This window comes from Nocardioides luteus, from assembly GCF_000960475.2.
Taxonomy (GTDB): domain Bacteria; phylum Actinomycetota; class Actinomycetes; order Propionibacteriales; family Nocardioidaceae; genus Nocardioides; species Nocardioides luteus_A.
Genome location: NZ_JZDQ02000047.1, coordinates 1 through 46669 on the forward strand (window position 1 = coordinate 1; position 46669 = coordinate 46669).

47 protein-coding genes are annotated in these 46669 nt (G+C 69.2%); 27 read left to right on the forward strand and 20 right to left on the reverse strand.

Annotated elements, in window-relative coordinates; translation table 11 throughout:
• Positions 1-58 precede the first annotated feature (58 nt).
• Complete coding sequence (locus tag UG56_RS24635; protein ID WP_045547074.1) at positions 59-589, reverse strand: flavin reductase family protein; 531 nt, start codon at positions 587-589, stop codon at positions 59-61.
• Positions 590-839: 250 nt separating this feature from the next.
• Between UG56_RS24635 and UG56_RS24640 the strand changes: the two genes are divergently transcribed.
• The 7 genes from UG56_RS24640 to UG56_RS24670 all read left to right on the forward strand — a co-directional run bounded on the left by UG56_RS24640 (position 840) and on the right by UG56_RS24670 (position 9422).
• Positions 840-1850 (forward strand): TerC/Alx family metal homeostasis membrane protein, encoded by a 1011-nt coding sequence (locus UG56_RS24640; protein WP_045547075.1) that lies wholly within the window; start codon positions 840-842, stop codon positions 1848-1850.
• Positions 1851-1945: 95 nt separating this feature from the next.
• Positions 1946-3136: a sensor histidine kinase gene (locus tag UG56_RS24645; protein ID WP_045547076.1), complete on the forward strand. Its 1191-nt coding sequence runs from the start codon at positions 1946-1948 to the stop codon at positions 3134-3136.
• Positions 3133-3810: a response regulator gene (locus tag UG56_RS24650; protein ID WP_084101565.1), complete on the forward strand. Its 678-nt coding sequence runs from the start codon at positions 3133-3135 to the stop codon at positions 3808-3810. The genes UG56_RS24645 and UG56_RS24650 overlap by 4 nt, the downstream gene beginning before the upstream one ends.
• A 75-nt stretch (positions 3811-3885) precedes the next feature.
• A complete protein-coding gene (locus UG56_RS24655; protein ID WP_084101567.1) occupies positions 3886-4548 on the forward strand; it encodes a DUF2867 domain-containing protein in 663 nt (220 codons plus the stop codon).
• A complete protein-coding gene (locus UG56_RS24660; RefSeq protein WP_045547077.1) occupies positions 4545-5558 on the forward strand; it encodes a hypothetical protein in 1014 nt (337 codons plus the stop codon). Before UG56_RS24655 ends, UG56_RS24660 begins: the two co-directional genes overlap by 4 nt.
• A 113-nt stretch (positions 5559-5671) precedes the next feature.
• On the forward strand, positions 5672-7279 hold the full coding sequence (locus tag UG56_RS24665) for a serine/threonine protein kinase (protein WP_143055188.1): 1608 nt from the start codon (positions 5672-5674) through the stop codon (positions 7277-7279).
• 82 nt (positions 7280-7361) lie between these two features.
• Positions 7362-9422 carry a protein kinase domain-containing protein gene (locus UG56_RS24670; protein WP_177191549.1) on the forward strand — a complete coding sequence of 687 codons (2061 nt, stop codon included), beginning with the start codon at positions 7362-7364 and terminating at the stop codon, positions 9420-9422.
• On the opposite strand, the gene UG56_RS24675 is transcribed toward UG56_RS24670, so the two are convergent.
• Positions 9406-10230, reverse strand: a complete 825-nt coding sequence (locus tag UG56_RS24675; protein WP_045546715.1) for a metal-dependent hydrolase — start codon at positions 10228-10230, stop codon at positions 9406-9408. The genes UG56_RS24670 and UG56_RS24675 overlap by 17 nt on opposite strands.
• A gap of 187 nt (positions 10231-10417) precedes the next feature.
• Between UG56_RS24675 and UG56_RS24680 the strand changes: the two genes are divergently transcribed.
• From UG56_RS24680 to UG56_RS24695, 4 genes are all read left to right on the forward strand, one after another.
• A complete protein-coding gene (locus UG56_RS24680; protein ID WP_045546716.1) occupies positions 10418-10720 on the forward strand; it encodes a hypothetical protein in 303 nt (100 codons plus the stop codon).
• 55 nt (positions 10721-10775) lie between these two features.
• Complete coding sequence (locus UG56_RS24685; RefSeq protein ID WP_045546717.1) at positions 10776-11240, forward strand: glutathione peroxidase; 465 nt, start codon at positions 10776-10778, stop codon at positions 11238-11240.
• A 112-nt stretch (positions 11241-11352) separates the two neighbouring features.
• Complete coding sequence (locus UG56_RS24690; protein ID WP_045546718.1) at positions 11353-11826, forward strand: MarR family winged helix-turn-helix transcriptional regulator; 474 nt, start codon at positions 11353-11355, stop codon at positions 11824-11826.
• Positions 11827-11896: 70 nt separating this feature from the next.
• The gene (locus UG56_RS24695) at positions 11897-13114 is read left to right on the forward strand and encodes an MFS transporter (RefSeq protein WP_052693053.1); all 1218 of its coding nucleotides are present in this window, start codon (positions 11897-11899) and stop codon (positions 13112-13114) included.
• Between the two features lie 31 nt (positions 13115-13145).
• Here UG56_RS24695 and UG56_RS24700 read toward each other — a convergent pair whose 3' ends face one another.
• The 6 genes from UG56_RS24700 to UG56_RS24725 form a co-directional block, all read right to left on the reverse strand.
• Positions 13146-15014 (reverse strand): CocE/NonD family hydrolase, encoded by a 1869-nt coding sequence (locus UG56_RS24700; RefSeq protein WP_084101571.1) that lies wholly within the window; start codon positions 15012-15014, stop codon positions 13146-13148.
• A gap of 97 nt (positions 15015-15111) precedes the next feature.
• The gene (locus UG56_RS24705) at positions 15112-15822 is read right to left on the reverse strand and encodes a helix-turn-helix transcriptional regulator (RefSeq protein WP_045546719.1); all 711 of its coding nucleotides are present in this window, start codon (positions 15820-15822) and stop codon (positions 15112-15114) included.
• 41 nt (positions 15823-15863) lie between these two features.
• A complete protein-coding gene (locus tag UG56_RS24710) occupies positions 15864-16262 on the reverse strand; it encodes a nuclear transport factor 2 family protein (RefSeq protein ID WP_045546720.1) in 399 nt (132 codons plus the stop codon).
• A gap of 55 nt (positions 16263-16317) precedes the next feature.
• Positions 16318-16974 (reverse strand): CoA transferase subunit B, encoded by a 657-nt coding sequence (locus tag UG56_RS24715; RefSeq protein ID WP_045546721.1) that lies wholly within the window; start codon positions 16972-16974, stop codon positions 16318-16320.
• A 3-nt stretch (positions 16975-16977) separates the two neighbouring features.
• Entirely contained in the window at positions 16978-17775 is a 798-nt protein-coding gene (locus tag UG56_RS24720; protein ID WP_045546722.1) for a CoA transferase subunit A, read from the reverse strand.
• 47 nt (positions 17776-17822) lie between these two features.
• Positions 17823-19046, reverse strand: a complete 1224-nt coding sequence (locus UG56_RS24725) for an acetyl-CoA C-acetyltransferase (RefSeq protein WP_045546723.1) — start codon at positions 19044-19046, stop codon at positions 17823-17825.
• Between the two features lie 160 nt (positions 19047-19206).
• Between UG56_RS24725 and UG56_RS24730 the strand changes: the two genes are divergently transcribed.
• Genes UG56_RS24730 through UG56_RS24745 form a run of 4 tightly spaced genes read left to right on the forward strand, consistent with a single transcriptional unit; the run spans position 19207 to position 21596 of the window.
• Positions 19207-19899 carry an energy-coupling factor ABC transporter permease gene (locus UG56_RS24730; protein ID WP_045546724.1) on the forward strand — a complete coding sequence of 231 codons (693 nt, stop codon included), beginning with the start codon at positions 19207-19209 and terminating at the stop codon, positions 19897-19899.
• Positions 19896-20231, forward strand: coding sequence for a PDGLE domain-containing protein (locus UG56_RS24735; protein WP_045546725.1), 336 nt, complete (start codon positions 19896-19898; stop codon positions 20229-20231). Before UG56_RS24730 ends, UG56_RS24735 begins: the two co-directional genes overlap by 4 nt.
• Before the next feature lie 4 nt (positions 20232-20235).
• A complete protein-coding gene (cbiQ, locus tag UG56_RS24740; RefSeq protein ID WP_045546726.1) occupies positions 20236-20847 on the forward strand; it encodes a cobalt ECF transporter T component CbiQ in 612 nt (203 codons plus the stop codon).
• Positions 20844-21596, forward strand: coding sequence for an energy-coupling factor ABC transporter ATP-binding protein (locus UG56_RS24745; RefSeq protein ID WP_084101573.1), 753 nt, complete (start codon positions 20844-20846; stop codon positions 21594-21596). Before cbiQ ends, UG56_RS24745 begins: the two co-directional genes overlap by 4 nt.
• A 73-nt stretch (positions 21597-21669) precedes the next feature.
• Here UG56_RS24745 and UG56_RS24750 read toward each other — a convergent pair whose 3' ends face one another.
• The 3 genes from UG56_RS24750 to UG56_RS24760 are packed head-to-tail and all read right to left on the reverse strand — an operon-like array spanning position 21670 to position 25021.
• Positions 21670-22095, reverse strand: coding sequence for a DUF3054 domain-containing protein (locus UG56_RS24750; protein WP_084101576.1), 426 nt, complete (start codon positions 22093-22095; stop codon positions 21670-21672).
• Positions 22096-22118: 23 nt separating this feature from the next.
• Complete coding sequence (locus tag UG56_RS24755; protein WP_045546727.1) at positions 22119-23249, reverse strand: N-acetylglucosamine-6-phosphate deacetylase; 1131 nt, start codon at positions 23247-23249, stop codon at positions 22119-22121.
• Positions 23240-25021, reverse strand: coding sequence for a dolichyl-phosphate-mannose--protein mannosyltransferase (locus tag UG56_RS24760; protein ID WP_052693058.1), 1782 nt, complete (start codon positions 25019-25021; stop codon positions 23240-23242). The genes UG56_RS24755 and UG56_RS24760 overlap by 10 nt, the downstream gene beginning before the upstream one ends.
• A gap of 33 nt (positions 25022-25054) precedes the next feature.
• On the opposite strand from UG56_RS24760, the gene rsmI reads away from it, so the two are divergent.
• Both rsmI and UG56_RS24770 read left to right on the forward strand, forming a co-directional pair.
• Entirely contained in the window at positions 25055-25903 is an 849-nt protein-coding gene (gene rsmI / locus UG56_RS24765; RefSeq protein ID WP_084101578.1) for a 16S rRNA (cytidine(1402)-2'-O)-methyltransferase, read from the forward strand.
• A 13-nt stretch (positions 25904-25916) separates the two neighbouring features.
• A complete protein-coding gene (locus UG56_RS24770) occupies positions 25917-26738 on the forward strand; it encodes a TatD family hydrolase (RefSeq protein WP_045546728.1) in 822 nt (273 codons plus the stop codon).
• Positions 26739-26820: 82 nt separating this feature from the next.
• On the opposite strand, the gene UG56_RS24775 is transcribed toward UG56_RS24770, so the two are convergent.
• Complete coding sequence (locus UG56_RS24775) at positions 26821-29157, reverse strand: immune inhibitor A domain-containing protein (protein WP_045546729.1); 2337 nt, start codon at positions 29155-29157, stop codon at positions 26821-26823.
• Positions 29158-29727: 570 nt separating this feature from the next.
• Here UG56_RS24775 and UG56_RS24780 point away from each other — a divergent pair.
• From UG56_RS24780 to UG56_RS24790, 3 genes are read left to right on the forward strand one after another with little or no spacing between them, the layout of a single operon-like run.
• On the forward strand, positions 29728-30795 hold the full coding sequence (locus UG56_RS24780; protein ID WP_305728743.1) for a resuscitation-promoting factor: 1068 nt from the start codon (positions 29728-29730) through the stop codon (positions 30793-30795).
• Between the two features lie 34 nt (positions 30796-30829).
• Entirely contained in the window at positions 30830-31699 is an 870-nt protein-coding gene (gene rsmA, locus UG56_RS24785; protein ID WP_045546731.1) for a 16S rRNA (adenine(1518)-N(6)/adenine(1519)-N(6))-dimethyltransferase RsmA, read from the forward strand.
• On the forward strand, positions 31696-32598 hold the full coding sequence (locus tag UG56_RS24790; protein ID WP_045546732.1) for a 4-(cytidine 5'-diphospho)-2-C-methyl-D-erythritol kinase: 903 nt from the start codon (positions 31696-31698) through the stop codon (positions 32596-32598). The genes rsmA and UG56_RS24790 overlap by 4 nt, the downstream gene beginning before the upstream one ends.
• Before the next feature lie 109 nt (positions 32599-32707).
• Here UG56_RS24790 and UG56_RS24795 read toward each other — a convergent pair whose 3' ends face one another.
• Both UG56_RS24795 and UG56_RS24800 read right to left on the reverse strand, forming a co-directional pair.
• Complete coding sequence (locus UG56_RS24795; protein ID WP_045546733.1) at positions 32708-33520, reverse strand: IclR family transcriptional regulator; 813 nt, start codon at positions 33518-33520, stop codon at positions 32708-32710.
• A gap of 220 nt (positions 33521-33740) precedes the next feature.
• Positions 33741-35003, reverse strand: coding sequence for a TetR/AcrR family transcriptional regulator (locus UG56_RS24800; RefSeq protein WP_052693060.1), 1263 nt, complete (start codon positions 35001-35003; stop codon positions 33741-33743).
• A gap of 107 nt (positions 35004-35110) precedes the next feature.
• Here UG56_RS24800 and UG56_RS24805 point away from each other — a divergent pair, with 107 nt between their 5' ends.
• On the forward strand, positions 35111-36904 hold the full coding sequence (locus UG56_RS24805) for an ABC-F family ATP-binding cassette domain-containing protein (protein WP_045546734.1): 1794 nt from the start codon (positions 35111-35113) through the stop codon (positions 36902-36904).
• Between the two features lie 37 nt (positions 36905-36941).
• Here UG56_RS24805 and UG56_RS24810 read toward each other — a convergent pair whose 3' ends face one another.
• Complete coding sequence (locus tag UG56_RS24810) at positions 36942-37430, reverse strand: MarR family winged helix-turn-helix transcriptional regulator (RefSeq protein ID WP_045546820.1); 489 nt, start codon at positions 37428-37430, stop codon at positions 36942-36944.
• A 108-nt stretch (positions 37431-37538) separates the two neighbouring features.
• Between UG56_RS24810 and UG56_RS24815 the strand changes: the two genes are divergently transcribed.
• From UG56_RS24815 to UG56_RS24830, 4 genes are all read left to right on the forward strand, one after another.
• The gene (locus UG56_RS24815; RefSeq protein WP_045546735.1) at positions 37539-38336 is read left to right on the forward strand and encodes a methyltransferase domain-containing protein; all 798 of its coding nucleotides are present in this window, start codon (positions 37539-37541) and stop codon (positions 38334-38336) included.
• Complete coding sequence (locus tag UG56_RS24820; RefSeq protein WP_045546736.1) at positions 38336-38713, forward strand: VOC family protein; 378 nt, start codon at positions 38336-38338, stop codon at positions 38711-38713. Before UG56_RS24815 ends, UG56_RS24820 begins: the two co-directional genes overlap by 1 nt.
• Before the next feature lie 151 nt (positions 38714-38864).
• Positions 38865-39131 (forward strand): metal-sensitive transcriptional regulator, encoded by a 267-nt coding sequence (locus UG56_RS24825; protein ID WP_045546737.1) that lies wholly within the window; start codon positions 38865-38867, stop codon positions 39129-39131.
• Between the two features lie 49 nt (positions 39132-39180).
• Positions 39181-39648 (forward strand): hotdog fold domain-containing protein, encoded by a 468-nt coding sequence (locus UG56_RS24830; RefSeq protein ID WP_045546738.1) that lies wholly within the window; start codon positions 39181-39183, stop codon positions 39646-39648.
• A 65-nt stretch (positions 39649-39713) separates the two neighbouring features.
• On the opposite strand, the gene UG56_RS24835 is transcribed toward UG56_RS24830, so the two are convergent.
• The 4 genes from UG56_RS24835 to UG56_RS24850 form a co-directional block, all read right to left on the reverse strand.
• Positions 39714-40625: an amino acid ABC transporter permease gene (locus UG56_RS24835; RefSeq protein WP_045546739.1), complete on the reverse strand. Its 912-nt coding sequence runs from the start codon at positions 40623-40625 to the stop codon at positions 39714-39716.
• Between the two features lie 79 nt (positions 40626-40704).
• On the reverse strand, positions 40705-41394 hold the full coding sequence (locus tag UG56_RS24840) for an amino acid ABC transporter permease (protein WP_045546740.1): 690 nt from the start codon (positions 41392-41394) through the stop codon (positions 40705-40707).
• A 73-nt stretch (positions 41395-41467) separates the two neighbouring features.
• Positions 41468-42283, reverse strand: coding sequence for a glutamate ABC transporter substrate-binding protein (locus UG56_RS24845; RefSeq protein ID WP_045546741.1), 816 nt, complete (start codon positions 42281-42283; stop codon positions 41468-41470).
• A 75-nt stretch (positions 42284-42358) separates the two neighbouring features.
• The gene (locus tag UG56_RS24850) at positions 42359-43135 is read right to left on the reverse strand and encodes an amino acid ABC transporter ATP-binding protein (RefSeq protein WP_071327313.1); all 777 of its coding nucleotides are present in this window, start codon (positions 43133-43135) and stop codon (positions 42359-42361) included.
• A gap of 123 nt (positions 43136-43258) precedes the next feature.
• Between UG56_RS24850 and miaB the strand changes: the two genes are divergently transcribed.
• Positions 43259-44761: a tRNA (N6-isopentenyl adenosine(37)-C2)-methylthiotransferase MiaB gene (gene miaB / locus UG56_RS24855; RefSeq protein WP_045546742.1), complete on the forward strand. Its 1503-nt coding sequence runs from the start codon at positions 43259-43261 to the stop codon at positions 44759-44761.
• A gap of 105 nt (positions 44762-44866) precedes the next feature.
• Positions 44867-45799: a zinc metalloprotease gene (locus UG56_RS24860; protein ID WP_045546743.1), complete on the forward strand. Its 933-nt coding sequence runs from the start codon at positions 44867-44869 to the stop codon at positions 45797-45799.
• An 87-nt stretch (positions 45800-45886) separates the two neighbouring features.
• Here UG56_RS24860 and UG56_RS24865 read toward each other — a convergent pair whose 3' ends face one another.
• The gene (locus UG56_RS24865) at positions 45887-46429 is read right to left on the reverse strand and encodes a hypothetical protein (protein WP_071327314.1); all 543 of its coding nucleotides are present in this window, start codon (positions 46427-46429) and stop codon (positions 45887-45889) included.
• Positions 46430-46669 lie beyond the last annotated feature (240 nt).

The following is a 46669-nucleotide window of genomic DNA, read 5'->3' on the forward strand; positions in this document are numbered from 1 at the left end:
AACAGACGCATGGTGGATCCTCTCGATGATGTTGTGAAGAGACCGTCGAGCTCGACGGTCAGGAAGCCTTCTCGGGCAGGATGCGGTCGAGGGGGACGGTGCTGGCCGACGGGCCGAGCGACCAGTAGTGCCGGTCGTGGTGGAGGAGCGGTTCGGCGGTCTCGTCGAGGTCGACCGCGTCGATCTCGAGCAGCACCAGCCAGGCCTCGCCGGCGGGGATGACGCGGACCACGTGTCCGTAGAAGCTCGCGGCGGCGTCGTCCAGGATCGGCGGCTCTCCCTGTGGGAGCGTCCAGCCCTGTGCCACGGTGAACCGTGGCGCCGTGCGGTCGGCGAAGGCAGCCGCCACGTCGGCCTGGGACTCGGTCAGCACGTGCACGGCGAGACGGTCGCTCCCCGTGAGCGCCGGGCCGGACCGGCCGGACCGAGACACCGAGAACGACAGCATCGGCGGGTTCGCGCTGACCGAGGCTACGCTCGAGACCGTCGCTCCGACGGGTCCCGTCTCGGTCGAGGCGGCGACGATGGCCACGCCCGTGGGATATCGACGGAAGCCGGCCTTGAACTGGTCGGTGAGTGTGTCGCTCACACCCCCTCCTCTCTCTTCGGCAGTGACGCTAAAACATCAAGTCCGGTTGAGGTCCAGTCATCCAGCGTGTGATCGCCGACTCATCCGGTTGTCCGCACCTGAGATCATGTGGGCGCCTGAAGTGCTACTTGTTAGTCTAGCTAAGCACTTGTTATACAACTGGGTCGTCCGCTGCGACTTCGAAGCTTCGACCTCGGTCGCCTAACCTTCCCAGAGAACCGCTCTGCCTCACGATCTAAGGAGTCCCTTCGTGGACGTCTCCCCGCTCATCTGGTGGTTGACCATCGGCATCGCCAGCGCCGTGCTGCTCGTCGACGTACTCGTCATCGGCCGACGTCCGCACGAGCCCTCGCGTCGAGAGCTGATCGTCGCGCTGGGCCTCTACATCGGCCTGGCCGTGATCTTCGGCATCGGGGTCTACGTCTTCTCGGGCCCGAAGTACGGCACCGAGTTCTTCGCCGGCTGGCTGACCGAATACTCGCTCTCGGTCGACAACCTGTTCATCTTCATCATCATCATGTCGAAGTTCGCGGTGCCGAGGCAGTTCCAGCAGAAGGCGCTGCTGATCGGCATCATCCTGGCGCTGGTCTTCCGCGGCATCTTCATCGGCGTGGGCGCGGCCGCGATCGAGAACTTCAGCTGGGTCTTCTACCTCTTCGGCGCGTTCCTGATCTACACCGCGGTCAAGCTGGCCCTGGAGGGCGGCGAGGACGAGGACGAGTACGAGGAGCCCACCGTGGTGAAGTTCCTCGAGCGCCACATCCCGCTGACCTCGCAGTGGGGCAGCGCCAAGATGTTCGTGCGGGAGAACGGCAAGCGGCTCGCGACCCCGATGTTCGTCGTCATCTGCGCCCTGGGCACCACCGACCTGCTGTTCGCGCTCGACTCGATCCCGGCGATCTACGGTCTGACCAACGAGGCCTACCTGGTGATGACCGCCAACATCTTCGCGCTGATGGGTCTGCGTCAGCTCTACTTCCTCATCGGTGGCCTGCTGGAGCGGCTGGTCTACCTCTCCTACGGTCTGGCGATCCTGCTCGGCTTCATCGGCCTCAAGCTGATCTTCCACGCGCTCCACGAGAACGAGCTGCCCTTCATCAACGGTGGCCACCACGTCGGATGGGCCCCGGAGGTCTCCATCGAGGTCTCCCTCAGCGTCATCATCGGCATCCTGGCGATCACCACCGTGCTCAGCCTGCTGAAGTCGCGCAGCATGACCGAGGCCGAGCGCGACGAGGCCACCGGCCCGCGCAGCATGTGACCCTTCGTGAACAGCCCGGCTGAGCCGGGACCACCCGCAGGCCCGCTCCGATCGGAGCGGGCCTGCGGCCGTTCTCGGCCCACTAGGGTGAGCGCATGACCGTGGCAGCAGCTCCCGGACCTCGCTGGCTCGGGGATGTCGGACAGGTGGCGTTGGCCGGGGCGCTCGCGCTGGTGCTGCTGCCGGTCGGCTGGACCTCGGTCGTCGAGGGTGAGGTCGCCGAGGCGTGGCAGATCGCGCTGGTGGCCGCGCTGGTGGTGCTGCACGGGGTCGTGGCGACCGCCCGGCGCTTCCCGCTGACGTCGTACGCCGCCGGGGCCCTGGCCGAGCTGGTGCTGGTCGCCGCCCCGGACCTGGGCGGGCCGACGGCGGAGGCGGCGGGGAGCGAGTACGGGCCGGTGCTGCTGCCGAGCAGCCTGTGCTTCTTCGTGCTGCTCTACGCGGTGAGCGCGCGGGACCGGAGGCCGTGGCCAGGGGTCGCGCTCGGCATCGGGCTGGTGGGATGTCTGGTCACCGTCGTACGGCTGTCGGGGTTCGAGGGCACCGGTCTGGAGGGGTGGACCTGGTGGCTGATGGTGTCCACCGCGACGCTCGCGGCCACGGTCGCGGCCTGGGCGCTCGGCCGGTTCCGGGCCACCCGGGCCGCCTGGATCGACCAGCTCGCCGACCGGGCGGCCGCCGAGGAGCGCCAGCGCATCGCGCGCGAGATGCACGACGTCGTGGCGCACTCGCTCGCGGTCGTCGTCAGCCATGCCGAGGCCGGCCGGATGGTCGTCGGGCAGCAGCCGGAGCGGGCCTCGGGGATCCTCGACACCATCGCGACCACGGGTCGGGAGGCGCTCGTGGAGATGCGCGGGCTGCTCGGCGTGCTCGGCGGGGAGTCATCTCGACAAGCTCGATACATCGCCTCGACCGAGCCGCAACCCGGGCTGGCCGATGTGCCCGACCTCGTCGAGAGGATGCGCGAGGCCGGGCTGACCGTCCGCCTCGAGATGGACGAGCCGGGTCAGGTCGCTCCCGCCGTCGGCCTCACCGCCTACCGCGTCGTGCAGGAGGCGCTCACCAACGTCTCCCGCCATGCGGGCCCGGGAGCCGTCGCGACCGTGTCGGTGACCCGCGCCGGGCGCCAGCTCCGGGTCGAGGTCAGTGACGACGGCGTCGGGATCCAGCGCCCGCCCGGCCGCGGGCTGCGTGGGATGCGGGAACGGGTGACGGCGGTCGGCGGGACGCTCGAGGCCGGGCCGAACGGCGAAGGGTGGCGTGTCCGCGCCATGATGCCGCTGTGACCGAGCCAGAGACCCCGATCCGTGTCGCGATCGTCGACGACCAGGAGCTGATGCGCTCCGCGCTCCGGATGATGGTCGAGAGCCAGCCGGACCTCGAGCTCGCCGGCGAGGCGGCCGACGGCCACGAGGCGCTCGCCCTGGTGCGTTTGATGCGGGTCGACGTCGTCCTCATGGACCTGCGCATGCCCCGCCTCGACGGGATCCAGGCGACGGCCGCGATCACCGCCGAGCAGCCGGCGACGCGGGTGATCGCGCTGACCACCTTCGACCTCGACGACTACGCCTTCCCGGCGATCCGGGCCGGCGCCAGCGGCTTCCTCCTCAAGGACGCCCGGGCCGAGGAGATCGTCGAGGCGATCCGCACCGTTCATGCAGGTCACGCGGTGGTTGCGCCGTCGACGACGCGTCGGCTGCTGGAACACGTGGCGACTGCGCCGGCACCGGACAACGGGCGGGCCGCCGACATCCGGGCGACGCTCACGCCCCGCGAGCTCGACATGCTCCTCGAGCTCGCCACCGGCGACAGCAACGCCGAGATCGCCCGCCGCGTCCACCTCTCCGAGGCGACGGTGAAGACGCATGTCGGCCATGTGCTCGCCAAGCTCGGCCTGCGCGACCGGGTGCAGGCGGTCGTCCTGGCGTACGAGACCGGGTTGGTCGGACCCCGGAGCTGAGCCTCATCCTGCAGGATGAGGGGCCCGCGACCTGAGGGCGACGAACCGCGGCCGGGCGCGGACGAGTGTGGAGACATGACCACACACGCACCCGTCGGGCCCGCCCCGATCAGAACTAGACCGATCAGAACCAGACCGATCAGAACCAGACCGCTTCCGTCCGGCGCCTACTCCGGGCAGTCCTGGCGGATCCACCGGATCACCGAGGACTTCGAGCTCGAGGACGTCTGGGCACTGCCCGTCCAGGGTGGCGCCGACGACTTCCCCCGCTTCGTCGAGGCCATGATGAGCGGCGAGGAGCGCGACTTCCCGGCGGCGTACCGCTTCCTCTTCGCCGTCCGCTGGGCGCTCGGCCGGATGCTCGGCACCGAGCAGGACGAGCACGGCCTGGGGCGGCGCGTCGCCTCGCTCGGGGAGCGGCTCCCGGACGATCTCCGGGATCACTCCGGACCCGTGCGCGACGAGAGCCCGTTCCACCCGCTCTATCTGACCGATCGGGAGTACGCCGCCGAGATCGCCAACCGCACGATGCACGGTGTCCTGCACCTCGGCTGGGTCGAGGACGAGAGCGTGCCCGACGGCTACAGCGCGCACCTGAGCGTGCTGGTGCGGCCGAACGGGCTGCTCGGGGAGGCCTACATGGCCTTCATCAAGCCGTTCCGCTACCTCGTCGTCTACCCGGCGCTGCTGCGCACGGTCGGCCGCCGCTGGGAGACCGCACAGGGGGTGGCCCGGTGACCACCACGATCGAACGTACGCAGCCCCGATCGTCCGTCCGGCGCGCAGCGCCCTGGGTGGCCGGTGCCTGGGCGCTGGCCTTCGGTGCCCTGTCCGCGCTCGCGCTCCTGGACCGGATACCCGACCCGTGGGCGCCCGAGCCGGCCTCGCCGCTCGGCGGTCTCAGCGGCACACAGATGTCCTGGGTGGTCACCGTCGCCGCGCTCCTGGTGCTGGGTGCGGGCGGGTGGGGAGCCGGCAGCCAGGAGCGTCCCGCTCAGCGCCGTGCGGGCCGCCTGCTGGTGGCGGTCGGGCTCGTGGTCGCGCTGGTGGTCTCCGACGTACGCGCGCTGTCGTTCCTCGGCTATCTGCCGCAGACGCTGCTCGCGCTGGTCGGTATCGGTCCGGTCGCGGGACATCTGAACTGGGGCATCCTCATCGACTCGGGCACGGCGCTCGCGCACGCGGTCGGTGGTCTGGCGACCGTCGTCGCCGGTGTCGGCCTGCTCGAGCGGGCCGAGCCGGGCGGCCGGATCGACTGGGGCCGCTGGACGCGCTGGGGGCGCCCCGCGGTGACGGTCGCGGTCGTCGTACCTCTTCTCTACGCCGTCACCCGGATCGCGTGGGCGATGGGTGTGCCGCTCGGCATCAGGCCGGAGATGCTCGACGAGCTCGGATCGGGGAGGTGGGCCGGCTTCGGGCTGGCGCTCTTCGCGGTGGTCGGGGCCCTGCTGACCTGGGGTCTGCTGGCTCGCTGGGGCGAGGTCTTCTGGTCCTGGATGCCGCGGCTCGGCGGCCGCCCGGTCCCGGTGGCGATGGCCCTGGTGCCCGGCATCCTGGTCGCCGGCGCCGTCACCTCCGCCGGACTCTCCTTCTGGCGGATGGTGGTCACCGGTGACCTGTGGATGGTGCCCGGAGCCACCTCGGACTGGGCGGCCTGGGCCCCCGAGATGCTGTGGCCGGTGTGGGGAGCGGCGCTCGCCGTCGCCTGCCTCGCCTACCTGGGACGACGCACCGGGCCACGTGGATGACGGGTCCGACTCCTCCGTGGCCGGCCCGCGGAGGAGTCGAACTCTTGGCCAAGTCCAGGAAAACTCTCTGCTCATCCCGGGCCGAAAGGGCGCTCAACAGGGACCATGTACCCATGCGTATCCGTCCCCCACGCGCCGGTCGCCAGCATTTGAACCATCTGACCGGACAGGGCGGACTCGCTCTGAGCGGTCGGAATCTCGCTGACCGGCTTGCCCACGAGAATCGGCTCTCCTCCGACGAGGCCGCCGACATCGTCGCCCAGATCGCACGCATCCTCGCCCCGGGACATGCCGCGGGACAGGTCCACGGGGACATCCGGCCGGCCACCATCGGGTACGCCCCCGACGGCCGGATCGCTCTCGTCGGTGCGCCCGCGCCGCGCGGCGGTGAGGCGCTTCCCTACATGTCTCCCGAGCAGATCGACCGCCGGCGGATCGGTCAGGCGAGCGACATCTACTCGCTCGGCGCCGTGTTCTTCGAGTTGCTCGTCGGGCGCCCGCCGTACGCCGGGCTCGAGCCCGAACGCGTCGGGAACCTGGTGACAGTGCCCGGTCACCTCGACGGCATCACCACGGCGATGCTCGCCGACGACCCGGCCAAGCGTCCGCGGGCCGACGAGGTGGCGACCGTGCTCGAGAGCGGGGTCGCGCCACCGCCGAAGCGGATCGTACGTCCCACCGGCCGGACCGGTCCGCGGCTGTCGCCCACCGTGCTGGGTGTGCTGATGATCCTGGTCGTACCGGGGTTGATCTTCGGCGGCTGGGGCACGCTCCGGGCCGGCGACCGGACCTCGACCATCGGGAGCGCCGGGCCGCTGGCCGACATCTTGCCGAGCAGCTTCCAGCTTGCCTTCGACCTCTCGATCGAGCGCGACGCGCTGCGGACCGATGCGGCCCTGACCGAGGACTTCCTCCAGATCACCGACAGGTCCATCGAGGCATGGACGGCCGAGGTCGAGGACCTGGAGTTCGGCGACGACCAGGGGCTGAGGCGGCGTACGGAGAGGTCGGCGGCCGCCCTCGAGCGGCTCTCGGACATCCGCGCGGCCGCCCGGGCGGGTGACCGGACCGGCAAGATGGCGGCGGTCGAGCTCTACACGAACGCGGTCAACGGACTCTTCGACCTCGCCGCCGAGCTGCCCTCGTTCCAGGACGACGCGCTGGCCAGGCAGGCGCGGAACCTGGAGCTGATCGGGTCCGTCTCGGAGGTGCTCGGGCTCGAGCGCAGGGTCATGGCGAACGCGCTGCGCAACGAGCGGATCAGCGACCACGGCATCGCCGATCTCAGCGCGGCGCAGGACTCCTGGGCGACCCATTCGGAGTCGATCTACGCCCGTGCCGACCCGGCGACGCGGCAGAAGCTCGACAAGATCTCGGGCCGGTCGTTCGAGTTCGGGTCCTACGCGGTCTCGTCCCAGCGCGCCGTCATCCGGGTGCTCAACGCTCGTGACGTCGAGGACGTGGTCAGGCAGCTGGAGGACGGCGCCGACGGGAGGGCCGTGGACCAGATCTGGATGGCCGATGCGGCCAGCTACGTCCAGGACCTGAAGGACGTGGTCGTCGACGCGGCTCGCCAGCTCGCCAGCGATGTCGACCGTGAGCACCGCGACGCGAAGGACCAGACGATCGGCTGGGGGATCTCCACCGGCGTGATGCTGGCGTTGCTCGCCGTGCTCGGGCTCGCGCTGATCCGTTCGCGAGGGCGTTCGGTTGATGCGTAAACCGGCGATATCGGCGAAGATCGGCCGATTTCCTCGGTGCGTACACGAGACGCACGGGGCGTGAGTCCGACAACATATGCGCATGCGAACGCGCCCCCCGATCGCAGGCCGGTACCGCCTGCACCGCCTGCTCGGCCGCGGCGGGATGGGCGAGGTTTGGCAGGCAGCCGACATCAGGCTCGAACGCTGGGTGGCCGTGAAGATCGTGGAGATCTCCGCCGACCCCAAGGTGACCGAACGCTTCCGCCGGGAGGCGCTCTCGACGACGGCGGCCAGCCACCCGGGCACGGTGCAGGTCCACGACGTCGGGGTCGAGCAGACCGAGTACGGCAGCATCGTCTACCTGGTCATGGAGCTGCTTCCCGGCCCGACGCTGGCCGACCGCCTCGAGAAGCAGGGCCGGTTCACGGTCGAGGAGGCCGGCGAGGTGCTGGTCCAGGTCGCCCGTACGCTTACCGCGGTCCACACCTCGGGGATCATCCACCGCGACATCAAGCCGTCCAACCTGGTCTACGACGGTGACGGCCGGATCCGGGTGCTCGACTTCGGCATCGCTCAGCTGGCCAACCATCAGGCCGAGCGGCTCACCTCGACCCGTCATGTGATGGGAAGCCTGCCCTACATCTCGCCCGAGCAGGCCGCCGACACCGTGGTCGGCCCGGCGAGCGACATCTACGCGCTCGGCTGCGTCGCGTTCGAGCTGCTCACCGGGCGTGCTCCGTACGCAGGCTCCGAGCCGGTCTCGATGATCTACCAGCACGTGACCGCACCGGTCCCGCACGTCAACGACGTGGTCACCGTGCCGTCCCATGTCGACGAGTTCGTGGCCCTGATGATGGACAAGGACCCCTCCCGGCGGCCCAGCGCGGGCGAGGTCGTCGCCTTCGCGCGCCGGCCCGGGGTCGCGCCCGCGAACGCGGTCGGCAGCCGGGAGCTGTCCGCCGCCCCTCGGCCCGCCGCGCTCATGGCTTCCAAGATCTCGGCGTCCCCGTCGGTGTCGTCCTCCCCGTCGCCGCTGACCACGATCGCCGGGGCGGTCGAGTCGGCGCAGCGTACGCCTCGGTCGCATGCGGCCGCGAAGCCGAGGTTCCTCCGCACGCCGGTGCTGGGCGCGCTGCTGGTGCCGGTGGTGATCGCCCTGGTCCTGAGCGGGCTGAGCTTCGCCGACGCGTTCCAGGAGCGCGCCGTGTCCAACCGTGCGATGACGATCGCGGGTGCGCTCCCGGAGAGCTACGAGCTCGGGATGGATCTCATCTTCGAGCGCGACGCGCTGAGCTCCGACCAGGTCCCGGACGCGGTCCGGCAGGCCTATCGGCAGGTGACCGACGACTCGATCGAGGCGTGGCACGCCGACATCACCAAGGTCGACCTCGCCGACACCCCGAGCCTGCGGGAGCGGGTCGAGCGCACCTACACCGTGCTCAAGGGCATCGACGCCTACCGCGACGACCTCGAGGACGGCGACAAGGCGAGCACCGAGGCCGCGGCCGCCGCCTACACCGACACCGCCTACGAGCTGCTCGACTTCGCGACCGAGATGCCCAACATCCGCAACGAGAAGATCTACAAGCAGGTCACCAACCTCAAGTACGTCAGGTCGGCGGCCGAATCGCTCGGCGTCGAGCGCGCGATCATGGTGCCGGCGCTGATGACCGGGCGGATCGACGAGGAGTCGATGGAGGCGATGAGCGAGGCGCGTACGTCCTGGCAGCTCACCTCGCGCTCCTTCTACGCCGACGCCCCGCAGGCGACCCAGAAGGCGCTGGACAAGATCTCGGACGACACCTTCGCGGACGGATCGCGTGGCGTGGTGTCGCAGAACGCGGTCGTCCAGGTCATCAACGACGGCTCGCTCGACGAGGCCGTCCCGGATCTCGAGGCCCACAGTATGGGGAGGCCGGCCGCGCAGGTCTGGGCCGAGGACATGACCCGCTTCATCCAGCTGCTGAAGGACACCATCGTGGCGATGACGCTGATCGTCTCCGACGATGTCGGCGAGGAGCACCGGGGCATCCAGACGAAGGTCTTCCTGAGCGGGGCGCTCGCCGTCTCCGCGCTCGTCGCCGGACTCGCGCTACTGGCGGGGATCTTCCTCGTGCGCCCGCTCCGCGGGCGCCGGCGATCCGTCAGAGCAGACCAGTGAGGCTCGAGACCAGCGCCTCCCAGCGGCTCTCGACGTCGAAGCCCATCTGGCTCATCAGCGCCCAGCCGAAGCCGACGATCGCGTAGAGGCTGATCGGGGTCATCACGACCCACTCCCGGATGGAACCGGCATCGCCGAGGATCGGGAGGGCGAAGTTGCCGCCCCGGGTCCACATGTTGTCGAAGGGGAGCCACTTGTTGCGGCGGACCCACCTGGGCGGCTTCGGCGCGATCGGCCAGAACAACGGGATCCCCATCGTGGTCACGAAGTCGCCGAGCAGATGGACGACGCAGCCCAGGCCGACCGAGAACGGCATCCACCACCACTCCTCGGGCGCGAAGACGGCGATCACCGCCGCCAGCGCCACTGCCGGGATCCACGGCCAGTGGACGCCCTTGCGGGTGAGCTTCAGCGCGTCCATGGCGAACGCGACCAGCAGGACGCACATGATGCCCGGGCCGATCAGGACGCTGCCGAAATGCTCGGTCTCGAGCGAGAGCTTCCCTGCGCCCCAGGCGAGTCCGGTGAAGGCGAGCACGCCGAGGATCGAGTGGGTGCCGTTGCGGTGGCCGCCGGAGACCTGTCCGACGATCCTGGTCAGGCCCTCGGAGACCGGTGGCAGCGAGTGGGCGATCGTGCCGTTGTGGTGGTCCGCGTCCGGAAGCAGCGCGGCGCCGGCGCACACCAGGGTGCCGGTCATCACGCCTATATCCGAGACGCCCGGATACCATCCGAACGCGATCGGTGCCGACGATGTCACTGCGATCCACGCGGCGGCTCCTGAGGCCGCGTGATGCCCGCCCATCATGTGAAGTTGTGTCCCTCTCCAGTGTTCCCCCGCTGCATGACCGCGGATGAACGTACCGGTCCTCGGGCTGGTGCGCGTGTGTTGGGGTGGTGTGTCTGTGCGGCGAGATTCGAATCACTGTTCGAAGGGTGATCCGAGGGGTGAAAGGGGTGCGGCCGAGGCGGCAACCTGAATAGGATGCGCGGTCATGACGACTCCCGGCACCCAGGGCGATGCCCGTCGTGCGCCGTGGACGTTCGAGACCAGTCGGTGCGCCGCGACCGTGACTCCCGAGGCGATCGAGTTCCGGTTCATGGTCGCCGCGCGCGACGGATCGCTGAGCGAGATGCTTCTCTCGGTGGGCCGGCACGACATGCCGACGCTGCTCGAGGAGATCGCCTTCGAGATGCCCGAGGCGCTCGAGTGGATGTCGGCGGCGATCATGACGGTCGCCCGGGAGCGGCGCCTGGCCGCGGAGGCCTCGTCGGTCCCGCATCAGCGCGGGGCATAACCTCGGGCCGAGCAAGGTTGTCCCGCTGCACCGCAACTCGATCGAGGAGAGACCTGTGACCACCACGTACGACTTCGAAGTGACCGCCGCTGACGGGAGCACCGTCTCGCTCGGTGACTACAAGGGCAAGCTGCTGCTGATCGTCAACGTAGCCAGCAAGTGCGGCCTGACGCCGCAGTACGAGGGCCTCGAGGCGCTCTACCGCGCCACCAGCGACTCCGGTGTCGAGGTCATCGGGTTCCCGTGCAACCAGTTCATGGGTCAGGAGCCCGGCACCGACGAGGAGATCCAGGAGTTCTGCAAGACGACCTACGACGTGACGTTCCCGGTCCTCTCCAAGATCGATGTCAACGGGGAGAACTCTGCTCCGCTCTACGAGTTCCTTCGTGCCGAGGCGCCGGGCGACATCCAGTGGAACTTCACCAAGTTCCTCATCGGTCGCGAGGGCGAGGTCGTCAAGCGCTACGAGCCGCAGGTGACGCCCGAGGAGATCCAGGCGGACCTCGCCCAGTATCTCTAAGGCGATGCCGGACGGCGCTCGATCCCCGATGTTGCCGGGATCGAGCGCCGTTCTGCATAGATAGTTGGTCAGAAGATAGTTCGGTATCGGATGGTTCGTTAAGATCTAGTTCATGACCGGACCGCGTATCGACCTGCTGTTCCTGCTCAACCAGTCTGCTCACGCGTTCGCGGCCCAGGTCGGCGATGCGCTGGCCGACCTGGAGCTCTCGGTGCGCGAGTACTGCGTGCTGATGAAGGCCGCCGAGGGGGAGTACACCCAGAACGCGGTCGCCGAGATGGCGATGCTCGACAAGACCACGATGGTCACCACCCTCGACAACCTCGAGCGCCGCGGTCTCGCTGAGCGGCGGGTCTCGAGCACCGACCGCCGGGCGCGCATCGTCGCGCTCACGCCGGCCGGCGCAAAGGCTCTCGAGGAGGCCTCGAAGGCCTACAACGCGACCGTCGCCAACGTGCTCGAGAGTCTCCCGCCGAGCGAGGGTGAGGCGTTCATCGAAGCGCTGCAGCGCCTGGTCGAGGGGCCGTGGGCGACGCCGTCGCACACGATGACGCTGCGGCGTCGTGCGCCCTCCTCGGCTCGCTGACAGATAGGTCTACAACCGAATATTCCGAAATAGATTGTTTCATAACAAACAATCTATTATGGTCGTATCTATGACGACCAAGACAGTCGCGCTCGCGACCCTCGCAGCCACTCAGTTGATGGTGATCCTCGACGGCACGGTCGTGACCGTCGCCCTTCCTGCAATCCGCGACGACCTGGGCTTCGGCGACACCTCGCTGTCCTGGGTCGTCAACGGCTTCCTCCTCGCCTTCGCGCTCGTCCTGCTCCCGGCGGGCCGGGCAGGTGACGCCTTCGGCACCCGGCCCGTCTTCCTCGCCGGGCTGAGCATCTTCACGCTGGCCTCGGCATGGTGCGGCATCGCCTGGGACCCGATCTCCCTCGTCCTCGCCCGATTCGTCCAAGGACTCGGCGGTGGCATCGCCTCGGCGGTCGTGCTCGGCATGATCGCCGGCCTCTACGCCGAGGCCCGCGACCGCCTCCGCGCCTTCGCGGTGCTCGCCTTCGTCGGCTCGATCGGTGCCTCGGTGGGGACGGTCCTGGGTGGCGTACTCACCGAGGTCGCCTCGTGGCGCTGGGCCTTCCTGATCAACGTCCCGCTCGGGATCATCGCCCTGGTCGTCGCGCTCCGCGCGGTGGAGGGTACGCCGCCGACCGGCGCCAAGGGTGGCCTGCTCCCGCGCGGCCTGTTCGCCCAGCGCAGGTTCGCGCTCGGCAACCTGATCCTGCTGACCCTGACCTTCGGGGGGTTCACCTTCCAGTTCGTCACCACGCTCTACCTGCAGGACGTCCTCGGCTTCGGGGCGCTCGCGACGGGCCTGGCGTTCCTCCCGGTCAGCGCGGTGATCGCGGTCGCGAGCCTCGGCTTCAGCGCCGCGCTGGCCGAGCGGTTCGGCTCCGAGCGCATCTTGATCGCGGGCGTGCTCGGCTTCGTCGCCGGGATGGTCTACCTCGTGCGCCTGCCCGAGACCGGCAGCTTCCCGACCGACGTCCTCCCCGGCGCGGTCGTGATGGGCCTCGGGTTCGGTCTCGCGATGCCGCAGGTGACGGCGTTGGCGATGGGTGCGCTGGCGCCGGAGTACGCCGGGATCGGCTCCGGCCTGACCACGACCACCCAGCAGGTCGGCGGGTTCCTCGGCACCCTGATCGCCGCCGGGCTGGTCACGACCGAGGGCTATGGCCCGGCCTATGCCTCGGCCGCGATCGCGCTGGCCGCAGGAGCGGTGGTCGCGGCGTACCTGCTCGTGGACGCGGGACGCGCCCGGGACCCGAAGGTCTCCGAGCGCGTGCCGGAGGAGGCCAAGCTCTGAGCCCTCGATGCCAGAGCCCGACCCCTCGGCGCTACCTCCGGACCGGGAGGACCAGCGTCGAGGGGTTCGCGGTCGTGTGGTGGACCGTGACCACGCCGGCCACGCCGCGGACCAGCTGCTGGACGTTGGGCAGCAGGTGCGGGACGTCGTAGGAGTGGACGGTGACCCGCAGGCGGTGACCCTTCTCGATCACCGCACCGGTCGGGAAGACCTCGACGGGAACGCGATAGATCTGACCCGGCACCACAGCCTGTTCGGCCGAACGGGTGAAGGGGTGCCACGGCTGGACGACCTGACCGTTCAGCGTCCGCGACCTCGACGGGATGACGGCACGGTGGCGCAGCGTCTGCCAGCCCCCGGTGATGCGGTCCACGGACCCGTCGGGAGCGACGTCCTCGACCGAGACCGAGATCAGTCCGTCGGTGCCGGTCGTGGAGACGGACAGGTCGGCGTTGAGCGGCCCGGAGAACCTCAGGTCGGAGGTCGCCGGCGCGGTCTCGTAGGAGACCCCGAGCGCGTCGTTGATCCGGTTGTCGGTGCAGCCCGGGATCGCGACGGCGCCGGCGGTCCACTGCGTGGTGCTGCGCGAGCACAGCCCCTGCACCGGCAGGGGCGCGATGGTGTCACCGCCGACGGGCTTCAGGGCCGACCCCAGGGCGTACGTCTTCGCGCGCACCTCCGAGCCGAGCCACGACTGCATCGTGCGCCACTTCCCGGAGCCGATCTCGTGGTAGGTCACCGGGGCGACGTCGCGGTCGAGGGTGTTGTCGGGGAGGCCCTTGAGGTGGGTGTCGAACCACCGCAACGCCATCTCGCTGAGGCTGCCGATGCCGCTGCCGGCCAGCTCGCCGCCCATCGATCCCTCGGTGTGCGTCCACGGGCCGATGAGCAGCTTGGTGTCGACACCGTTCCTCTGCAGCCGGTCGAAGAGCATCGGCGTGCCGCGCTGGAAGATGTCGTACTGCCCGGCGGTGAGGAACGTCGGCACATCGATCTCGTCGACCACGCTCAGCGGCGAGCGCTTGCGGTAGAAGGGGCCGTCGTAGCCGGCGTCGCTGCCCAGCACCGCGCCGGCGAGCATCGGCACCTGGAAGCCGAGCGCACCCCCGACGTGCTGCAGCAGCGTGATCAGGGTGGCCTCGGGCCGGGTCTGGTTGACGGCGGGCGGCACCAGACCGCTGCCCGTGACCAGCCCGAACCACAGCGGGATGAAGCCGGCGTCGATCTGGCCGCCGGAGGCGACGACGTCACGGTAGACGTCGCCGGCGGGCACGATCGGGAACATCGCCTTCAGCCCGCGCGGGTGCTGGGCGGCGGTGAAGAACTGGTTGATCGCCATGTAGGACGGGCCCCACAGGCCGAGCTCGCCGTTGCTCCACGGGCGCTTCGTCGAGGTCGCCCAGTTGGCCACCTCGAGGCCGTCCTTCTGCTCGCGGTCGCCGAAGGCGTCCCACTGGCCGGCGGAGGAGCCGGTGCCGCGTACGTCGGTCTGGACGAAGACGTAGCCACGCTGCACGAAGTAGTCGCCGCCGCCCCCGCCGGAGACGTTCTTGTTGTAGGGGTTCTGCGTCAGGATCACCGGGAACCGGCCCGCCGCCGCGGTGCCGTCGGCCTTCGCCGGACGGTGGATGTCGGCGCGGAGCACCACGCCGTCGGACATCGTGATCTCGACGTCCTTCTCGACGACCACGCCGTACGTCGCCGGGCGCGGCGTCCACGCACTCGACCGTGTCGCGGACCCGGACCCGGACCCAGACCCGGGTGCCTGCGGCGCGGCCACGGCTGGTGGCGCAGACGTTCCGGACGAGTCCCCGGGGTCGCTCGCCGGGCCGGCGGCAGGCAGGAAGCTCATGACGAGCGCCAGGAACGGGAACAGGGCCGAGACGATTCCGAGGTTCATCACTCACTCCAAGGTGTGGTGGGGATCACAGAGTGAAACGATGAATGTAAACGGGGGTTACGCTACGCCGCCGGTTCGGTGGCCCGACGGACCTGGTTCACCCGAGGCGGCGCGTCGGCCAGCGCGCGAGGTCGGCCTCGAGGAGCGACGGGTCACGGGGAGGCGGAACCTCGTCGAGGATCTCCAGCCGGGCGATCCGCCCGATCCGGAATCCGCGGATCGCGGCGCGGAGGCGGCACCACCCGACCATGAGCCAGGTGTCGTCGGCACGGAGGAGTCCCATGGTCTCCACGTCGCGGACGGTCGTCACCGGCTGGTCCGGGCTCCCGCCGGCGCCGCGGTAGGTGAGGCGTACGACGCGGCGTGCCGTGACGACGTCGGACAGCATGCCGACCGGCACGCTGCCGTCGGCCGGGGGAGCAGGTTCGATGACCTGGATCATCCCGAGCATCTCCGCCACCGAGTCGCGGTGCTCCTCGGCCATGACCGCCGCGATCTTCGCCCGGGCGCGCCGGGCGGCTCCCTCGTAGGGCGACGACTCGAGCAGCCCGAGACCGGCCAGGACGGCCAGCGACTCGGCGGCGGAGAGATTCAGCGGCGGAAGGGAGTACTCGCGAAGGATCAGGTATCCACCCTTCGCGCCGTGGTCGGCATAGATCGGGACGCCGGCGAGCTGGAGCGAGCTGATGTCGCGCTCGATCGTGCGCGAGGAGACCTCGAACTCGGCCGCGAGCCGGGCAGCGGACCATGGCCGACGCGCTCCGCGGAGCAGGTCCACCAAGGCGTACTGCCGCTCGGCTCGCTTCACGCCCGCATTCTTCCAGGGGCCACCGACAGTGGGCCCATGCGTCAGCCCCGCATGCTGCGCCGGCCGCCGACCGACCAGACCCGCCGGACCCGGCCGTCCTCGTCGAAGTCGAAGACGTCGACACCGCCGACGAGCAGGTCGCCGGCCTGCATGTCCCAGAGCAGCCGTCCGTGGTCGCCGTCGATCGCATCAGCGACCGTCGTGAACACGACGCCGGGGTGCTGCCCGTGCCACCAGTCGAGGTAGCGCGCGAAGTCCTCGGCGGAGCGGATGTCGTCCGCCGGGGTCGAGCCGTCGGCCTCGGTCACGGCGAAGTGGATCCGGAAGTCGTCGGCACAGATGCGGCGGGCGATGTCGCCGTCGGTGTTCCACATGGTCAGCCACAGGTCGAGCGAGCGTCGAGCGGCGGCGTTGGTCGGAGGATGCATGATCTCGGTCATGCCTCCACCCTGAGTCACCGGGGCGACAACGGTGTGTCGGAGTTCGTCCGGCCGATCAGATCCCGGCGGTGTCCGGAGCCGTACGGTCCAGGACCTTCCCGCCGGTGGCCGCCGCGACCTCGTCGTACGTCACCCCGGGAGCCAGCTCGACGAGCTCGAACGTCTCGCCGGTGACATCGAGGACCCCGAGGTCCGTGATGACCCGCTTCACGATCCCGCGACCGGTCAGCGGCAGGTCGCACGTCTCCAGCAGCTTGGGGGCGCCCTTCTTGGTGACGTGCTCCATCAGCACGATCACGCGCCCGGCGCCGGAGACCAGGTCCATCGCGCCGCCCATGCCCTTGACCATCTGGCCGGGCACCATCCAGTTGGCGATGTCGCCGTTGACGGAGACCTGCATCGCGCCCAGGACGGCGACGTCGATGTGACCGCCGCGGATCATCGCGAACGAGGTGGCGGAGTCGAAGTAGGAGGCCCCGGGGAGCACGGTCACGGTCTGCTTGCCGGCGTTGATCAGGTCGGGGTCGACCTCGTCCTCGTAGGGGAACGGCCCGACGCCGAGGATGCCGTTCTCGGCGTGCAGCACGACCGTCGACGTCTCCGGGATGTAGTCCGGGATCAGCGTCGGCAGCCCGATCCCGAGGTTGACGTAGTCGCCGTCCTGCAGCTCCTGCGCGGCGCGCGCGGCCATCTGGTTGCGGTCCCAAGCCATGACTCAGGCCTCCTTGCTCGATGCGGTGTCGGTGGGGCGCTCGCCGCGCGTCGTACGCTTCTCGATGTCCTTGCGGGCCGCCTGCTCGGGCGTCAGGGCGACGATCCGCTTCACGAAGATCCCGGGGAGATGTACGTCGGCGGGGGCGATCTCACCGACCTCGACGACCTCCTCGGCCTCGACGATCGTCACCCGCCCGGCCATCGCGGCCGGCACGTTGAAGTTGCGCGTGGAGGCGTTGAACTGGGCGTTGCCGGCCCGGTCGACGCGGGTCGCGCGGACCAGCGCGAAGTCGGTGACGATGCCCTCCTCGAGCACCATCTGCTTGCCGTGGAACTCCCGCACCTCCTTCGGCTCGGAGGCCTCGGCGACCGTGCCGTCGGGGTTGTAGCGGTAGGGCAGGCCGCCGTCGGAGACCATCGTGCCGACGCCGGTCGGCGTGTAGAACGCGCCGATCCCGCTGCCGCCCGCCCGCATCCGCTCGGCGAGGGTGCCCTGCGGGGTGAGCTCGAGGGTGAGCTCGCCGGCCAGGTACTGCCGGCCGAACTCCTTGTTCTCGCCGATGTAGCTCGCGATCACGCGGGAGATGCGGTGATCGTCGAGCAGCAGCCCGAGCCCGGCGCCGTCGACGCCGCAGTTGTTGGAGACGACCATCAGGTCGTCCGCCCCCTGCTCGCGCAGCGCGTCGATCAGGAACCACGGGATTCCCACCAGGCCGAAGCCGCCCACGGCCAGGCTGGCCCCGCTGTGAATGTCGGCGACCGCCTCCGCGGCCGAACCGACCACCTTGTCCAGACCCATGTCTTCTCTGCTCTCTCGAGATTTTCCGTACGAAGCGTGCCGGCTGCTCAGCGGACCGACTCGAACACCGCCGCGAGCCCCTGCCCGCCACCGATGCACATCGTCTCCAGGACGTACCGGGCCTCGCGGCGCTGCGCCTCGCGGGCGGCGGTGGCGAGGATGCGGGCGCCGGTGGCGCCGATCGGGTGGCCGAGCGAGATGCCCGAGCCGTTGGGGTTGAGCCGCTCGTCGGTGGCGTCGATCTTCCACTCGCGCAGCACGGCGAGGACCTGGGCCGCGAAGGCCTCGTTGAGCTCGATCAGGTCGATCTCGTCGAGCGTGAGCCCGGCCCGGGACAGCGCGGTGCGGCTGGAGAGGACGGGTCCGATGCCCATCCGCTCGGGCTCGCAGCCGGAGACCGCCCACGACTTGAGGGTCAGCAGGGGAGTCAGGCCACGCTTCTCCGCCTCGGCGCGCGTGGTCACGATGCACATCGCGGCGCCGTCGTTCTGGCCGGACGCGTTGCCCGCGGTGACCGTCGACTCCTCGTCGATCTTCAGCCGGATCGGGCGCAGCGAGGCGAGCTTCTCCAGGGAGATGTCGGCACGCGGGTGCTCGTCGCGGTCGACGACCACATCGGGCTTGCGGCGTCCGCCCGGGACGGTCACCGGGACCAGCTCGTCGGCGAACTTGCCGGCCTCGTGGGCGGCCACGGCCCGCTGGTTGGAGCGCAGCGCGAGCTCGTCCTGCTCCTCGCGGGAGATGCCGTACTCGCGGCGCAGGTTCTCGGCGGTCTCGATCATGCCGCCGGGGATCGGGTGGTCCTTGCCGCCCGCGGTCTCGCGGGCCCGGTCGAGGCGGTCGAGCAGCTCGATGCCGCCCTGCTTCACCCCGCCGCGCAGCCCGAGCGCGTAGTGCTCGACGTTGGACATCGACTCCGCACCACCGGCGATGACGAGGCTCGCGGCTCCGGTGGCGACGGTGCCCGCGGCGTACAGGACCGCCTGCAGACCGGAACCGCAGCGACGGTCGATCTGGAGGCCGGGGACGCCGGTGCCGAGGCCGGCGTCGAGGGCCGCGATGCGGCCGATGGCGGGGTTCTCGCCGCTGGCGTAGCCGTTGCCGAGGATGACGTCGTCGACGTCGCCCTCCTGCAGTCCGGTGCGCTCGACCAGCTCGCGCAGGACGGTGGTGGCGAGATCGGTCGCGGTCAGCGGCGCCAGGGCGCCGAGGAAGCGACCGACTGGGGTACGGAGAGGCTCGCAGATGACGATGTCGGTGGCGCTGCTCATGCTGTCGACGGTACGCGGACAGTCATGACTTGAGAAGTATTCATTTGGCGTCGATTAACACGTTTCAGGTCTTGATCTCCCTACCCGACCGGACAGTGCGCCAACGACGCTATTGCGATAAATTCGCGTTAGCCCCCATTCGTAGATCCAAGAGGTGACCATGCACGTCCCCGACGGCTTCCTCGACGCACCGACGTCGATCGCCACCGGCGCAGTCGCAGTCGTCGCGGTCGGTGTCGCGCTGCGCGGCGCGCGCCGCGAGCTCGACGACAAGACCGCCCCGCTGGCCGGCCTGGTCGCCGCGTTCGTCTTCGCGACCCAGATGCTCAACTTCCCCGTCGGGGCGGGCACGAGCGGCCATCTGATGGGCGGCGCGCTCGCCGCTGTCCTGGTCGGGCCGTGGACCGGCGTGCTGTGCGTCTCGGTCGTGCTCATCGTCCAGTCGCTGCTCTTCGCCGACGGCGGCATCACCGCGCTCGGCACCAACATCCTGCTGATGGCGGTCACCACGGTGGTCGTCGGCTGGTTCGTGAGCCGGGTGCTGATCAAGCTGCTGCCGAAGCGGGTCGGCCTGGTCGCCCCGGCGGCGGCGATCGGCGCCTTCGTCTCCGTCCCCGCCGCGGCGTCCGTCTTCACCGCGCTCTACGCGATCGGCGGCACCGCCGACATCTCACTGACCACGCTGGCCACCGCGATGCTCGGCTGGCACACGCTCATCGGTCTGGGCGAGGGCGTGATCACCTTCCTCGCGGTCGGCGCGATCCTCTCCGTACGTCCCGACCTCGTCTACGCCGCGCGAGGCGTGATCGCCGAGCGCGACCTGGTCATCAAGGCGAAGGAGGCGGTGGCATGAGCACCACCACGAAGAAGCGCGTCCCGTTCAGGTGGGTCGCCCTCGGCATCGCCGTCGTCGCGCTGCTGCTGGCCGGAGTGGTCTCCTACTACGCCTCGGCCAACCCCGACGGCCTCGAGTACGTCGCCGGCAAGACCGGCTTCCTCGACCGCGCTTCGGAGCACGGCGCCGCTGACGGACCCTTGGCCGGCTACGGCACCAAGGGCGTCGACGACGCCCGGCTCTCCGGTGGCCTGGCGGGGGTGATCGGCACCGTCGTCGTGCTCGTCGTCGCCGGTGGCCTCGTGCTGCTCGTACGTCGGCGGCCCACCGACTCCTCCGACGAGGCCTGAGCCGGTGCCCGCCCATCTGAAGGTGCTGGCCCTGGTCGGCTTCATGCTCGTCGTGGTGGCGACCCCGCGGGAGTGGTTCGCTGCGTACGCCTTCTTCCTCGCCGCCCTGGTGACGGTCGGCGCAGTCGGCCGGGTGCGCCCGGGGTGGGTGCTGAAGCGGATGCTGGTGGAGACGCCGTTCGTGGTCTTCGCGGTGCTGATGCCGTTCATCTCCCACGGGCCGCGGGTCGAGGTGCTCGGGCTGAGCCTGAGCGAGTCGGGCCTGCTCTCCGCGTGGGGGCTGCTGGCCAAGGGCACGCTCGGCGTGATCGCCGGTCTGCTGCTGGCCGCGACCACGACGCCGCAGGAGCTGGTCCACGGCCTGGAGCGGCTGCGGCTGCCTCAGCAGCTGGTGCAGATCATGGCGTTCATGGTCCGCTACCTGGAGGTGGTGACCGACGAGATGCGCCGGATGGCGGTCGCGCGCGCCTCCCGAGGGTTCGTCGCCCGCAACCCGCTCCACTGGCCGGTGCTCGCCCGTTCGGTCGGCGCCCTCTTCATCCGTTCCTTCGAGCGCGGCGAGCGGGTCCACCTGGCCATGGTCTCGCGCGGATACACAGGGAGAATGCCTCGGTGACCACTCCAGTCCTGGACGTACGCGGCCTCGCCTTCGCCTACCCCGACGGCCATCAGGCGCTCTTCGGCGTCGACCTGCACGTCCACCGTGGCGAACGGGTCGCGCTGCTGGGGCCCAACGGCGCCGGCAAGACGACGCTGGTCCTGCACCTCAACGGCATCCACCTCGCCGGTGCCGGATCGGTCGCCGTGAGCGGGCTGCCCGTCACCAAGGCCAACATCAAGGAGATCCGCCGCCGCGTCGGCATCGTCTTCCAGGACCCCGACGACCAGCTCTTCATGGGCACCGTCCGCGAGGACGTCGCCTTCGGCCCCGCCAACCTCGGCCTGCGCGGCGCGGCGCTCGATGCGAAGGTCACCGAGGCGCTCGCGAAGGTCGGGATGGAGGAGTTCGCCGACCGGCCGCCCCACCATCTCTCCTTCGGCCAGCGCCGCCGGGTCGCGGTGGCCACCGTGCTGGCGATGGACCCCGAGATCCTGGTCCTCGACGAGCCGTCCTCCAACCTCGACCCGGCCTCCCGCCGCGAGCTCGCCGACATCCTCCGCGACCTCGACGTCACGGTCCTGATGGTCACCCACGATCTCCCGTACGCCCTCGAGCTCTGCGACCGCTCGGTCATCCTCGACGGTGGTGTCGTGGCCGCCGAGGGCCGCACGGTCGACGTACTCTCCAACGCTGACCTGATGCGCGCCCACCGTCTCGAGCTGCCCTTCGGCTTCGACCCGGTCGCCGCTGCCGCCACCCTCTAGCCGAGACTGCAGGTTTGGGCGACGAAACGACAGTTTCGTCCGCCACTTCTACGGTCTCGGCCGCCGCGACTACCTACTCGGCGAGTCGCCGGGAGCGGTAGTGGAGCTTGGCGCTGACGTAGCCGCGCCAGCCGACGAGGGTGAGGCCGAGGAAGAGGATCGAGACGACCAGGAAGGCCGGCGCGAGACCCTCGCCGGTGAGGCCGCGGAGCACCATCCCGATGACGTACGTCCCGAGCCAGACGACCACGCCCGCCGGCCACGTGCGAGCGGCAGGCCAGCGACGCCACACCAGCACGGCCCAGGCCACGACGAGCCCGGCCAGGAACGGCCAGGCGATCCGGAGCACGACGAGCGCCGGGCCGGAGTCGTGGGACTGGCGCCCGGCGAAGGCGAAGAGCAGCACGAAGAAGACGTCGGCGGCGAAGGCCGCGACCGCCCACCTGGGCGCGAGCCCGGCGATGAGCGGGGAGGAGACGTCGGACTTCGTGGAGGACATGGTGCCCAGGATACGAGCCCGGCCTACGCCGGGAGCCAGGCCCCGCCGCGCATCACCCGGGTCGGCCGCAGCGACTCGTCGGTGATCACCAGGTCCGCACGCGCACCGGGCTCGAGGCGACCCGCGTCCAGGCCCACCACCGAGGCCGGCCGCAGGCTCGCGGACCGCATCAGCATGGCCAGGTCGATCCCGGCAGCGGCATGGCGGCGGACCTGGTCCAGGAGCCGCGAGGTGCCGCCGGCGATCGAGCCGTTGCCGGTCCCGTCGGCGATCCGGGCGACCCCGTTCCGCACCTCCACGGCGAGCGGGCCGAGCTGGTAGTCGCCGTCGGCCATCCCGGCCGCGGCCATCGCGTCGGTGACCAGCACGACCGACCCGGGCACCATCGACATCACCGCCCGGACCGTCTCGTCGTCGAGGTGTACGCCGTCCGCGATCAGCTCCACGCAGGCGTCCCCGACCCCGGCGGCTCCCAGGGACCCGAGGACCGGCCCAGGGGAGCGGTGGTGCGCGGGCGGCATCCCGTTGAACAGGTGGGTGACCAGGCTCCCGGGCCCCGACAGAAAGGCGCGAGCCTGCGAAGCCGACGCAGCGGTGTGCCCCAGCGCCACCACGGCCCCGGCCGAGGTGAGCACCGAGGCGACCTCGTCGGCCCCGGGGAGCTCGGCCGCGAGCGTCATCACCCGCAGCTGCCCCCGCGCGGCGGCGACGAGCTCACGGGTCAGCCCGGCGTCCGGTGCCAGCAACAGCTCGGGGTCGTGCGCGCCGCGGCAGGAGTGCTCCAGGAAGGGCCCCTCCATGTGGATCCCGGCGATCAGTCCCTCCTCGGCAGCGGTGGCCAGGGCGGAGACCACCGACAGCAACCGGGAAGGCGCATCCGTCACGGTCGAGGCGAGCAAGGTCGTCGTGCCGGCAGCATGGTGGACCCCGGCAGCGACCGCGATCTCCTCCGACGAGGTGGAGTGGAACGACGCGCCACCACCGCCGTGGTTGTGGATGTCCACCAGGCCCGGCAGCAGGATCCCCGCCGACTCCGCGTCGGCGTCCGTCGCCGGCCGCAGCTCCTGGATCACGCCGTCCGCGACGCTGACGACCAGATCGTCGAAGCCGCCCGGCCGAGGCACCCGGCCGCGTACGACATGCTCTAGATCCATCGCTTGAACCAGATCCTCGTCAGCCATTCCTGCCGGGTGAGCAGCTCGTCGGTGTAGATCGGCCAGAACCAGGCGAAGTTGCAGATCACCAGGACGACGAAGATGCCTCCGAAGATCGTGCCACCGACCCGACGCCGGTGGCCGGAACCGGAGCCCACGGGAGAAGGCGGCCGGTCGAGCAGCTTGCCGAGACACAGACACAGGCCGAGCACCAGGAACGGCAGCGCGATGATCATGTAGAAGGAGAAGATCGGCCGCCCGGCGTACTGCAGCCAGGGCAGCCACGTCGACAGCACCCCGACGACGGCGACCCCGAACCTCCAGTCCCGGGCGGCGACCCACATGAACGCGGAGACGATCAGGGCGACGAACGCTCCCCACCAGAGCACCGGGGTGCCCAGGAGCAGCACCTGCCGCAGGCACGTGCCCGCCTGCTCGGGACCGTCACCGTCGGGATCAGTCGAGGGCGTCGCCTCGCACATCTCGCCACGCGACTTCGCCCCGGACAGGATCCCGGTGTCGGCGGCGACCCCGACGGGCCGGTTCAGGACGAGCCAGCCGATCGGGTGCGACCCGTAGGTGTGCTCGGCGCAGTCCAGGAAATGGGTGTGGAAGGTGTAGACGTCGCGGTGGTAGTACCAGAGCGACCGCAGCGACTGGGTGACCTCACCGAGGCCGGACGCGTCCGGCTCGGTCGCGGTCGGCCAGCGCTTGTCGTTGAGGTTCTCGGGGACGTACGACTTGTTCTCGCAGTGGCCCTCGCCGGTGTAGCGCGTGTACTGCGTCGCCGAGAGCGACTGCTCGTAGACGTCCGCGTGGGTCATCCACGGGATCCACGTCATCACGTAGACCGCCAGCGCGACCCCCACCAGGTGGACGAACGCCGTCGGCCCGTCGGCCACGCAGGCGCGGAGCCAGGCAAGACGTACGCCGAAGGAGCGCCGCATCCCCGCGGACCAGGCCACGTAGAGGAGTCCGAAGGCGGCCAGCGGGTAGAGCGCCTCCCACTTGCACCCGATGGCCAGCCCCCAGGCGATGCCGGAGCAGAGCAGCCACGGGCGGAAGAGCATGCGTCGGACCGGGCCCCAGGCGCCGGGCGCGGCGAGCTGGGTGGGGGCGAGCGCGGAGAACCGGCGCCGGCACCAGTCGCGGTCCATCACCATCAGGTGCACCGCGAGGAGCAGGAAGAAGGCGACGAAGAGGTCCAGCAGCGCCAGCCGGGAGAGGACGAACGCGAGCCCGTCGAAGGTCACCAGGATCCCGCCGACGAGACCGAGCATCATCGACCCGGAGACGCGGCGTACGAACCGGATCGTCAAGAGCACCAGGAGCGAGCCGACGACGACGGAGGCGATCCGCCAGCCGAACGGGTCCATCCCGAAGAGCTTGATGCCGAGCGCGATGATCCACTTGCCCACGTCGGGGTGGACGATCATCGACGGCCCGTCGGCGAAGACACCGTTCAGCTGGCCGGCCAGGATCTTCTCGTCGGCGCCCTCGATGAAGTTGCGCGCGTAGCCGTACTCCAGCAGCGCCCAGGCGTCCTTGGCGTAGTAGGTCTCGTCGAAGGCGAAGACCTTCGGGGTGCCCAGATGCCACAGCCTCAGCAGGAACGCGAGCGCAGTGATCCCGATCGTCGCCAGCCAGCCGGCCCTCGGTGAGCCGTTGATGCGGCGCCGGGCGCGCTCCCAGGCGGTGGGGAGCAGGTGACCGGAAGGGGTGCTCGCGAGCCCCTCCATGGGCTCATCGGCCCTGGTCACCGTCGTTGTCACGATGGCACCCTATAGGCCTGCGACAATGTAGGTGTGGCAGATCCAGACGACGGCGTGCTCATCTTGGCGGCAACCCCGATCGGGCGAGTGGAGGATGCCCCACCCCGTTTGGCCTCGGAGCTCGCCACCGCGGACGTCATCGCAGCCGAGGACACCCGTCGCCTGCGCCGGCTGACGACCGATCTCGGGGTCGAGATCAAGGGCCGCATCGTCTCCTACTTCGAGGGCAACGAGAGTGCGCGTACCCCGACCCTGCTCGCCGACCTCCTCGACGGCAACCGGGTGCTGCTGGTCACCGACGCCGGCATGCCCTCGGTCTCCGACCCCGGTTATCGGCTGGTCGCCGCGGCGGTCGAGAAGGACGTACGCGTCACCGCGGTGCCCGGACCCTCGGCCGTCCTGACGGCCCTGGCGGTCAGTGGCCTCCCCGTCGACCGGTTCTGCTTCGAGGGCTTCCTGCCGCGCAAGGCCGGCGAGCGTTCCCGCCGCCTGGCGAGCCTGGCCACGGAGGAGCGCACCATGGTCTTCTTCGAGGCGCCCCACCGCACCGAGGCCGCCCTGGCAGCCATGCGCGACGCCTTCGGCGACGGCCGCGCCGCCGCGGTCTGCCGCGAGCTGACCAAGACCCACGAAGAAGTACGCCGCGGCCCCCTCGCCGAGCTCGTCGACTGGGCGCACGACGGGGTGAGAGGCGAGGTCACCATCGTCGTCACCGGCGCCGACCCGTCCGCCGAGATCGGCAACGACCCCGAGAGCCTGCGAGCAGCCGTCGCCGACCTGGAGGCCGAGGGCCTGACCAGGAAGGAAGCGATCGCCGAAGCAGCCAAACGAGCCGGCGTCCCGAAACGCGAGGTCTACGACCTCGTCCACAAGAGCGTGTAGAAGACTGGTGAGCATGAGCTTCGCCCCGGCACCCGAGCCCCTGCCCGCCCCGGTCGTCGACAACCACACCCATCTCGACATCGTCCGAGGCGACGAGAGTCTGCCTGTCGAGGAGGCGCTCGCCCGGGCGGCGGCGGTGGGGGTGACCCGGGTGGTCCAGATCGGCTGCGACCTGCCCGGTGCGCGCTGGGCGGTCGAGGCGGCGAAGACGTACGACAACATGGTCGCCGGCGTCGCGCTCCACCCCAACGACGCCCCTCGCCAACCCGACCTCGAGGCCGCGCTCGACGAGATCGAGAAGCTCGCCGGGGCGCACGACAAGGTGCGCGTGGTGGGGGAGACCGGGATGGACTTCTTCCGCACCGACGAGGAGGGCCGCGAGACCCAGGCCTACTCCTTCCGGCGCCACATCGACATCGCCAAGCGCCTCGACAAGACCCTGATGATCCATGACCGCGACGCCCATGAGGCGGTGCTCGAGGTGATCGACAGCGTCGGTCCGCCGGAGCGCTGGGTGATGCACTGCTTCTCCGGTGACCCCGAGTTCGCCCGCCAGTGCCTGGACCGTGGCGCCTACCTCTCCTTCGCGGGCACGGTGACGTTCAAGAACGCGCAGTACCTCCGCGACGCCCTCGCGATCACGCCCCAGGACCGCATCCTGGTCGAGACCGACGCGCCCTTCCTGACGCCCCACCCGCATCGCGGCGCGATCAACTCCAGCTACATGATCCCGGCGACGATGCGGGTCATGGCCGACGTACGCGGCGACGACCTCGAGGCGCTCTGCAACGCCGTCAACACCAACACCGAGACCGCCTTCGGCGGCACCTGGTGATCCGCCGGCGCTGACAAAGGGGGAGGGCCCGAGGCGATCGCCTCGGGCCCTCCCTTCTTGCTTCTGTGCTGCTCGGATCAGGTCAGGAGACGCTGACCTTCATCGTGCCCGACTTCTCGTCGGAGTAGAGCACCTCGATCTTCACGCCGGAGCCGGCGGTCTTGGTCGAGTGGTAGGGGTTGGCGGCGTCCCAGTAGGCCGTCGTCGACTTGTCGTAGAAGGTCGAGACGCCCTTGCGAGCCGGCAGGTCGAGCGTCTTGGTGCCGCCGGCGGCGAGCTCGACGGTGAGGTGGAGCGCGTCGGTGCGGTCCACGTCGAAGGTCGAGTCGTAGCCCTGGATCCGGTTACGGGTCAGGGAGCCGTCGGAGTACTTCTGGATACCGATCGAGGAGTCGACCGGCAGGGCCTGACCGCCACCCGGGTGACCCGAGGTGTTGTTGTCGGCGTACAGACCGTTCTCGTACCAGACCAGCAGGCCGTCCTGGTAGGCGTAGTGGTCGACCTTGTCCGGAGCGGTCCGGGCGTAGTCGAAGCTGTACGGGCCGGTGGCCAGGGTCTTGTCGTAGCCCTTGTACTGCCGGTTCTCGGCGATGTAGAAGTGCGAGTAGGGCAGGGTGTAGGTGCCGTCGGTGAGCTCGAAGTACTTGTTCACCGTCCAGCCGTCGAAGGACGAGAAGTCCGTCGTGTACGCCGAGCCGACCGAGAGGTCGTCGATCGCGAAGCCGTAGTAGTGCACGCCGCCGTCGGTGGCGGTGCGGAAGCGGAGCTTCACGGTCTGACCGGCGTACGCCGACAGGTCGACGGACAGGTCCTTGAACTCGACCGGGTCCTTGGTCTTGCAGTTGACGCTGCAGGAGCTGTCCGAGGTGCCGTCGATGCCGTTGTTGGCCTCGGCGGCGGTGGAGGACAGGTTCGTCTTCAGCGGGGTGGACCAGGTCGAGCCGCCGTCGGTCGAAGCCTCGACGAAGGTGAAGTCGTAGTCCTTCTCGAGGTCGTACTTCACCTTCGCGCTCAGCGAGCCGCCCGCGGGGACGCTGATCTCAGGGGTGACCGCAGTCGCCGAGAGGTCGTCGCCCTTGCCTGAGTAGAGGAAGGACTTGCCGGAGGTGCCGGAGCCCGCGTCGTACGTCTCCTCGCCGTCGGGCAGGTTGACGATGAGCGCCTGCGGCGTCTTGTCGCCGGTGTCGTGGAAGCTCGGACCCAGGGTCAGCTTCTTGGACGTACCGGCGTCGACGGTGGCGTAGTTGAGCCAGCCGAGGAAGAGCTTCTCGGGGGCGCCCATGTGGTTGGGGGTGGTGCCGATGGAGCCGTCGCCGTGGCCGAGCCACGAACCCGAGCTCATCAGGGTCCAGAAGCCGGTGCCGTTCTCGCCACCGGCGGTGTCGTAGAAGTCCGGCAGGCCGAGGTCGTGGCCGAACTCGTGCGCGAAGACGCCCAGGCCGCCGTTCTCGGGCTCGGTGGTGTAGTCGCGGATCCAGATGTCGGTGTTACCGATCTTGACGCCACCGGCCTTCGGGAAGTCGGCCGGGCCGTCGGAACCGGAGGCGTTCGCGGCCCAGCGGTGCGACCAGATGGTCCACGGGTCGGCGCCGGCCTCCTCGCCCGGGCCGGAGTGGATCGCCTGGAAGTGGTCGATGTAGCCGTCGGGCTCGTTGAAGTTGCCGTCGCCGTCGAGGTCGTAGCGGTCCCAGATGTCGTAGTCCTGCAGGTACGCGGTGATCTCGGCGTCGGTCTTGCCGGCGGCCTTCTGCGCCTCGTACCAGGCGTTCGCGCTGTCCTGGATGTAGTTCTTCATCGCGGAGGCGGTCTCGTCACCGGTGCTGCTCTGGTAGTAGGACTCCGCGTGGGGCAGGGTGACCCAGTCGCTCACGTCGCCCTGCAGGTCGAAGCGACCGCTCGACATCTCCTTGTAGACGTTGTGGAAGGACTCCTGGCCCTTCTCCTGGTTGAAGAACATGTCCATGTAGTGCTCGCGGGAGAAGTCCTCCTCCCAGTAGGTGGAGTTGTCGTCCGCGGCGGGCGGCGCGATCTCGTTGTGGAGCGGGCCCGAGGTGTTGTCGGGGAAGGCCGGGTTGCCGCCCTCGCCGAACTCGACCAGGAAGCTCAGCAGCTGGGACTTCTCGGTGGGCGCGTGCTCCACCCAGCGGGCGTTGTCGCCCGAGCCCATCTTGACGACCTCGCTGCCGTTCTTGGTGACCGTCTTCTTCTCGCCCGTGGCGACAGCCTCGGCGGCGTTGGTCTTCAGCTCGCGACGCTTGGTGTTGAGCGCGTCGGGCTTGTCATCGACCTTCTGCTTCGTTGAAGCGGCGGCGGGGGTCCCCGTGCTCTCGACGGCGCTTGCCGACGAGTGCGTCAGGGCCACCGGCGTCACGCCGGCGACCGCGACCGCGGCGAGAACGCTGGTAAGGCGTCTGTTCATCGTTCCTCCGGAGTCTGGTGACATCGCGCACATCTGCCTTCCCCGAGAACTGACCGGCACGACGGGCCATCACGACACAGATGGCTTCGGAGTACCACACCAAGCAACGCAGTTACCTGTAAAGGATTTGTCGCCTATTGGCCAGGGGGCACGATATTTCGTGGCGGGATTACGACATGCACCCCGATCAACCCGCTTGACCTGCGATTTTGCCGTGATGAATCGCACACGTGTCATTCGCCTCCGGCGGTGGTCACAACGTTTCGTGACGCGCATTTGATACCGGGATTGCATGCTTGTAATTGCCTGCGGAGCGAGCACGAGACTTGCATTTAACCGACCACATTTGGTCCGCTGTCCGGCGAGATAGCCGGGATCGGGATAGATCCGGACGGTGTTGGGGGTGGGCCTCAGCGCGTAGATCACCAGATCTCGCAACACCGTTCGCCCGTGCCCGGGGAGCACGAACATCGGAGCATTGTGCCCGTCAGCAGCACCACCTCATGGGTTCGCAACATCGCATCTACTCGACGTCGTAAGGCCATCCTGGTCGGCGGACTCGCCGCCGCAGTGGTCGCCACAGGCGGCACGGCGTACGGCGTCAAGACCTCCCAGACGGACGTCATCATCTCGGTCGACGGCAAGGCGAAGGACGTCAGCGTCCACGCAGACACCGTCGGAGACGTCCTGGAGGCAGAGGGCATCGAGATCGGCGACCGTGACGCGGTCGCTCCGTCGATCGACACCAAGGTCGAGGACGGCAGCGCGATCAGCGTTCGCTACGCCCGCAAGCTGAGCCTCGAGGTCGACGGCAAGCCCCAGGACCACTGGGTCACCGCGACCACCGTCGGCGGCGCTCTCGCCGAGCTCGGCCGTGACTACGACCGGGCAGAGCTCTCGACCAGCCGCGGTGCCTACATCGGCCGCGACGGGATGTCGCTCGACGTCATCACGCCGAAGACCGTCAAGGTCTCGCTGGCCGGGAAGAAGACCAAGCAGGTGAGCGTGACCGCGCTGACCGTCGGCGACGCGCTGAAGGACCTCGGTGTCCAGCTCGAGCGCCGGGACAAGGTCTCGCCGGCCTCCGACAAGGCCCTGAAGAGCGGTCAGAAGATCGTCTTCACCGACTTCTCCGCCAAGAACCAGCGGGTGGCTCGCGAGACCATCGAGGCGCCGGTCAAGGAGATCGAGGACTCCTCGATGACCAAGGGCGACACCCAGGTCGTCGAGGAGGGCTCCGACGGTGTCCGCTCGGTGACCTATAGGATCGTCTACAGGAACGGCGAGGCCGTCTCCCGCAAGGTCCTCGAGCAGAACGTCATCGAGGAGGCCGAGACCCGCGTGGTCAAGGTCGGCACCAAGGAGGAGGCCCCTGCGGCCAACTTCGCCGGCGGCGACACCGTCTGGGACCAGATCGCGCAGTGCGAGTCCGGCGGCAACTGGGCCATCAACACCGGCAACGGCTACTACGGTGGCCTGCAGTTCGACGAGCAGACCTGGCACGCCTACGGCGGCTCCGGCCTGCCGAGCGAGAACAGCCGCGAGACCCAGATCGCGATCGCGGAGAAGGTCCGTGACGACCGCGGTGGCTACGGCTCCTGGCCCGCCTGCTCCCAGGCCCTCGGCCTGCCGCAGTAAGGCTGTTTCGGCCTTCGGGCCATAGTCTGTACCCATGACCGACCGCACCCCGCCGCGCCTGTTGGGCCCGGCGGAGGTGCGGTCGCTCGCATCCGAGCTCGATCTGCGTCCCACCAAGCAGCGTGGGCAGAACTTCGTGATCGACGCCAACACCGTGCGCCGGATCGTCCGCGAGTCCGGCGTCGACGCCTCCGACGTCGTCGTGGAGGTCGGTCCCGGCCTCGGGTCGCTCACCCTCGCCATCCTCGAGACCGGCGCCCGGGTGACCGCGATCGAGATCGACGAGGTCCTGGCCGAGCGGCTGCCTCGAACCATCGAGGAGTACGCCCCCGACCAGGCCGACGCGTTCAGCCTGATCCGCGCCGACGCCCTCCGGGTGACGTCCGTCCCCGGGCCTCCGCCGACCGCCCTGGTCGCCAACCTGCCCTACAACGTCTCGGTCCCGGTCCTGCTGCACCTGATGGCCCTGCTGCCCTCGCTGCGCCATGGGCTGGTGATGGTGCAGGCCGAGGTCGCCGACCGGCTGGCCGCCAAGCCCGGCTCCAAGGTCTACGGCGTCCCCTCGGTGAAGGCCGCCTGGTACGCCGACGTACGTCGCGCCGGCGCGATCGGCCGCAACGTCTTCTGGCCGGCCCCCAACGTCGACTCCGGTCTCGTCTACTGGAGCCACCGCGAGCCGCCCTCGACCGAGGTCTCCCGCGAGGAGGTGTTCGCGGTCATCGACGCCGCCTTCGCGCAGCGCCGCAAGGCGCTCCGTGGCGTGCTCAAGCCGCTGGCCGGCTCCGCCGACGCCGCCGAGAAGGCGCTCGTCGCGGCCGGTATCGACCCGCTCGCGCGCGGTGAGTCGCTGACCGTCACAGACTTCGTACGCATCACCGAATCGCTCCCGAAGGTCCTCTCATGACGATCACCGTCCGCGCGGCCGCGAAGTTCAACCTGCACCTCGGCGTCGGGCCGGTCCGGGAGGACGGGTTCCACCCGCTGGCGACCGTCTACCACGCGATCGGGCTCTACGACGACGTCACGGTGAGCGAGGCCGGCCGGTGGGAGGTCGCGCTCACCGCGGAGGACCACATCGCGCTGGGTGAGGTCCCGACCGGCGACGACAACATCGTCGTGCGGGCCGGCAGGCTGCTCACCGGCCACCACGGCATCGACCGGACGGCGAGGATCGAGATCCACAAGGGCATCCCGGTCGCCGGTGGCCTCGCCGGTGGCTCGGCCGACGCGGCCGCGACGCTCGTCGCCCTCGACCGGCTGTGGTCGCTGGAGACCTCCGACGAGGATCTGCTGGCTCTGGCCGGGCAGCTGGGCTCCGACGTACCGTTCGCGCTCATCGGCGCCACCGCCGTCGGTGGCGGCCGCGGCGAGATCGTCGAGCCGGTCGCCGACAACGGTGCCTGGTGGTGGGTCGCGGTCGGCAACGAGCAGGGCCTGTCGACGCCGTCGGTCTACCGCGCCTTCGACGAGCTCGCCGGCGCCGAGGTCTCCGATCCGCAGGTCCCCGAACGCCTGCTCATGGCGCTGGAGAAGGGCGACCCGGAGCTCCTGGCCGAGGCGCTCACCAACGACCTCCAGGCGCCGGCCCTCGAGCTGCGTCCCGACCTCGCCCAGACCTTCGCCGACGGCGAGGAGGCCGGTGCGTTGGCCGTCCAGCTCTCCGGCTCGGGCCCGACCATCCTCATGCTCTGCCGCGACGCCGCCCACGCCCGCGAGGTCGCCAGAGCGATGCAGGCCAGGGCCTACGACCGCGTCTGGACCGCCCCCGGCCCCGTCGCGGGCGCGCACGTGGTCAGCTACTGACCCACCTCGGCCAAGGCGTCAGCCCGGTCGGCCGAGACGTCAGTTGGATCGGCCGAGACGTCAGCGTGTGACGCCTCGGCCGACGTACGTGACGCCTCGGCGAGGAGGGTTACGCGGCGCTGGAGACGACCTCGTCGGAGATCGCGGCGGCAGCGCGGCGCAGATGGCGGGTGATACTGGCGGCGTTGAACCCGGCGGCACTGCCGGAGACGGAGACGGCGGCGATGGCGCGGCCCTCCATCATGATCGGGACCGCGGCGCAGACGATGCCGAGCTGGGCCTCCTCACGATCGAAGGCGATGCGCTCGCTGTTGGCCCGGCGGAGCTCGGCGAGGAACTTCGCCGGGTCGCCGTGCGAGTGACGGGTGCGCCTGACCAGACCGGACTCGAGCACGGCCGCGATGTGGTTGCGGTCGCTGAACGAGAGGATCGCCTTGCCGAGGGCGGAGCAGGCGGCGGGCGCTCGCCCACCGACGTACGTGTCAGGCTGGATGCCGCCGCGGCCGGCGATCTTCTCCAGGATGACGATGTCGGTGCCCTCGAGGATGGCGAGGTGGACGGTCTTGCCGGTCGCTACGTAGAGCTCGGCCAGGTGTGGCATCGCGGTCTCCCGGATGCCCTGCGGCCGGCAGATCTGCACCGCGTTGCCGAGCTCGAACAGTCGACGGCCGAGCACGTAGTGGCGCCCGGTGCGCTCCACGTACCCGCTCTGCTCGAGGTGACGCAGGAGGCGGAAGGCGGTCGACTTGGGTAGGCCCGCGGTGCGCGCGATCTCGCTGACACCGAGCTTGGGGCCGGCTCCGAGAAATGCCTCCAGGATCTGGAGGGCCTTCGTCGCAGACGGGGTCGCCGAGGAGGTCGTCCTCGGGGCGCCTTCATGGTCGTGCTGACTAGCCAGGGTGGGGATAGCAGAGACGCTCATGGGGGATCTCCTTTACTGAGACGGAGGCACACCACGATGGGGGGATCTGGTGGCACCGACTCTCTGTGACAGCAGTCACTGTAACGATCGTTCCGGAGGTTGTGGTGGAAATGTTGGATAAATCTCATTCCTGACCTGCGGAAATAGATGACACGGCATGCATTTCGATGCGTTTTCGACCGTTAGCGTCGTAGATCGACTGTAGGTCTACGGTAGTAGGTCAGTGGCTGATCTGTGTATGAAATGGCGTCGCCGTGACCAATTTCGCCAGCAGATCCGAGGTCGTGGCCGGCGGCATGTCGGCGCTGTCGAGCGCCTCGGCGAAGAGAAGTCCGTCTGCGATCACGAGCAGCAGCGCCGCCATCTCGTCGGCATGATCCCGGCCGGCCTCGCCGAGAGCACCGCGGAACCAGCCTGCGAACTCGTCGCGCGAGCGGCGGCGTACGGCAAGGAACCGGTCTCGGCCGGGAAGCGGCTCGGGCCGCTTGGGGAGCACCAGCATGAGGCCGATCCGCAGGAACGGGGGCAGCCGTCGCAGGCTGGCGACAAGCGGGGTCAGCATCAGCGGAAGCTCGGTGGCGCAGTCAGCGGCCGCAGTCGGCGGATGCCACGAGGACTGCGCGCTGCTCCAGGCGCGGTAGGAGTCGTCCACTGCGGCCGAGAACAGGTCGTCCTTGTTCGTGAAGTGCCAGTAGACCGAGGAGGCCGGTAGGCCTGCCGCGGCGCAGATCCGGCTGATCGAGGCGCCCTCGTAGCCGCTCTCCGCGGCGACCTCCAGCGCTGCTGCGACGAGCTTCTCGCGGCTGCTGCTGGCGCCCTCGTACGTCACGGGCGGCAGCTCCACGGCCTCCGGGACGGCGGCCGGGTCCAGCTTCCGGAGGCGGTCCGCGACCGCGGCCAGTCCGTCGGCGAGCCGTTGCCGGAGCGGGTCCAGGTCGGCGTACGCCTCGGTCTGGACATGGATGAAGAGACCGTCGTGCGCGGCGAGGGTCAGCCGCGCGAGGGTCTCGATGTGGGCCGGCGGAAGGTCGACCGCCTCCGACCACCACAGCGCGAAGCCGGCCAGCGTCTGGGTGCGGATCCGGAGGAAGCGCTCCCGGGGGCCGTCGCCGACCGTCGGCCCGGACTCGAGCGCGAGCATCAGGCCCATCCGCCACCAGTCGGCCTTGGCGCCGTGCGTGTCGGAGGTGGTACGCCGCAGGTTGGTCAGCAGCTCGTCGCGCAGGTCGCCGCCGGACGGAGTCGGATCCCACCGCGGGGCGATCCGGTTCCAGCGGGCGTAGCCGTGCTCGAGCGCTTCGGCGAGAAGCTGGTCCTTGCTGGAGAAGTGCCAGTAGAGCGAGGACGGGGGGAGGCCGGTCGCGCGGCGGACGAGCGCCATCGTGGTGCCGACATAGCCGCGCTCGGCGGCGAGCCGGAGCGCTGCTTCGAGGATCATCTGACGCGAGCCGTGGGTGTGCTCGCGGAGCGTCTTCTCGACCATTGCATGGAGTCTAGGCAGGTCAGGGGCACGTTGTCCGCCCGGCGTGCCACTGGGTGGCCGCCGCGATGGTGGCCGCCTCACCGCCCTCGGGGACAATGGGAGGCGATATGGCGAACCTCCTCAACCTCGAGCACGTCTCCAAGGCGTACGGCATCCGGCCCCTTCTCGACGACGTCTCCCTCGGTATCAATGCGGGTGATCGCGTCGGGATCGTCGGCCGCAACGGCGACGGGAAGACGACGCTGCTCCAGGTGATGACCGGTCTGGAGGAGCCCGACTCCGGTCGGGTCTCACGCCAGCGTGGCCTGCTGGTGGGATTCCTCCACCAAGGTGACCAGCTCATCGACACCCACACCGTCCGTGAGGCGGTCCTCGGCGGGCGATCGGACCACGAGTGGGCGGCCGTCCCCGCGCTGCGCGAGATCGTCGAGCAGCTGCTGGCCGGGATAGATCTCGACCGTTCCGTCATGGGGCTCTCCGGTGGTGAGCGTCGCCGCTGTGCCCTGGCCGAGCTGCTGCTGGGCGAGCACGACCTGATCGTGCTCGACGAGCCCACCAACCACCTCGACGTCGAGGCCGTGGCCTGGCTCGCCTCTCACCTGGCTGCGCGCTCGTCGGCGCTCGTCGTGGTCACCCACGACCGGTGGTTCCTGGACGCGGTGTGCCAGTTCACCTGGGAGGTCCACGACGGTCAGGTCGACGCCTACGAGGGTGGCTACGCCGCGTTCGTGCTGGCGAAGGCGGAGCGCCAGCGTCAGGCGGCCGCCTCCGAGGTACGCCGCCAGAACCTCGTCCGCAAGGAGCTGGCCTGGCTGCGCCGCGGTGCCCCGGCGCGTACGTCCAAGCCGAAGTTCCGCATCGACGCCGCCAACCAGCTCATCGAGGACGTACCTCCGCCCCGCGACCGTTTCGAGCTGCAGAAGTTCGCCACCCAGCGGCTCGGCAAGGACGTCATCGACGTCGAGGACGTCGACCTCTACCGCGGTGAGCGGCAGCTGCTGTCGCACGCCACCTGGCGCATCGGCCCAGGGGACCGGATCGGCATCGTCGGCGTCAACGGCGCCGGCAAGACCTCGGTGCTGTCGCTGCTGGACGGCTCGCTGCCGCCGGCGGTGGGCAAGGTACGCCACGGCCGCACGATCGCTCTCCAGCATCTGACCCAGCAGCTCGACGACCTCGATCCCGACGCGCGGGTGCTGCCGACGGTGGAGTCGATCAAGCGCGTCACCAAGACGACCGACGGCCAGGAGCTCTCCGCGACCTCGATGCTCGAGCGCTTCGGCTTCACCGGCGACAAGCTGGTCACCCGCATCGGCGATCTCTCCGGTGGCGAGCGCCGCCGCTTCCAGCTGCTGCGGCTGCTCCTGACCGAGCCGAACGTACTGCTCCTCGACGAGCCCACCAACGATCTCGACATCGAGACGCTCAACGTGCTCGAGGACTTCCTCGACGCCTGGCCCGGCACCCTGATCGTGGTCTCCCACGACCGCTACTTCCTCGAGCGCGTCACCGACTCCATCTGGGCGCTCCTCGGTGACGGCCAGATCTCCATGCTCCCGCGCGGCGTCGACGAGTATCTCGAGCGTCGCCTCCCGATCCCCGCCGAGACGTCGGCCCCGCAGGCCGAGGCGTCACCCGCGTCGGGCGAGGCGGCACCGGCCGGCCCGGCGAAGGCCAAGGCCGGCTCCGCCGAGGAGCGGGCGGCGAAGAAGGTCATCGCCAGGATCGACAAGCAGCTCGAGCGGATCGGCGAGCAACAGCAGAAGCTCGAGCTCGCGATGGCCGAGTCGGTCAACGACTACGCCCGCCTTGCCGACCTCAGCGCCGAGCTGGATCAGCTCGCTGCGGAGAAGGACGAGCTCGAGCTGGAGTGGCTCGAGGCGGCCGAGGTGCTCGAGTAGCTGGTTCCCGAGCCGGGGGCACTCGGCTCTGAGCTGGTCAGGACGAGAACGGGACCAACAGCCGGCGCAGCAGGTCGGTCAGTTGGCTCTGCTGATCGCCGGAGAGGCCGTCGAGGAACTCGCGCTCGGCGGCGAGCAGTGCTTCGAAGGCGCTGTCGACGGTCGCCTTGCCGTCGGGGGTGAGCCGGACGAGGACACCTCGGCGGTCCGCCGGGTCGGGGAGACGCTCGACCAGGCCGCGCGAGGCGAGCCGGTCGACGCGGTTGGTCATGGTGCCGCTGGTCACCAGGGTCTCGCGCAGGAGGCGGCCGGGGGAGAGCTCGTAGGGGTCGCCCGCGCGTCGCAGCGCGGCGAGCACGTCGAACTCCCAGGACTCGATCCCGGATCCCGAGAACGCGTCGCGCCGAGCGAGGTCGAGGTGACGCGAGAGGCGGGAGAGTCGCGAGAAGATCTCGACGGGGCCCAGGTCCAGGTCGGGCCGCTCGTGTGCCCAAGCCTCGCTCAGGTCGTCGACTTCATCTCGCATGACGTGAGCGTAGCCCAAGTTCGCCTCATCGAGAATCTTGACATCGAGACAAGTCGGGAGGACGATCGGAATATCTTGACATCAAGAGAAATCGAGAGGACGTACGCCATGACCGCATGGGATCCCGAGCGCTATCTGACCTACTCCGACGAGCGCGGCCGACCGTTCGTCGATCTCCTTCGCCGGGTCGATGCGGATCGGCCGAGGACCGTGGTCGACCTGGGCTGCGGGCCGGGCAACCTGACCGCACTCGCTGCCGGCCGCTGGCCGGAGGCCCGGGTCATCGGCCTGGACTCCAGTGCGCCGATGATCGACAAGGCGCGTGCGAGCATCGACGGCGTCGACTTCGCGGTGGCCGATCTTCGCGACTGGGCCGACTCGGCGGCGCCGGGGTCCGTCGACGTACTCCTCTCCAATGCCACCCTCCAGTGGGTTCCCGGTCACCTGGATCTGCTGCCGACCCTGGCTCGTGCGGTGAGCGACGACGGCTGGTTCGCCTTCCAGGTTCCGGGCAACTTCGACGAGCCCAGCCACCGGCTCCGCGAGGAGCTGGCGGCTGAGGAGCCGTACGCCGCGCACACCCGCCACCTCGAGGCTCCCGGGTCGCATGACCCGGCCGACTACTACGACGTGCTGGTGGGAGAGGGGTTCGCGGTCGACGCCTGGGAGACGACGTACCTCCACGTGCTGACCGGTGAGGACCCGGTCTTCACCTGGATCTCCGGGACGAGCCTGCGCCCCACCGCTGCCGCGCTGGAGAAGGCCGGGCTCTTCGAGCCGTTCGCCGAGGAGCTCAAGAACCGTCTGGCACGGGCCTATCCCGTACGAAACGATTCGGTAGGGAACAGTTTCGTCCTGCTCCCGTTCCGCCGAGTCTTCGTCGTCGCCCACAGGCTGGGGGCGTGATGCGCATCCACCACGTACAGGTCGGTATGCGCGCCGACCACGAGGACGAGGCCCGGACCTTCTATGCCGACGGGCTCGGGCTGAGCGAGGTGCCGAAGCCGGCAGAGCTGGCCAAGCGCGGCGGCGCCTGGTTCCGTTCGCCAGGCGGTGCGGAGATCCATCTCGGTGTCGAGGATCCGCATCGACCCCAGGCCAAGGCTCATCCCGCTCTGGCGGTCGAGACCGAGGCAGACCTGGAGGCCACGGGGGCACGGCTCACGCGGCTCGGCTTCGACGTGGATTGGAGCCAGCGTCACAACGCCGACGGGTTCCAGCGCTTCCATGTCCGGGATCCGTTCGGGAACCGCGTCGAGATCGTGTGGCCAACCGCCGACTAGCACGAACCTCTGGTCCATGTAGGCGAAAACGGGAATCAAGCAAAAAAGAACCGTAACGCCAACTGGTCTGGACCGTTGTCCCCCGGGGGATACAACAACGATGCCAGGAACGATGCCAGAAACGATGGAAGGCAAGACTTTGACTGACGACGTGACCGTCCCCCAGCCTCGGGACGCGGAGACGACGAGCGTGGTCAATCGGGTCCGCCGGGCTCAGGGCCAGCTCGGTGGAGTGCTCCGCATGATCGAAGACGGCCGGGAGCTCGCCGATGTGGTCGGCCAGCTCAAGGCAGTGACTCGCGCCCTCGACAAGGCAGCTTTCGCTCTGCTCTCCAACGAGCTGCGCCGCGCGCACGCCGAAGGAGACCGCCCGGAGCAGATCGAGGAGCTCGAGAAGGTCTTCCTCTCCCTCTCCTGATCTCGGGCCAGGAGAGGGGAGGAGGTTACCCTCGGGTAACCTGACTGCCATGAGCCAGCTCTATGACCTCTGGAAGTCCTTCAACCGCGTTCCGGTTGTCGGCAAGCGAGCATTCTCGGTCGCGTTCGCGAAGAAGGCGCCCTACTTCGGGTCCATCCACCCGCTGGTCAACCAGCTGCGGCCCAACTATGCCGAGGTCATCGTGCCCAACCGCAGGGGCAACCACAACCACATCGGGACCGTTCACGCCATCGCACTGTGCAACGGTCTCGAGATGGCCATGGGTGCCCTTGCGGAGGTCACCATCCCGCGTGACAAGCGCTGGATCCCCAAGGGGATGACCGTCTCCTACACCGCCAAGGCCTCCACCGACATCACCTGCATCGCGGAGACCGACCAGGAGCAGTGGGACACCGCCGACGGCGACCTCGCGGTGCGCGTCAAGGGCATCCGTGAGGACGGCACCGTGGCCATCGAGGGCCAGATCAACCTCTGGGTGACCCCGAAGAAGAAGTAAGAGGCTGTACGCAACGGCCCGCTGCCTCATTGAGGCAGCGGGCCGCTGTCGTCTAGCCGTGTTGCCTAAAGGCCGCTGCCCATGGTGCCGCCAGTGGCATTGCCCTTCTGGACGAGCTCGGCCTCGGCTGCGACCGGGTCGACGGCGCCTGCCCGACCGACCGGTGCCGCGGTGTGTCCGACCCGTCGCGTACGGGCCTCGACGAAGTTCGCCACGAGCCCGAGGATCGTGTTGAGCGCGATGTAGATCAGCGCCACGACGATCGCGGCCGGGATCAGGTTGTCGAAGTTGCCGTCGATCTTGGGGATCTGGTTGAGCAGCTCGCTGTAGGCGAGGATGAAGCCGAGCGCGGTGTCCTTGAGCAGCACCACGAGCTGGGCGATGATCGCCGGCAGCATCGAGCGCACAGCCTGCGGCAGCAGGATCGTACGCATCACCTGCCCGGGCGAGAGCCCGATCGCGACGCCGGCCTCGGCCTGGCCCTTCGGCAGGGCGCCGACGCCTGCTCGGATGACCTCGGCGAGCACCGAGCCGTTGTAGAGCATCAGCCCGAGGACCACTGCCCAGAAGACGTTGGTCTCGAGCCCGAGGGGCTGCTGCATGAAGTAGATGAACATCATCAGCAGCAGCATCGGGATCGACCGGAAGAACTCCACGACCACGGCGCTGGGGATGCTGATGAACCGGCTCTGCGAGAGGCGGCCGACCGCGAAGACGAACCCGAAGGCCAGAGCGAGCACCGCCCCGACCGCGAAGGCGCTCAGCGTGCCCTTGAGACCGGGAATCAGGAAGTTCTCCCAGGTCTCGGACTTCAAGAACGGCGTCCACTTGTCGGCTTCCCACTGACCGGTCGCATCGAACTTCGAGTAGACGATCCAGGCGACCCAGGCCAGAACCGCGAGGGCGATAGCCGAGTAGACCCAGTTGAGCGCCTTGCCGCGCGGGCCGGGGGCGTCGTACAGAACTGAGGCACTCATGCCGCCACCTCCGTAGCGCAGGCGCAACCATACGGACGCGGCGGCCTGATGTCTGTTGTCGCTCGCTGACGCTCGCTCATTATCGGATCACCGCGAATCGCTTGGCGGCCCAGCCGGCGATGAAGCCGATGGGCAGGGTCAGGATCATGAAGCCGACCGCGAAGATGATGAAGATCAGCAGGATCTGGTCGGAGTTGCGCTCCATCAGCGACTTCATCTGCCCCGACGCCTCGTTGACCATCGTGGCGGTCGTGACCCCGATGGTGACGGCGACGGTCGTGTTCTTGGTCATCGCGATCAGCACGCTGGCGAGCGGGTTGATCACCGACCGCAACGCCTGGGGCAGCACGACCAGACGAAGGTTCTGGGTGAAGGTCAGCCCGATCGCGCGCGCCGCCTCTGCCTGCCCGAGCGGCACCGTGTTGATGCCCGCGCGCAGCACTTCACACACGAAGGTCGAGGTGTAGACGCTGAGCGCGAGGACTGCCAGCCAGAAGTTGTTCCGGTAGAGCAGGTCCTTGTCGAAGCTGAAGCCGAGCTGGTAGCTCAGTCCGAAGAGCGTGAAGAACATGACCAGGGTCAGCGGAGTGTTGCGGAACGTGTAGACGACGGCGGCGCCGATCCAGCGCAGCACAGGCACCGGTGAGACGCGGAACGTCGCGAGCACCACGCCGAGCAGCAGCGAGAAGATCCCGCTGAAGACGGCGAGTCTCAAGGTCAGCCCGAACGAGGTCAGGATGGCTGACCCGCTCTCGGAGATGAGGTCCATGGGTCCTTCCAAATTTCTTGCGCCGGACGTGCCGACGGGGCAGGGGAGCGGACTCCCCCGCCCCGCGGATGTCTCAGTAGCGGTCGACCGTCGGCGGCTCCGGCAGCTCGTAGCCGGAGTCGCCCAGGTTGTCGTTGAACGCCTTCTCCCAGGCGCCGTCCTCGAAGGACTTCTCGATCAGGTCGTTGATCTTGTCGCGGTCCTTGCTGCCCTTGGGCAGACCCACGCCGTAGTTCTCCTCGGAGAACGGCTTGCCGACGATCTTGAACTTGCCCGGGTCCTGCTGGGCGAAGCCCGCCAGGATGATGTTGTCGGTGGTCATCGCGTCGAGCTGACCGTTCTCGATCGCGCCGACGCACTTGCTGTAGGTGTCGAACTCCTGCAGCTGGACGCCCTTGGAGTACTCGTCCTTGACCTTCTGGGCCGAGGTCGAGCCGGTCACCGAGCAGAGCTTCTTGCCGTCGAGCGACTCGGGGCCGGTGATGTCGGTGTTGTCCGCGGCGACCAGGAGGTCCTGGCCGGCGACGTAGTAAGGACCGGCGAAGTCGACCTCGGCCTTGCGCTCGTCGGTGATCGAGTACGTCGCCAGGATCATGTCGACGGTGCCGTCCTTGAGGAAGGTCTCGCGGTTCGCGGAGACGGCCTCGACCCACTGGATCTGGTCCTCGTCGTAGCCGAGACCCTTGGCGATGTACTCCGCCATGTCGACGTCGAAGCCGGAGTAGCTGCCGTCGGACTCCTTGAAGCCGAGGCCGGGCTGGTCGAACTTGATGCCGATCTTGATCTTGTCGCCGCCGGCGTCAGAGCCGGAGTCGTCGCTGCCGCAGGCGGCGAGGGAGCCGGCGAGCGCGAGGGCGCCCACGAGCGCGGCGATCTTCTGGAACTTCATCGAATCCACCTTCTGGGATATGAGTGTTGGTGCGTTGCAGGGTTCGCGAGCTCAGGGCTCACCCGAGACGTACGTTCAGTGTTTGAGGATCTTGCCGAGGAAGTCCTTGGCGCGCTCGGACTGCGGGTTGTCGAAGAACTCGCTCGGCGTGTTGGACTCGACGATCTGTCCGTCGGCCATGAAGACGACGCGGTCGGCGGCGACACGGGCGAAGCCCATCTCGTGGGTGACCACGATCATGGTCATGCCCTCCTTGGCGAGGCTGACCATGACGTCGAGCACCTCCTTGACCATCTCCGGGTCGAGAGCGGAGGTGGGCTCGTCGAAGAGCATCACCTGCGGCTTCATCGCCAGCGCCCGGGCGATCGCGACGCGCTGCTGCTGGCCACCGGAGAGCTGGGCGGGGTACTTCGCCGCCTGGGCGCCGACGCCGACGCGGTCGAGCAGCTTCTTCGCCTCGGCCTCCGCCTCCGCCTTCTTCAGCTTGCGGACCTTCATCGGGCCCAGCGTGACGTTCTGCAGGATCGTCTTGTGGGCGAAGAGGTTGAAGCTCTGGAAGACCATCCCGACCTCGGCGCGCAGCTTGGCGAGGCCCTTGCCCTCGGCGGGCAGCTCCTTGCCGTCGAGCGTGATCGTCCCGGAGTCGATCGTCTCCAGCCGGTTGATCGTGCGGCAGAGGGTCGACTTCCCCGAACCCGAGGGTCCGATCACCACGACGACCTCGCCACGCTTGATCTCCAGGTTGATGTCCTGGAGCACGTGCAGGTCGCCGTAGTGCTTGTCGACATGGTCGAGCACCACCAGGGCGTCTCCCGAAGGTGCGCTGGTGGGATCTGTGTCAAGCACGGTCATGTCGCAGACCTAACCACATCCTGCATTGCACATCCATGACTTGGTCCTCGCTATCGGTTACAAGCGGATAACTGGCCGGGATTTCCTGCCGTTGGACCCGGGCGCCGTACCCTTGAGGACGCTATGACCGTGTCCACCGCCTCGAGCTCCGCATCGGCCCGTACGTACGAGGTCCGCACCTACGGCTGCCAGATGAACGTCCACGACTCCGAGCGCCTCTCCGGGCTGCTCGAGGATGCGGGCTATCTCAAGGCGAGCGAGGGCGAGCAGGCCGACGTGGTCGTCTTCAACACCTGCGCGGTCCGGGAGAACGCCGACAACAAGCTCTACGGCAACCTCTCCCACCTGGCCCCGATCAAGGAGGCCAACCCGGACCTCCAGATCGCCGTCGGTGGCTGCCTCGCGCAGAAGGACCGGGCGACGATCACCGAGAAGGCGCCGTACGTCGACGTGGTGTTCGGTACGCACAACATCGGCTCGCTCCCGGTGCTGCTCGAGCGCGCCCGGGTGCAGGAGGAGGCCCAGGTCGAGATCCTGGAGTCCCTCGAGGTCTTCCCGTCGACGCTGCCGACCAGGCGTGAGTCGGCCTACGCGGCCTGGGTGTCGGTGAGCGTCGGCTGCAACAACACCTGCACGTTCTGCATCGTCCCCTCGCTCCGCGGCAAGGAGAAGGACCGGCGACCGGGCGAGATCCTCGCCGAGATCGAGGCGCTGGTCGCCGAGGGCGTCACCGAGGTGACCCTGCTGGGCCAGAACGTCAACGCCTACGGCGTCGAGTTCGGCGACCGCCAGGCGTTCTCGAAGCTGCTGCGCGCCTGTGGCGAGATCGAGGGCCTCGAGCGCGTCCGGTTCACGAGCCCGCACCCGGCGGAGTTCACCGACGACGTCATCGAGGCGATGGCCGAGACGCCCAACGTGATGCCCTCGCTGCACATGCCGCTGCAGTCCGGCTCCGACCGCGTCCTCAAGGCGATGCGGCGCTCCTACCGGTCCACCAAGTTCCTCGGCATCATCGAGCGCGTCCGGGCGGCGATCCCGCACGCGGCGATCACCACCGACATCATCGTCGGCTTCCCGGGGGAGACCGAGGAGGACTTCCAGGCCACCCTCGACGTGGTCCGTGAGTCGCGGTTCGCCAGTGCCTTCACCTTCCAGTACTCCAAGCGTCCCGGCACCCCCGCGGCCGACCTCCCCGACCAGATCTCGCCCGAGGTGGTCAAGGACCGCTACGGCCGCCTCGTCGACCTCGTCAACGAGATCGCCTTCGAGGAGAACAAGAAGAACGTCGGCCGTACGCTCGAGCTGATGGTCGCCGAGGGCGAGGGCCGCAAGGACGCAGAGACCCACCGCCTCTCCGGCCGCGCGCCCGACAACCGGCTGGTGCACTTCAGCTCAGCCGGTGCCGAGGGCGTACGTCCCGGCGACATGGTGAAGGTCGAGATCACTCGCGCGGCTCCTCACTATCTGATCGCCGACAACCCGGTGCTCGAGGTGCGTCGCACCCGTTCGGGCGACGCCTGGGAGGCGCGCCAGGGCCGGACCGAGCCCGAGACGCGTTCGGTGGGACTGGGCATGCCGGCTGTCGGGGTGCCCGCGCCGCTGCCCGCTGCGCCAGCCTGCGGCTGATCGTTCGGCGTGCTGTTACTCGAACAGCAAATTCTCCGTAACTCCGTTCCCCCGAGGGTATTTCTGTCCTAGCCTGAGGCAACTCGTCTCAGGAAGGGAAACCCCATGTCGATTCCCAAGCTGGCCGGCAGAGCAGCGGCGCTGGGCGCGCTCGGAGTGCTCGTGGCATCCGGGCTCGTGGCCGCGGTGCCCGCGTCCGCGGTGCAGGCCGCCGGAGAAGGCGGCGCCTGCTTCGACCCGGACGAGGTCGGCGCGGCCCGTGTGACCGAAGGGGCCAAGCAGGTCCGCGACACGAACCATCTGACCGCGAAGCAGGCCGAGGCCAGGGAGAAGGCTCTCGGCAGCGCGCTGGCGGCGAAGGGGAAGCAGCCCGGCGGCGCAAACCTCGGCTCGACGAGCATCCCGACCTACATCCACGTCATCCAGGAGGACGCCACCACCGGCGTCATCCCGCAGGCGAACATCGACGCCCAGATCGACGTGCTCAACGCGGCGTACGCGGGCACGCCGTTCACCTTCGAGGTGGCCGGCCAGGACACCACGATCAACCCGGCCTGGTACCCGATCATCTCCGGCTCGACCGGCGAGCGGAACATGAAGGCGGCCCTGCGCCAGGGCGGCGACAACGCCCTCAACATCTACCTCGGCCAGATCGACGACAGCCTGCTCGGCTGGGCGACCTTCCCGACCAAGAACATCGGGTCGCAGGACGGTGTGGTCATCCTCGGTGACTCGCTGCCCGGCGGTTCGGCGGTGCCGTACGACGAGGGCGACACGGCCACGCACGAGGTCGGCCACTGGCTGAACCTCTACCACACCTTCCAGGGCGGCTGCCGCGGCAAGGGCGACCAGGTCGCCGACACCCCGGCCGAGGCGGCGCCCGCCTTCGGCTGCCCGGAGGGCTCCGACACCTGCACGGCTCCGGGCCTCGACCCGATCCACAACTTCATGGACTACACCGAGGACGCGTGCATGGACGAGTTCACGCCGGGCCAGGTGCAGCGCATGATCGACGGGTGGGTCGCGTACCGCGCCTGATCGGACCTGGTCTGATCTGAGAAAGGCACCGAGCGCCGGGTCCCTCGCGGGACCCGGCGCTCGATCTGTGTGATCAGCGGAGCTGGATCAGTACTGCGACTGACTCTGCTCGCCGCCGAAGCCGCCCTCGCTCGAGCCCTCGGACTGCTCGCCGTAGGAGGAGCCGCCCTCGCTCTGGCCACCCTCGGAGCCGTAGGGGGAGCCCTCGGACTGCTCGCCGCCACCGTAGGAGGAGCCCTCACCGGACTCCTCGCCGCCGCCGAAGCCACCCTCGGTCGAGCCCTCGGACTGCTCGCCGTAGGAGGAGCCGCCCTCGCTCTGGCCACCCTCGGAGCCGTAGGAGGAGCCCTCGGACTGCTCACCGCCACCGTAGGAGCTGCCCTCGTCGGACTGCTCGCCGTAGGAGGAGCCGCCCTCGCTCTGGCCACCCTCGGAGCCGTAGGAGGAACCCTCCGACTGCTGCTCGCCGCCGCCGAAGCCGCCCTCGCTCTGGCCGCCCTCCTGGCCGCCGAAGCCGCCCTCGTTGGACTCGGAGCCGTAGGAGGAGCCCTCGTTGGACTCCTGGCCGCCGAAGCCGCCCTCCTGGCCGTAGTTCTGCTGCTCGTCGCTGTTGCCGTAGTTCTCAGACATATTGGTCCACACTTCCGAGTAGTTGTGATTGGACCGGATTCGGAACATGCATCGCACGTCCGCCCCCCGGCTGCCCCAATTGGTGGGACACGAGTATCAGACGGTCTAGACCGTTCCATGTGACGGCACTTGTGGCAACAGGTTCGTAACAGTGTTTCGAAAATCTGTGTGTAAAAAGTCAGCCGGGTGTAACGGGCCGTCAACGCGAGGCGGGGAGCAACCCGGTCTGGGTTGCTCCCC

What these genes read in the sequence shown, in the direction of transcription:
- UG56_RS24665 (WP_143055188.1), top strand. Translation starts at nt 5,672, where the DNA reads ATGCGTATCCGTCCCCCACGCGCCGGTCGCCAGCATTTGAACCATCTG.
- UG56_RS24795 (WP_045546733.1), bottom strand. Translation starts at nt 33,520, where the DNA reads ATGAGCGTCTCTGCTATCCCCACCCTGGCTAGTCAGCACGACCATGAA.
- UG56_RS24730 (WP_045546724.1), top strand. Translation starts at nt 19,207, where the DNA reads ATGCACGTCCCCGACGGCTTCCTCGACGCACCGACGTCGATCGCCACC.
- UG56_RS24850 (WP_071327313.1), bottom strand. Translation starts at nt 43,135, where the DNA reads ATGACCGTGCTTGACACAGATCCCACCAGCGCACCTTCGGGAGACGCC.
- UG56_RS24800 (WP_052693060.1), bottom strand. Translation starts at nt 35,003, where the DNA reads ATGGTCGAGAAGACGCTCCGCGAGCACACCCACGGCTCGCGTCAGATG.
- UG56_RS24840 (WP_045546740.1), bottom strand. Translation starts at nt 41,394, where the DNA reads ATGGACCTCATCTCCGAGAGCGGGTCAGCCATCCTGACCTCGTTCGGG.
- UG56_RS24815 (WP_045546735.1), top strand. Translation starts at nt 37,539, where the DNA reads ATGACCGCATGGGATCCCGAGCGCTATCTGACCTACTCCGACGAGCGC.
- UG56_RS24750 (WP_084101576.1), bottom strand. Translation starts at nt 22,095, where the DNA reads ATGTCCTCCACGAAGTCCGACGTCTCCTCCCCGCTCATCGCCGGGCTC.
- UG56_RS24700 (WP_084101571.1), bottom strand. Translation starts at nt 15,014, where the DNA reads ATGAACCTCGGAATCGTCTCGGCCCTGTTCCCGTTCCTGGCGCTCGTC.
- UG56_RS24845 (WP_045546741.1), bottom strand. Translation starts at nt 42,283, where the DNA reads ATGAAGTTCCAGAAGATCGCCGCGCTCGTGGGCGCCCTCGCGCTCGCC.
- UG56_RS24690 (WP_045546718.1), top strand. Translation starts at nt 11,353, where the DNA reads ATGACCGGACCGCGTATCGACCTGCTGTTCCTGCTCAACCAGTCTGCT.
- UG56_RS24695 (WP_052693053.1), top strand. Translation starts at nt 11,897, where the DNA reads ATGACGACCAAGACAGTCGCGCTCGCGACCCTCGCAGCCACTCAGTTG.
- UG56_RS24865 (WP_071327314.1), bottom strand. Translation starts at nt 46,429, where the DNA reads ATGTCTGAGAACTACGGCAACAGCGACGAGCAGCAGAACTACGGCCAG.
- UG56_RS24710 (WP_045546720.1), bottom strand. Translation starts at nt 16,262, where the DNA reads ATGACCGAGATCATGCATCCTCCGACCAACGCCGCCGCTCGACGCTCG.
- UG56_RS24715 (WP_045546721.1), bottom strand. Translation starts at nt 16,974, where the DNA reads ATGGCTTGGGACCGCAACCAGATGGCCGCGCGCGCCGCGCAGGAGCTG.
- miaB (WP_045546742.1), top strand. Translation starts at nt 43,259, where the DNA reads ATGACCGTGTCCACCGCCTCGAGCTCCGCATCGGCCCGTACGTACGAG.
- UG56_RS24810 (WP_045546820.1), bottom strand. Translation starts at nt 37,430, where the DNA reads ATGCGAGATGAAGTCGACGACCTGAGCGAGGCTTGGGCACACGAGCGG.
- UG56_RS24670 (WP_177191549.1), top strand. Translation starts at nt 7,362, where the DNA reads ATGCGAACGCGCCCCCCGATCGCAGGCCGGTACCGCCTGCACCGCCTG.
- UG56_RS24755 (WP_045546727.1), bottom strand. Translation starts at nt 23,249, where the DNA reads ATGGATCTAGAGCATGTCGTACGCGGCCGGGTGCCTCGGCCGGGCGGC.
- UG56_RS24835 (WP_045546739.1), bottom strand. Translation starts at nt 40,625, where the DNA reads ATGAGTGCCTCAGTTCTGTACGACGCCCCCGGCCCGCGCGGCAAGGCG.
- UG56_RS24830 (WP_045546738.1), top strand. Translation starts at nt 39,181, where the DNA reads ATGAGCCAGCTCTATGACCTCTGGAAGTCCTTCAACCGCGTTCCGGTT.
- UG56_RS24770 (WP_045546728.1), top strand. Translation starts at nt 25,917, where the DNA reads ATGAGCTTCGCCCCGGCACCCGAGCCCCTGCCCGCCCCGGTCGTCGAC.
- UG56_RS24860 (WP_045546743.1), top strand. Translation starts at nt 44,867, where the DNA reads ATGTCGATTCCCAAGCTGGCCGGCAGAGCAGCGGCGCTGGGCGCGCTC.
- UG56_RS24720 (WP_045546722.1), bottom strand. Translation starts at nt 17,775, where the DNA reads ATGGGTCTGGACAAGGTGGTCGGTTCGGCCGCGGAGGCGGTCGCCGAC.
- UG56_RS24675 (WP_045546715.1), bottom strand. Translation starts at nt 10,230, where the DNA reads ATGATGGGCGGGCATCACGCGGCCTCAGGAGCCGCCGCGTGGATCGCA.
- UG56_RS24820 (WP_045546736.1), top strand. Translation starts at nt 38,336, where the DNA reads ATGCGCATCCACCACGTACAGGTCGGTATGCGCGCCGACCACGAGGAC.
- rsmA (WP_045546731.1), top strand. Translation starts at nt 30,830, where the DNA reads ATGACCGACCGCACCCCGCCGCGCCTGTTGGGCCCGGCGGAGGTGCGG.
- UG56_RS24775 (WP_045546729.1), bottom strand. Translation starts at nt 29,157, where the DNA reads ATGAACAGACGCCTTACCAGCGTTCTCGCCGCGGTCGCGGTCGCCGGC.
- UG56_RS24725 (WP_045546723.1), bottom strand. Translation starts at nt 19,046, where the DNA reads ATGAGCAGCGCCACCGACATCGTCATCTGCGAGCCTCTCCGTACCCCA.
- UG56_RS24645 (WP_045547076.1), top strand. Translation starts at nt 1,946, where the DNA reads ATGACCGTGGCAGCAGCTCCCGGACCTCGCTGGCTCGGGGATGTCGGA.
- UG56_RS24680 (WP_045546716.1), top strand. Translation starts at nt 10,418, where the DNA reads ATGACGACTCCCGGCACCCAGGGCGATGCCCGTCGTGCGCCGTGGACG.
- UG56_RS24735 (WP_045546725.1), top strand. Translation starts at nt 19,896, where the DNA reads ATGAGCACCACCACGAAGAAGCGCGTCCCGTTCAGGTGGGTCGCCCTC.
- UG56_RS24805 (WP_045546734.1), top strand. Translation starts at nt 35,111, where the DNA reads ATGGCGAACCTCCTCAACCTCGAGCACGTCTCCAAGGCGTACGGCATC.
- UG56_RS24655 (WP_084101567.1), top strand. Translation starts at nt 3,886, where the DNA reads ATGACCACACACGCACCCGTCGGGCCCGCCCCGATCAGAACTAGACCG.
- UG56_RS24790 (WP_045546732.1), top strand. Translation starts at nt 31,696, where the DNA reads ATGACGATCACCGTCCGCGCGGCCGCGAAGTTCAACCTGCACCTCGGC.